Raw genomic sequence first — 57645 nt, 5'->3', positions numbered from 1 at the left:
TTTACGGAATTAGGTCGACCACTTACCCAAGTTACGCCTTAAATTTGGCTCAATTAGGGGCGCTTTGCATTTCAAATCTTTGTGCAACAAAGCCCTATGACTATGGTTTTGTCAGAAGAGCTTTACCTGGCGAAATATTTAGCTTAATAGGGGTGGATCCAACTTATAGACATGTTCGCCTAGTATCGATTGTTTTTTTATTTATAATATTCTATCTTTTTGCTAGAATTACATATATTTTCTTCAATAAATTAAAATTTAATAATAAATACATTATAATTTTTTCATTATGTTTTTTCAGCCTATCCTTTTTAACTTCTCAATGGGTAAGAGAATTATCTCGCTTCGATCATATTGGCCAAATAATCTTATTAATTTCAGTTCTACTTATATTAAAAAATATTAAAAAATCCATTGTTCTAATATTTATATTTCTAACATTGCCAATAATGGCTTTAACGCATGAAGCGATGCTGGTATTTTTTGTTCCAACTTTAGCCTTTATTTATTATCAGAAATATAGAAATATAAGCCACATTTTTTTGATTGGGGCAGAATCTTTTATATTGCTGGTCACTGTAGTTATCTATGGAAAGATGTCTGCTTTCCAGGTTAATTCAATTATTGAAACCTTTATGTATTATGAACATTTTCAACCTTATGCAGTAAGTACATCATTACTAACTTTAAAAGAAAACTTCACAACTAACTATCAAACTTTTTTTGAAACCAAAGCATATTTAAAAATATTTTTTACCTTTCTATTTTGCACACCTATTCTTTTATTTGTTAAAAAAAGCACAGATAAAAAAACTTTTCTTCTAATCTTATTCTTTTCAGCATCACCCTTAGCTCTAACATTAATAGCATTTGATTATATTAGATGGATTGCTTTATTCTTATTTAACCTATCTATAATATTTATGTCATTAGCAATAATGAACAAAATTGACAAAAATCTAATAGCATCAAACTTCATGGATCTTAAAAAATTCATATATTCCTATGCCGTGATTTCACTATTACTAGGCCCTCTAGGAATAGGTAATACATTTGTAAATCACTATGAAATAAATCGTCCTTGGGAAAAAAGAGAACAATGGAATCAGGATTTACTCATTAAGCTAAATGATCCAATTCCTTTAGCTAATATTAGGTTAAGTATTGATGATGTCAATTCAATCACACAACTTTATTTTTTAAACAAAGAAAAAATTAAACAAGAGAAGCTAAACAAAATGGTTATCAGTTACTACAAAGAAGCTTCAAATGAAGGGAAGAGTGATGCCCAAAACACTCTTGGTTTTTTCTATTTTCATGGAATACATACAGCTTTAAACTATTGCTCTGCATTAGAAATGTTTAAAATGGCTGCTCAAGATCAAAATAAGCATGCCTTATATAACTTATCTCTTTTATATAGAAACGGGATTTGTATCGAAAAAAATATTAAAAAAGCGAATAATTTATTAATACAAGCTTCTTACCATGATAATGATTTGGCTAAATTCATGTTAGCTATTAATTATTTTCATGGTAAGAATGGGTTTATTAAAAACCCAAAAGAGGCTTTAAAAATATTAACAGAACTAAAGAATAAAGGAAATTTACCAGCAGAAATGTCATTAGAAGTACTTAAGTTGGAGTAACATTAAATTTTTAAGTCCAATAGATGAAATCGTAGTAAGGTACTTTTACAGTTTTAGCTATCTTTAAGAATAGCTGAAACTGACATAATACAGCTTTTACGTTTTTTTAATCTTTATATCAATGCCTTAAAGGAAGCCATTCTAGAATCCAACGCACTGGAACGGCTTTTACTTCCTCACGATCTACGTTTATTTTTAAACCATTCGTTAAAATAAAAAGGAAGCCTCAGCTTCCTTTCCTACTACCTAGAACTTAGATGCCATATTTTTCGCGATATGCCTGCATATTAGCCAAAGCTTCTTTTTCGCCTTTCGCATCCAAATAATCCATCAAATCTTTCATGGTAATGAGCGCATGCACTGGAATTTCCAATTCTTTTTGCACTTCCTGAATCGCAGAAAGCTCACCTTGACCACATTCCTGACGATCTAACGCCACCAACACACCTGCAATGGTCGCACCTGCATTTTTTAAAATCGTCACAACTTCACGAATCGCAGTCCCCGCAGTGATCACATCATCAATGATCCAAACCTTTTGACCAGCAACCGATGCACCAACCAACATGCCACCTTCACCGTGATCTTTGGCTTCTTTACGGTTAAAACCCCACGGTATGCTCTTACCATGTACTTGAGATAACGCCACTGCTGTCGCTGCAACAAAAGGAATCCCTTTATACGCTGGACCAAAAATCACCCCAACATTGTCACACTGAACCAATTTATCCGCATAGCCTTGTGCTAAAAGCGAGAGTGCTTCACCATCATTGAGCAAACCTGCGTTAAAGAAATAAGGACTGACACGACCTGATTTTAAGGTAAACTCACCAAATTTAAGCACACCACGTGATAATGCGAGTTCGATAAAAGCTTGCGGATGAAATGACACAGGCGTTGTCATATAAGGTGCTCCAAATTCTTCAATTGAGGTTAAACAGACGTATGATACCAAAGGATAGCTATCCAAGTGATGTAAAAATTCTTCGAGTCGTTTCAATTAATGTGAATGGACTACGCGCATCCGTAACCAAAGGACTATTGGAGTGGTTAGAACAGTCCGATGCTGACGTGGTATGTATGCAAGAAAGCCGCATCACGCATGAGCAATGGACCGATAAATTCAAACCTGAAGGCTGGTATACCCACCTGTTCCCGGCTGAACGTGCAGGCTATGCAGGCACGGCGATTTATAGCCGTCTGCCCTTTGTTTCAGTGAAAAATGGTTTGGGTTTCGAACTGGCAGACTCGCAAGGTCGTTTTATCGCAGCTGAATTTGATTTAGGGCTGTCACATCCTGTTCATATTGCCTCGTTATACTTACCATCAGGATCAAGTGGTGACGAAGCACAAGCACGTAAAGATTTATTTCTACAAGAATATGCCCAAATACTAAAACAATGGCGAGATGAAAATAAATCGATCATCGTGTGTGGTGATTACAATATCGTGCATAAACGCATTGATATTAAGAACTGGTCAGGCAACCAGAAATCATCAGGCGTCTTGCCCCATGAACGTGCATGGCTTGACCATATCTATGATGAATTGGGTTATGTCGATACTTTCCGTGAAGTACGACCTGAAGCAGAATTATACTCATGGTGGTCAAATCGTGGACAAGCCCGTGCAAAAAATGTCGGTTGGCGTATCGACTACCACGCCTGCTCTCCAGACTGGAAAGCACGTACTGCAAACGCTTGGGTCTATAAAGAACAATGGTTTAGCGACCATGCACCTGTAATTATTGACTATAAAATACACGATTAAGTGAACAGTTGTTCACTTTGACCGCTTCTTTAACTTACATGCTATGTCGTTTTTTGTGTATTTTTATTTAGCTGCTGTATCGGCATTATAGCTGCACGGCACAGGGAAGCGGTCAGGATGACCACAAAAGGATAGGACGCCGTAGGAAGACAAAATAAACTTAGTTTAAGTTTATTTGCAAGGATGAGACATTGGACGTTGAAATGAGACCCGCATGATCAGGATGATTAAATGCGGGTTTTCTCTTTTTGTACTTTGCGTTAGGCTGTCATTGATATTTTTTTATTTCCCGATGGTTTTCAGCATGTTTAAAATTTACGGTATTAAAAATTGTAATTCGATGAAAAAAGCCTTTGATGCGCTACAAGCAAAAGGAATCGATTACCAGTTTCATGATTATAAAAAACAAGGCATTGATGCTGCGACTTTAGAAGTTTGGTTAAAAGACATCGGCGCAGAGAAAGTCCTGAATAAAAAGGGCACTACATGGCGCAAATTGACGGCGGACGAACAAGCTCTCGCCACCAGCACTGAACAAAATCTGATTGAGGCTTTAATCGCACAGCCAAGTTTAATTAAACGTCCAGTCCTACAAACGCCACAAGGCTTTGTCATCGGTTTTGATGAGGAGACTTATCAGAACTTATCTGATTAAAGCAGACATCACAAAAAACCGAGTCATTTGACTCGGTTTTTTTCATTCATAAAACGAGCTTAGTTAGAACGTACCCAAGTTTGGTTACGACCCAGTGCCGCAACACCGATATAACCGCGTAATTTCAGCTTTTGACCACCGTCAGTGAGTTCAGCTTTGAGTTTATAGGTTTTACCATTTTTTGGATCAACGATAGAACCACCATCATAATTTACACCACCTGAATTTTTCAGGTTGCGAACAATGACTACACCATTCAGAGATTTATTATGAAATGGACCTTCACATTTCGTACAAACGCTTTCTTGGCCAGGGACTAAATACTTCTGAATCGATGCAGATAATGAACCGTCCTTTTGTTCAGTAAACTTGACGATCGCTTTTGGTTGCTTAGTTTCATCATCAATGGTTTGCCACACGCTACCGTGTAATGCATCCGCCGCATTGGCAAAAGCGGTCAAACTAAACAATCCTAGTGCTAAAGCAATTTTCTTCATTTTTGTAATATCCTTAATGGGTCTTTTAAGACTAAGAGTATTGAGAACTTCCATTAATATTGCAATTCTTGATTGTGACTATTAGGTACAATCTGAACAGCTACAAAACACTGTTCTGATCACAACAAAATGTGGACTAAAATCAAGCATTCTCTTAGTTGTATACTGCTCTAACAATATGGAAAAATTATGAAATTTGGTACTGTTTGGAAATATTATTTTACTGAATCCCTACTCAAAGCGACCATCCGTACACCGAGTCAGTTCAATCTAGCACCGAATGCTTTGCGTCCTGTATTGGATCAATTGTGTCGCTTATTTCCACATAATCCTAATGCACGAATTCGTCCTTTGCGTTTGGCAGGTATTCGTGGTGAAGAAATTAAAACCCAAGCCGCGGCAACTCAGCTCATTTTTCATATTCATGGTGGTGCTTTTTTCTTGGGAAGCCTCAATACACACCGTGCTCTAATGACTGATATTGCGGCATGTACACAGATGCAAGTGATTCATATCGATTATCCTTTGGCGCCTGAACACCCGTTCCCAGATGCGATCGATGCAATCTTCGACGTGTATCAAACACTGCTTGTTCAAGGGATTAAACCCAAAGATATTATTGTTTCTGGTGATTCTTGTGGTGCAAATCTCGCATTGGCACTGTGCTTGCGTCTCAAACAACAACCTGAGTTGATGCCAAGTGGTTTGATTCTAATGTCACCTTATTTAGATTTGACTCTCACCAGCGAATCACTGCGTTTCAATCAAAAGCATGATGCCTTACTTTCAATTGAAGCGTTACAAGCAGGCATCAATCATTATTTAACCGAAGATATCCAAGCGGACGATCCTCGGGTATCACCGCTATTTGATGATTTAACAGGTCTACCTCCGACACTGGTTCAGGTTGGATCAAAAGAGATTCTATTGGATGATTCAAAACGCTTCCGTGAGAAAGCGGAACAAGCCGATGTCAAAGTGATCTTTAAACTCTATACTGGCATGTGGCACAACTTCCAAATGTTCAATGCATGGTTCCCAGAAGCCAAGCAAGCTTTAGCAGATATTGCTAAATTTGCACATCGACTCGATCGTGACTAAACACCTTCAAGTTGTGTGAAAAATGGTCAGCTATCGCTGGCCATTGTCATTCTTGATTCACTTTTGTCATCATAAAATATGATTGATTGGATATTTAGATAATAGTCTATTTCTCAAAGAATTTTTCCCGTCCTGATTTGCACTCAAAAGCTTAAAACCAGACTTTTTTCTCATTCTAAAGATGCTATTGTTATTTTAATTAGCGTTTCTTGATCTTTCTGATGACGAATTTACATTCATAAAGTCTCTTAGGAATCTCATTGCATATAAGGATGCATGCCAATGATAAAGATTCATTTTAAGCGTTTAGTCAATCGAGAAAAATGGAATTTCTCGCAATTTTGGGAACATGAACCACTGATTAACTGGAACATGTTAAAGAAATCTATTCTGCTGCTCATACTTGCTGCTTTTATGACCCTTTTCGGGATTGTTTGGGATGTGCTGGTCTTGCTCAATCCCATCACATGGCAGTGGGTAAATTTACCGTTGGTTTATTCCAAGTTATGGACCAACGTGATTATGCTGATGGTCTTTTTAAGCCTAATCGTGCCTTGCTATCGCTACAAAGACCAAGCTTGGGCACATGAAATCATTCCTATTTTAACTGTGCAGCTTTTTACTGTGCTGCTCTGCCATACCAGTTATTTGATCGGGAGTTTTAGCCCTGCCACCATGGTGGTGTACGTCAGCGTCGTCGCAGTTGGATTGGTTTTATTTAATCGCAAGATGATTTATTGTGCGCTAGTGCCTGCCACCATTGCATTATTATTTTGCAATTTTCTCAGTATGTTTGGCGTGCTTCAGTACGCACCGTTATTTAAACCAGAAGTTCTCAATCAATCTGAGATGCATCCCTTTTGGGTTATGAGCATGCTGTTTTTTCTATTACCAATTTTGATTGCCTGTTTATTTCTATTTGAAATTTTACTGACCCAATGGCGTTCACGAGAGTTGGCGATTCAGCATCTGAGCCGTCTCGATCCTCTCACCGATGTGTTAAATCGTCGTAGCATTAGTGCTTATCTAGAAAAATTACATCAACAACCCAACTCGTTATATTCAATTGTATTGCTTGATCTGGATCATTTTAAAAATATTAATGATCATTTTGGACACAGCATGGGAGATCAGGTTCTCATTCAAGTCGCGAACTGCTTAACCAAGCATTTACGTGATCAAGATATGATTGGTCGTTTTGGTGGGGAGGAGTTCATTTTATTGTTGCCACATACCACCACCACTCAAGCGCAAAATATCGCGGAACGTTGTCGTGTGGCGATTGCGAACCTACGTTTTGTGGCAGAGGATCAACAAGCGTTTTCGGTCAGTGCCAGCTTTGGGATCAGTAGTTCACTCAGTGCCGATGAACCGCATCTCATTATTAGTCAGGCGGATCAAGCACTCTATGCGGTGAAAGCGGCTGGACGGAATCAAGTCCAAATTTTTGAAGATTTGACGAGTAGCTAACAGTTAAAAATAAGACTAAGTTAAAGGTGTTGTAATCCTGAATAATTGCTCGACATCAATCACTTCATCTGCAAGATCTTTACATTCTTGAGCGTGTGTAATCACGATTAATGTTTCAATATGTTCATTGAGGAAATTTAAAATCCTGATACTTGTATGTGAATCCAGTGCTGAGGTTGGTTCATCTAAAATGAGCACTTTAGGTTTCTTTAGCACTGCACGTAATATATTTAAACGTTGCTTTTCACCACCTGAAAAACTTTTCAAATATTCATTGATGTGATCATCTAATGAAAGATTTTTATCTGAAAGAAGATGTTGTAGATCAAAAATTATAAGCAGTTGTGATATCTCATCATCGGTATAAGCATACTTCGCGTTATAAATTAGGTTTTCTCTTAAAGAGCCAGTAAAAATAGAATAGTTTTGTCCAACAAAGGCCACCTCATCAAAAATTTTAGTAGAGTACTGTTTAGTTATGTCTAGATCTTTATAAAATAACTGCCCTCCCTTTAACTTATAAGCACCTAGCATATAATTAATTAAAGTTGATTTCCCAGTTCCAGTCTTTCCAATAATCACGTACATCTTATTCTTATATAAATCCAAATTTACTTCAGCACTTAGCTTGCCGCCGACTTCTAACAATGCATTCTTAAATGAAAATAATAAATGATCATTCTGATACATTTTATTATTTAACTCGTCTTTTTCAAACTCAAAGTAGCTATAAAACTTTTCTACTGCTACAGCATTACCTGCAAGTAAGTTAATTTGTTGAGAGATCATAAGAGATGGCATGGTTAGCATCATGATATAAGAGCTAATCATCACCATATCGCCTGTGGTTATTTTTCCTATGGAAAACAACTTGGTTGAAAGAAGTAAAAAACCAAGCAAGAAGAGAAAGATAAAAGCAATTTGGAAGACCATTAAACAAGCAATTTTTAAATGGCTATTGAAACTTTGATCAATAAATTTTTTTACATTCCTCTTGAAATAATCAACTTCAAAATCAACAGCATTGTTCACTTTGATCTCATAAGCATTATTTATCTTTTCAAGGAACTTACTGTTTAAAATATTTTTTATTGAATATAATGGTTCATAATATTTTTTACTCTTCCTATTGATAAAAACCGAGATCAAGAACAGTCCAAATGCTGTCCCAAGAAAACCTAAAGCAAAAATCACACTAATATTTACACTAAGAATATAAGTAATAAAAATAAGCTGTAATACCACAGGGAAGAAAGCAAGCAAGAATGCAAAAGTGATCATAGAAAAAGCATTACTTGCTCGTACTGCCTCGGCATTGAATATACCAATATCGACTTTATCTTGCCTCGATTTTTCTATTCTAAGATAGTTTTCCAAACTCGCAATGAGTACCGAAGTCTCTTGTTTTGCACTAATCAAGCCACTTAGCGCATTTTTAACCCATTCAATAATCTGAGACAAAAACCAAGCAAGGCAATATGAAACCACTAAAACATAGATGTAGTTAATACCTTCATTTTGATGAGTACTGTCAATAATAAGCTTAATAAAGTAAGGAAGAATAGCAGTAATAAAACTCGTGGCAATAACCAAGCCAATCAGAACAATTAAATGTTGCTTCTCATTTTTATAAAATTTATTGGAAACACGCCACATTGCTTTATAAGTTTTTAAAAACACCGGGCAGTTTCTCCTATTATGGCTATATTTCAAGCCATAATATCACTCATGTTTTGATTATGAGTGGGAGTTCTTTGTTTGGATTTTGTCTAGTTGGTCAAATACTCTTCCCGATTTTGACGATAAGGCTCATCAACAAGCACAAACATTTGTTCTTGTTTGGCTTCGGCGATCCACTGCTGAACCGATGCCAAAGACAAGATTTTTTGCATGTAAGCTTGGCTTGAAGCAGATACAGGGAATTGGAAACACACAAAACGCATGACTACAGGTGCATAAAATGCGTCGGCAACACTAAACTCACCACATAAGAAGCTATCTTCACTTGGGCGTTCCGACCAAATTTGTTCAATACGAGCCACATCAGCACGAAGTTGATCATGTTCAGCCCAAAGTTTTTGACCGATATGGGCTAAATCAGCTTCAATATTCATTGGACAAAGATTACGTAAGCTTTGAAAACTACTGTGCATTTCTGCGCTAATGCAACGCGCTCGAGCACGTAATTTTTTATCTTGTGGCAATAGATTTTTTTCAGGAGATTGCTCTGCGACGTATTCACAAATCGCCAAACTATCCCAAACCGTAACATCACCATCTACCAGTACAGGTACTTTGCCCGTCGGATTCAGTTTTAATATTTCTGTCTTAAACGGACTATCTAGTTCAAAATCATCAAACTGAATGAGATGCTCTTGAAACGAAACCCCTGCCTGTTTTAATAATATCCAAGGACGCATCGACCAAGTAGAGTAATTTTTATTGCCAATAAATAAAGTATACATGCTTATGATTTTCCTTCAAATAAAGCCAGTTGCTGTAATAAATCTGCCTTTTTAAATGCCCCAGTTAATCGTAACGAACGAATTTCTTGTTGTTGCTGATCTAAAAATAAGTAGGTCGGCGGCCCTAAAATATCCCATTGCTTTAATAAAGCTTGATGAGAAGCATCATACTGACTTAGATCCAGTTTAATTAAATAATACGGCGACAGAGCCTGCTGTACTGCTGCATCTTTTAAAATACGGTGCTCAATTGGCTGACATGCCACACACCAATCTGCATATACATCAATAATAATGCCGCGATCTTTCGGCGCATTGGCTAACACCTGTTGAAATTGCTCAGCGGTCTTTGCCACATGCCATTCAGCCAACTTTTCCGCCTCAACAGAACCAAGGCTCTGAATATGTTGATATTGAGTATAAGCAAGAAATGGAATGGTGAGTATTAACAAGAGAATATACAGCCACTGCAACTTGCCCTTTTGAGCAAATAATCGGTACAGCGCGTAAATAATAAAAGCCAGACCTAAAACGAGGCTAAGCAATTGCATCGCCAGCTCTGGCAATAACGGGCGCAGAAAATAAATGCTCAATGCCAACATTAAAAAGGCAAAAATCACCTTAATCTGATGCATCCACTCGCCTGCTTTCGGTAAGGCTTTAGCACCTAAAACACTCGCAAGCAATAAAGGCAGTCCCATGCCAAAACCAAGCGTGAACAACAATAAAGCACCTTGCCATTGATTTTGATTTTGCGAAATAAACAACAAGATTCCCGCCAATGGTGCAGTCATACATGGCCCAACCAATAACGCCGAAATCATGCCCATGACACTGGCACCAACTAAAGTGCCCCCTTGTTGCATCGACTGCATACGATCCAATTGATTGACCCATTTTTGTGGCAGTTTTAGCTCAAACAAACCAAATAGGTTTAAGGCAAACACGATAAATAATAGGCTAAAAGCAATCAAAGTCGCGGGTTGTTGCAACCACCGTTGAAAATTAAGTCCAGCCGATGCAGCAATCATACCTAACACGGCATAAACCATGGCCATACTGACCACAAAAGTAAAGGCGATCGCCCATGCTTTTACCCCTTTATTGTCACGGACAATCAACGAGGTCAGAATCGGCAACATCGGTAATGAACACGGCGTAAAGGCCAATAATATCCCTAAACCGAGGAATAACAATACACTATAGGCCAGTGAGTGTTGTCCCAAGGTGGTAGACCACTTTTGGTCTTGTGCCATACCAGCTGAGTCAGTCGCAGGGGAGTCGACAGGAGATAAGGCTTCATCTGAAGCGGTATCAAAGGCGGTAGTTTGGGTATTTAAGGCGTTGGCAGAACGAGCCACATCTAAAAAACGTTTTTGTGAATTTGAACCTGTATTTTGCACACTGACCAGACCATCGGCATCGGTCTGAAATTCAATATTTTGGGGTGGGTAACAAATCCGATCTTTGGCACAGCCTTGCCACGTTACTCTATAATGTTGAGATGCTTGAGTTGGGATTTCAAATTCAGCTTGCTGATAATAAACTTGGCTATGTCCATAGTTCTCATCATATTGATCAACCGCTTTAGGCAAATTTAATTGTACGGGTTGATTGCCTTGTTGTACTTCAAATTTGTGTTGATACAAATAATAGTTTGGTTGAATATTCCAATGGAGTCGCGCCTGATTACGCTCAGTCGATTCGACCGAAAAGGCAAATGCATCTTCAGGGCTTAACAGTTGCTCGGATACACTCTCTTGGGCATAGGTCATCGACCCACACAACAACAATAAACTACCAAGGAAGTAACACATCAGTTCGGAACTATAGCCACCCTGAGTACATTTTTTCATGATGATTTCTCTTCGATCAGCCCAATGCTCCCGATGAGATATACAGGAATTCACGGGAGATCATGAGAAGACTTTTTGCTTAAAATAAAACCGATACGCCTAAACCACCATTGTAGCTTCTTGCATCACCATTTAAATCGACACCAACACTGGCATCGAGCTGCATCCGATTATTCACCGCATAGACTAAACCAGTGCCTAAGCCATATTCGTAATCTTGGCTTTCTGCTTTACGGTAAATAAACTCCGAGTATCCAGATAATTTTCCAGCAATTTTATAATCAATGGTAGGTATCGCAGTTACCGCCCAATTACTGTTTTGCGCTTCATAACGCATGGTAATCGAAGTACCGATCAGATCACTAAACTCATACGCTACAGCCGAGGTTAAACTGTAGATATCATCATGGGCAGTAAATTCATCGTTCCCAGTAGCAAGAATTGCTTCTGCTAATAACGCCATGGTTAAACGATCATCGTGTAGATTAATGGCTTTTTTCAAACCAATGCTGACATCACCTAGGCCATTGGTTTCTTTGGTCATGCCCGCACGTTTATGCTGCTGCCACACAGGACCTTGCCAACCAAGTTGTAATTCCAAGCCTTTAGCCAAACCTGTACGCAATAACATATCGCCATTGAGGGTTAAGGTTTTCTCTTTTTCACCATCTACGGTTTGTTTTTGATAGCTGACTGTCGGCAAACCTTGTTCCCATGCCAGCTGCCCAACAGGCGTAATTCCTGTGCCCATGCCAGCGCCAGGACGATCAAAAGAGAAATCAGCAGCAAAAGTCGTGCTCGCCATCATCGATACAGCAATAAAACTCAATGTTTGAAGTTTATTCATCATTATCCCCTTTCTTTTCTTTGACTACGCTTAGGCGGTCAATTCTTTTGACATTTTTGCACCATTGTTACGCAGTAACTCAAGCGTCTCACGCTCTTCAGCTAATGACTCTGACCAATCGATTTCATCAAAGTCACAATCAAAGAACAGTTGGCTGATTGATGATAAAATCGTTAAACCTTCTTCATCACGTGTATTTGGATCAACTTTTTCATCCAATAAGCGTTTTACCACGGGCGCACAAGCTGAACTGGCTGCATCCCAAAGTGGGCCATAAAACTCTTCTGCATCCCACAAATGCAAATTCGCTTTCGCCTGAATGAGTGCATCTAAAATATCTAAATAGACTTTAAGTTGTTGTTGTTTTTCAGTTTCAGCAATGGGTTGATTGGCTTCATAGGCCTCACAAATCTTTTCCCACCATGCAAATAAGCCATCACAAATGACTGAAACAGGTGGACCTTGCTCAGGATCAATAAAATTTGGGTCAAGTCCTTCAGCAAGTAGAGATTGCACTTGGGCTAAATCGAGTTGTTGTATGGCTTGCACCAAGGCCTGTTGCTGTTTGCTTAACATGACCAATTCTCACAATATAATATTTAATGTTTCTATTATGCCGAATATCCCGACAGCTTTTTATAAAACGAACTAAAAATCATGTATAAATTTGATACACGCATAAAAAAAGCCCGATATTGGGCTTTTTTTATGCAGATATGATTATGCTTCTTTTACATCTAAATCATCATCTACATCAATATATTCAGGCAAGCCACCACGATGGTGGTCTTTTTTCTCATACAAATGCTCCAGACTGCGTTTCAACTTATCAATCGCACCATGAATAGAAAAATCAATATTTGCAGCTTTATGCGTTACTGCGACAGGTTTCAAACCTGCTGGGCGAGCTTCGATCATACAGCGTTTATCATGATCTCCCGTTTTTTCCCCATTTTCATCACTGAGATGAACTGAAAAATGTGTAATACGCTCACTATAGCGTTGAAATTCTTGCATTAGTTCTGCACGGACATAACCAATTAAACGTTCACTACCTTGAATGTTTTTATCTGTACGGATTTCAATATTCATAAATATCTTCCTCTCTTTTCGATGAGACGTTTTGACTAAACTTGTTATTTAGACGCATTTTGAGCATGCCGTCATTCAGTGCAGCTGTATATTCTGATTGTGTAAATACCTGTAGTCTCCTTGCTTTGCATCTGTTGCTTTTCAGTATGTGAGAAGATCTTCTATATTTCCAATATCCGTCCATAATTAAAAATATGCAAGCTGATTTTTGACATTTTTTATTTGCGTTGGTGCATCCGTTAAGACGCTTAGCACAGGTTTCCCCTCTAGCAGCAAAAATTTTTGAATAATATCAAGCCAATTGGATGAAAATAAACACCCTCAAATCATGCACAACATCCTATGTTGAAATCGAGTCTGCGCGCGATAAAAACGACTGAGTTGGATCCGCATTTTCCAGTGTTCCAGCCTATACAATTCTTTTGAGCATTTGGTCAAATTTGGCTTTATTTTTGCTTAATTCCTTGTATGCTTTACACGCCTTTTTAGGGGGATCTTTTTAATGCAATTTAAGCAACTTGCGGCGACATGTTTATTGGTATCAACAGCAGCTTTCACTCAGGCAAAGCCTATTTGGCAGGACTTTAGCCTCACGGGTTTATATGGTGAAAACTATGAAGTTGTTGATGAAAAGCAAACAACTTTAACGGTTGAATATGCGGCAAAAGTAAAATATGCCGATGTATTCTTTTTTATGGATCGTATGCGCGGTAGTGACGACCATAAAAGCACCTATTTCGAGCTTTCTCCACGTTTAAGCTTGGGTGAAATTTCAGGTCAAAAACTCGCTTTTGGTCCAGTTAAAGATGTACTGATCTCAACAACTTGGGAAAGTAATAACGATGACTTTTCGAGTTTCGACAACTTTTTATACGGCGTTGGATTTGACCTAAATCTCCCATATTTCCAATATGCGAACATCAACTTCTACCGTGCCAACAATGAAAAAACGGCGGATGACTATCAAATGACGATTGCCTATGCATTGCCATTTAAACTGTCAAACGAAGAGTTTTTAGTGGACGGTTTCCTTGATTGGTCAACGGCTGAAAAAGATCATGCCAGCGAACTCAACTGGACCACACAATATAAATGGAATGTCGGTAAGCACATTTCACCAGACACTCGTTTGTATCTTGGTGTTGAGCACTCAGTTTGGAATAACAAATTCGGTATCAAAGGTAGCGATGAAAACAACGTCAGCGCTTTAGTCAAATATCATTTCTAAGCCTCAGATCCGTTTAAAAAACAGCAAGGCATTCCTTGCTGTTTTTGCTACGATCATTCATATTAGAATTGGTTGATTTTTCTCTTATTTTGAAAAATCACACTTTTCCCATATGATTTGATGACCGATCCCATGTCAGTAAATATCTCACTTGCACCCTATACTTTGGCTTCACAATATCAAATCCGTTTTGCAACGATCGAAGACTTAAAACAAATACTGACCATTTACAATGCTGAAATTTCAACTGGAACAGCCAATTGGAATGATCAAACTGTTTCCCTCACACAATATCAACAACGCTTTCAGGATTTACAGCAACAGCAATTTCCCATGATTGTGGTCGAAGATCTACAACATAAAAAAGTGGTCGGTTATGCTTACTATGCTGCATTTCGGAGCATTACTGGATATCGTCAAACCATTGAACATTCAGTCTTTATTGACCCAAGCTACGCACGTCAAGGTCTAGGCAAAGCCTTAATGCTGCAACTGATTCATCTCGCTACACAACAACAGATGCATATCATGGTTGCAGCAATTGATAGCGGAAATACAGGCTCGATCGTGCTACACCAACAACTCGGTTTTGTGCAAATAGGTTACATGCCGCAAGTCGGACAAAAGTTTGGGCAATGGCGAGATTTAGTCCTGATGCAACTACAGTTAAATACTCAATAAAAATTTAACAATACAGCACTGCTGTCCTGTGATCTTGCTGGTTAGAATGGAAATTATCTGAGTTTATAAAGATAAATAAGATGAAAGCATTACCCTTATATTTCGTTATCACTAGTGTTTTCGCCGCAACCACAAGTTTCGCTGAATCATCCTTTGAACAAGAGTTACAACAAGGCTGTGCCAAAGTAAAACAATATGCACAAGCGGGCAAAAAGTTCTACGATCAGAAGCAATATGCAAAAGCGGTGAAACAATTTAAAGATCAAGCTGCATGGGTACATTTCTGCCAACTAAATGCAGAAGAAAGCGGCATTCGAGTGACTGATCGAGACGTTGAAATCGCCAATAATAATGTTGGATTGAGCTATGCCAAGCTAGGCAAACCGCAATGGGCAAGAGTCTGGTTTTTACGGAATAAAGACACTAAAACCAGTCAATATAATTTAAAACAACTGCCTAAACCACAAATCTCTAAAGACTTACAAGGGAGCTATGTACGAGCCAATGGTTTTGGTCAATGGGATTACATCACCGTCAAAAAGCAACAGAACCGATATCTGATTGACTTTGAAGGCTACTATTTTGGACTACGCGGGCTAATTTATGGTCCAAATCTAGGTTCATTTGAAACCAGCATGCCGATCACCGCAAAACAGGCAAACTATCGTTATGAAGACTGTCAGATCAAACTTCAGTTTTCGAATGATCCGCAGAATGGACAAAAAATCGAGGTGGAGCAAAATAATGGTGCTTCAACCTGTGGCTTTGGACATAATGTTTATGCAGGTGGTACGTTTTATAAGGTTGAAGGTTAACAAACAATCAAAAGTCAGCCTCAAATATGATACTCGGAAATGTCATCTACAACCTGCGTGGTATTTGCAAGAGACTGTCTTTGCAATATCATTTGACGTATTGAAAGAAGCGAACAGGTTTTGTAGATGGCAATGCCTTTGCCTACTTTGGGCGAAACCAAAGTAGGGCGAACCGCAGGTTTATCCTAACATTAGATATAAAACAATAAGATTCCACAATGATCACTGTTTAATCAGGCCGTAGGTGGAAAATCTCTTTCGAGTGTTTTAAATCGCCACCAACTCCCGAATCCCCTTCTCAGGCATATCATCACCACGCCCTTGTGCAACCACCTGCCCCCGTGCCATCACCGTATAATTATCAGCAAGTTCTTCAGCAAAATCATAAAACTGCTCAACCAACACGATTGCCATTTCCCCTTGATCGGCTAATTTACGAATTACCCGACCAATATCTTTAATAATCGAGGGTTGAATCCCTTCAGTTGGTTCATCCAAAATCAAAACCCGAGGTTCAGAGGCCAATGCTCTGGCAATGGCGAGCTGCTGTTGCTGACCACCAGACAAATCCCCACCACGGCGATGTTTCATCTCATCCAACACAGGGAAAATCTCATAGAGATGACTCGGCACTTTACGCGTCTTTGCCCCTGAAAATTTTGCCATACCAATCAAGATATTTTCCTCAACAGTGAGCGTCGAAAAAATATCACGGCCCTGTGGCACATAGGCCAACCCTGCACGTACTCGCTGTTCAGGTGACATCTTGGCAATATCTTTTCCATCTAACAGCATCTGCCCTGATTTGATTGGCAAAATGCCCATTAAACATTTGAGTAAGGTGGTTTTGCCCACGCCATTACGCCCCAACACCACACTACACTCACCTACAGGTGCAGACAACGACACATCACGCAGAATATGACTACCACCATAGAACTGGTTAATTTCTTTCACTTCTAGCATGCGTGTCCCCCTATCGTCCCAAATATTTTTCAATCACGTCTTCATTGGCTTGTACTTCTGCCAATGTTCCCTCAGCCAAGATAGCCCCTTGCGCCAACACGGTGACTTTTTCACTAATGGTATCAATGAAACTCATGTCATGTTCCACCACCACTAAGGTGTGGTTCTTTTTCAACTCTAAACAGAGTTCGGCTGTACGCTCAGTTTCGGCATCGGTCATGCCTGCCACAGGTTCATCCAATAAAATCAGCTTGGGACGTTGCATCAACAACATGCCAATTTCTAACCATTGCTTTTGCCCATGTGACAATAAACCTGCTGGCTTATGGATAAATTCTTTGAGACGGATTTGCTCCAGTGTCTCATCTAAAGCCAATTGCGCCTCTGGATCTAAACGACTAAATAAGCTTTTCTTGACCCGTTTATCACGTGGTGCAGCCAACAGTAAATTTTCCAGCACCGTGAAGTTTTCAAATACCGTCGGTTTTTGGAACTTGCGACCAATGCCTGCTTCAGCAATCTGCTCGGTACTCATTTTGGCTAAATCATAGTTTTGCCCAAAAAATGCCGTTCCTGTAGTCGGTCGGGTTTTCCCCGTAATCACATCCATTAAGGTGGTTTTTCCTGCGCCATTTGGTCCAATGATGCAACGCAATTCACCCTCGGCGATATACAGTGATAAATCATTCAAGGCGCGGAAAGAATCAAACCAAACACTGACATTTTCTAAGTACAGTGCGATACCGTGACTAAAATCTGCATCCAGTGTTTTGATTCGCCCATAACCTTCGCCAAGCTGACCGCCATGTTGTGCTGAATTGGTGCTGACTTCATTCATTTAGTTGCGCTCCTTTTTAAAGCGGTCAAATAAACCGATGACACCTTTCGGAAGGAATATCGTCACCACGATAAATAATGCGCCTAAAATCAATAACCATGCTTCTGGTGCTGCGACGGTAAAATAAGTTTTGACCGCATTAATCAGACCTGCGCCCAAGATTGGACCAATCAACGTACCGCGCCCACCTGCTGCGACCCACACCGCCATTTCAATCGAATTGACAGGATTCATTTCACTTGGGTTAATGATGCCAACTTGCGGCACATAAAGTGCGCCTGCGATGCCTGCAATCACCGCGGACAATACCCACGCTGAAAGCTTGTACCACAACGTGCGATAACCTAAATATTGCAAACGGTTTTCACTGTCACGAATCGCACCTAGGACTCGGCCATAAGGGCGGTTCATCAATTGACGTAACCCGATAAAACACAACATTAAGACCAATGCAGTGGTAAAGCACAGTGTGGCGCGCATCGGTGCAGAGGTAATGTCAAAACCCAATAAGGTTTTAAAGCCTGTAAAACCGTTATTGCCACCGAAACCTGTTTCGTTACGGAAGAACAATAACGCTGCGGCAAACACCATCGCCTGAGTGATAATCGAGAAATACACCCCTTTGATTTTGGAACGAAAGGCAAAGAAACCAAAAATAAAGGCTACGATTCCTGGAACTAACACCACCAAAGCGATTGCCCACACAAAATAATCTGTTCCTGCCCAATACCACGGCAATTCAGTCCAACTGAGAAAGCGCATAAAATCAGGCAACCCATCCCCTGCGGATTGGCGCATCAGATACATACCAAAGGCATATCCGCCCAAGGCAAAGTACAAACCATGCCCCAAGCTGAGAATCCCTGCATAGCCCCACACCAAATCCAGTGCCAAAGCCACCAAAGCCAAGCACATGATCTTGCCAATCAAAGTAATCCAATATGCCGACAAGTAAAATGCCGAATCAGGCGGTAACAGATGCAACCAAGGGAGTATCAATAAAATCCCGAAACAAAAGCCAATGGCGACTGCGCTATAGGGTTTATCTGCAAATAAAGAAGTGATTTTCATTGGCTTACTCCACAAAACGGCCTTTGATGGCAAACAAACCTTGTGGACGTTTTTGGATAAACAAAATCACAAGTACCAGTAGAATAATTTTTGCCAATACAGCACCCATGCCGATTTCCAACATCGTGCCGCTAATGCCTAGACCGAGTGCTGCCAATACTGCGCCCCACACTTGTCCAACGCCACCGACAACCACCACAAGGAAGGCATCAATAATGTAGTTTTGTCCAAGATCAGGCCCAACATTGCCGACTTGTGCCAACGCACAGCCTGCCAGCCCCGCTAGACCAGAACCCAGTCCAAATGCCATCATGTCAATCCGCGCTGAGCGAATGCCGACTGCACGTGCCATCTGACGGTTTTGCGTGACCGCACGAACGAACAGACCAAAACGCGTTTTATTGAGTAGGAAAATCAACAGAAATAACACTGCAACGGTAAACACAATAATCGCGATACGGTTATACGGCAGCATCAAGCTTGGCGTCAGTGCAATACCGCCACTGAGCCATGACACATTAGAGACTTCGACATTTTGCGCACCAAAAAACATGCGAACCAATTGCATCAGAATCAAACTGACACCAAAAGTTGCCAGCAGCGTTTCAAGTTGGCGACCATATAAGGGACGAATCACCGTGCGTTCAATCAACATGCCGATCAAAGCACTCACTAAAAATGCCGCGGGAATCGCAGCCAGTAAATACCAATCGACTAAACCGACAAAATGGGTTTTGAAAAAGCTTTGCACCACATAGGTGGTATAAGCACCGATCATGATCAGTTCGCCATGTGCCATATTGATCACGCCAAGCAATCCATAGGTAATCGCAAGACCGAGCGCAGCCAACAATAAAATACTCGCGGTGCTCAATCCTGAAAAAACATGTCCAGACCATTCACTGGCTTGTATTCTGGTTTTAATCTTGCTCTTGGCATCAACCAGCGCGGTATGTAGTTCTTGATTGTGAATAGGTTGCGCTAGACTTTGTTCCATCAATGCCAATACATCAGGACGATTCGACTCAGCTAAGACATTGACCGCAGCAATTTTTCCAAATACGTCGGTATCATTGAATTCTAATCTTGCTTTGAGCTGCGCCAGTCGGGCTTTGACTTTATTATTTTGTTCAGTTAAATACAGTCGTTTAACCATCGCCAAATCGATTTCAGCTAAGTTATTTTCTAAAATATCCACCGCAGCCAAACGTTGTGATGCATCTTCAGAATCAAGCTTGACTTTGGCTTGCCCAAAATTGAGCGCCTTGCGTAAAGTATTGACCAAAGTAACTTGGGACAAATCGGCAGGCCAATCTTCCAATACCTGTTTGGCAGGGTAACTCAATAAGACCTCATCATTTTGTAAGATGTAAGTCTGTCCTGCACTATCGGTATACAACTCATTTTGGTCAATATACGCAACTAACTGATCAAGCTGTTCAATACTGGCTGGCCATTGATTCAGCATGGCACGGCGCGTGGCGAAATCTGCCTTCACAAAACTTTGAATCGCATCTTGAGTAGTTGTAGGCGTTACGATAGGAGATGTGGACGCCGAAGTACTTTGCTCTGCCCAAGCAAGACCACAAAAAAACTGTGCCATAACGCAGAGCAGTGCTAACACATAGTGTTTCGCCATATGACTCCCCTTTATTGAATCTATATTTGAATGGTTAAATCAAAAAAATGAAAAGAACCTGCTGCATCAACAACAGGTTCTAAAAAGCTTTATTTCGGGATGTATGGACTCCAAGGCTCTGCTGGAATGGTTTCAGGCGTTTTATAAACCACATCAAACTGACCATCGGCACGGATTTGTCCAATCATCACAGGCTTGTGTAAATGGTGATTGCTAGCATCCATTTTTAAGGTATAACCCGATGGCGCGGCGAAGGTTTGACCTGCCATTGCCTCACGTACCTTATCTACATCTGTCGTGCCTGCTTTCTCAACCGCTTGTTTCCACATATTGATGCCGACATAGGTCGCTTCCATTGGGTCATTGGTGACCACTTTATCGGCATTTGGCAATTTGTATTCCACCGCGAATTGTTTGAATTTATTCACGAATTCAGTATTTTTCGGATTTTTAATCGACATGAAATAGTTCCATGCCGCCAAATGCCCCACCAATGGTTTAGTATCGATCCCGCGCAATTCTTCCTCACCGACAGAGAATGCCATCACAGGAAGCTCTGAGGCTTTAATCCCTTGGTTGCCTAACTCACGATAGAAAGGCACGTTTGAGTCACCATTGATGGTGGAGATCACCGCGGTTTTCTTACCGGCTGAGAATTTTTTAATATTGGAAACAATGGTTTGATAATTACTATGACCAAATGGAGTGTACTCTTCCATAGTGTCGGCATCAGCAATGCCTTTCGACTTCAAGAACGCGCGTAAAATCTTATTGGTGGTACGTGGATAGACATAATCCGTACCGAGTAAGACAAAGCGTTCGGCCTTACCGCCCTCATCACTCATTAAATATTCCACCGCAGGAATCGCTTGCTGGTTCGGGGCTGCCCCAGTGTAGAAAATATTTTTAGATTGCTCCTGACCTTCATATTGCACAGGGTAGAACATTAAACCATTCAATTCTTCCACCACAGGGAGAACAGATTTACGTGATACCGAGGTCCAGCTTCCAAAAATCACCGCGACCTTGTCTTGAGTAATCAATTGACGAGCACGCTCAGCAAACAACGGCCAATCTGATGCAGGATCGACCACCACAGGCTCTAATTTTTTACCGAGTACGCCGCCATTGGCATTGATTTCATTAATGGTCATCAATGCCGTATCTTTCAGTGAAGTTTCAGAAATCGCCATCGTGCCCGAAAGGGAATGTAAAATTCCGACTTTAATGGTTTCACCATCGGCTGGTGCAGCTTTGGTTTCTGTTTTTGTTTGTTCAGATGTTTCAGCAGGCTTAGAACAACCCACTAGCCCCATACCCATCATGGCAGCCATAAGCATAGAAATCGGCATTAATTTTTGTTGCATCTTTTTTCTCCACATTTTGTGTGTTGTGATGTTGACTAAGTGGAGTTATTCAATTTTTATGCCAACAAGTTAATTTATTGTTTTATATAAATATTAATTAAAAGTGCAAGAGAAAAATCCAATCTTGTATACAACATTGCATACAAAAAATACATCGTGATCTAAAATGATGCATTTTTGTTCTCAATAAAAAAGCCAAGCATGATGCTTGGCTTCTACGAATCTCTGCTTACTCAGTTTTAGCTCAAATCAAACCACAATATCCGCTAGATTTCCCTTTTGCTCTAACCAATGCTTACGATCCGCTGAACGTTTTTTGGCAAGTAATTTATCCAACAAACTTGCAGTGAAATGGGCATCATCCAAATCTAACTGTACTAAACGACGCGTATTGGGATCCATCGTGGTTTCACGAAGCTGGCTTGCGTTCATCTCACCCAGTCCTTTAAATCGGGTAATTTGTGGGTTTTTATTGCCCTTCACTTTCTTTAAGATCGCTTCAAGTTCCTCATCATCAAGGGCGTAATGCACATCTTTGCCCACATCAATACGATATAGAGGTGGCATCGCAACAAACAAATGACCTGCTTCGACCATAGTTGGAAAGTGTTTGACAAATAGAGCGCACAATAAGGTCGCAATATGCAAACCATCCGAGTCGGCATCGGCAAGAATACAGACTTTGCCATAGCGGAGTTCCGATAGATCATCACTGCCCGGATCAACCCCTATTGCAATGGCAATATCATGCACTTCTTGCGAGGCTAATACCTCATCCGAAGACACTTCCCACGTATTTAAGATCTTTCCACGAATCGGCATAATCGCTTGAAAGTTTTTATCCCGAGCTTGCTTGGCACTTCCACCTGCGGAATCCCCTTCGACAATAAAGAGTTCACTGTCTTCACGGGTCAACCCGACACAATCGGCTAATTTTCCGGGTAATGCAGGACCCGCAACAATCTTCTTACGCTCAACCTTTTTCGCAGCTTTTAAACGACGGCCAGCTTTTGCAATCGCCATTTCCGCCAGTTGCGTGGCAATCTCAGCATGTTGATTGAGCCATAAAGCAAATGCATCTTTCACAATATTCAACACAATATTGGATGCTTCACGACTAGATAAACGTTCTTTGGTCTGTCCTGAAAACTGAGGCTCTTGGAATTTCAACGATAAAATGAAATTCACCCCATCCCACACATCTTCAGCAGAGAGTTTCACGTTGCGCGGCAGTAAATTACGTAACTCACAAAACTCACGTAACGCTTCGGTCACACCCGAACGCAAACCATTAACATGTGTTCCGCCTTGCGCAGTTGGAATCAGGTTGACATAGCTTTCCTGAATTTGCTCGCCACCCTCTACATTCCAGCAAATCGCAAGCTCGCATGCTGCGCGGTCTGCTTTTCCACTACTGACAAATGCTGGATCAGGTAAAATCTCACGATCTTGCAACTCATCCATCAAATAGTCGACTAAACCATTTTCAAACTGCCATTCGATCCGTTCGTTATTAATCTTATCGTCGTAAATGATTTTTAAGCCTGCGGCTAGAACTGCTTTGGCTTTTAAATTATGTTTTAAGGCTTTTAATGCAAACTTCGGACTATCAAAATATTTTGCCTCGGGCCAGAAACGCACGGTTGTTCCTGTGGCACGCTTTGCCACCTTGCCCTCTAATACTGATAACGGTGCAACAGGTTCACCCTGCTCAAACGCCATTTGATATAAATTTCCGTGGCGTTGTACTGCAACTTCAACCCGTGTAGACAACGCATTGACTACCGAAATCCCAACCCCATGTAAACCACCAGAAAACTGATAGTTATCGGTACTAAACTTACCGCCAGCATGCAACTTGGTTAAAATAATTTCGATACCACTTTGCCCATATTCAGGATGAATATCGACTGGCATACCTCGTCCATTATCCTCGACAGACAACGATCCATCTTCATAAACCGTGACATAGACTTGGTTGGCATGTCCTGCAAGCGCTTCATCGACAGCATTATCAATCACCTCTTGAGCCAAATGGTTCGGTCGTGTGGTGTCGGTATACATGCCTGGACGACGACGCACAGGATCTAAACCAGAAAGAACTTCAAGAGATTGTGCTGTATATTGTGTCACTTGGTCTGACTTCCTTATTGAATCGCTGCCGATAGAAATTCGAGTACTAACGCTAATCTTTCTTCAAAATCATCCATTGCATGACTGCCACCAGTGTCAGTGATAATCAAAGAGGACGGTTGTGCTGCACTATAATAACGTTGTGCCTGATGATAATCCAAGACTTCATCGCCTTGTTGCAATAGCACTAAAATTTTATCGGCATTTTTTAGCTCTACTTCAGCAATCGACTGTAATTGTTGCAAGTGTTCGGCATTGAGTGTCCATGACTCGGTGATTTTGAGTGGGATTTGATCAATCCCGAATAGCGTTTGAAATAGCTGCCATGGTTGCATAGCTGGATTGATCAATACAGCAGGACAGGCATACTTGGCGACAAAATACGTCGCGTAAAAGCCACCTAAACTACTACCAACCAAAACCACTTGTTCTCTCGGGTGAGTTTCGATGAGTTGTGAAACTTGCTCAAGCACGCGCTCGGGCGATTGGTTCAAATCTGGCAAATGCACTTGAATTGAATCATACTTTGCACAGTATTGTCTCAATTGTTGCCCCTTTTTTGACATCGGGCCACTACGAAAACCATGTAAATAGATAATTTGCATATGCACCAAAATAGACACCAGCTTGACATATAGTGAAATAAATCACATTATTAATCATAATTGATAATCAAATAACAATATAATTTACATATAACCCTGAAATTGTCCGACACAAAAACCGATACTATGCACCGTTCATCAGTATTCTAAAAAAATTACGGATGAAACAGCAAAATATATAAGCGTTTGTTGTAGTTTATCTAAACAGTGTTAGGTTCATAAATTCAACCCTTCGGTATATATCAAGGATGAGGAAATCAATATGCCAAGTTTAACACCTCTGCATGAAACCTACTGTAAGTGGGATAGTACCCCTCCCAGTCAGGCAGATGCTTTGGAAGGTTTGGCACAGCTCGTCAGTACCAGCTTAAGTGGCGTACACGAATTGATGCAATTGGTACAAACTGAAGTGCTACGGACAGCGCTCGGTTTAAGTGCACAAAAAGCCAAAAAATTACAAAAACACCCGCAATTGCAGAAATTCTATCAATTTTCTTATGTTGCCATCCAAAAATATGGTAGCAACTTCCTTGCACCAAATTTACGCAGAGTCATTGAGAAGTTTCCAGCACTACACAATAAACCGCTTAGCCCAACTTTACATTTTGCGGTGGGTGCGCTGAATGGAATCTTTGGTGATTTTTTCTTGAAGCAACATAACCCGATGGCTTTGCCGATGGTGCTTTATGATCACTATGGATCATTGCAACAAGGTGAGCTGACTGGTCGTGTGGTGATTTTAACGCATGGTTTATGTATGAACCATTTGACGTGGTCGAATAATCGTTATGGCGGTATTGGTGAGCGTTTACTGGCTCAACGCGATAACAACACGATGTTGTATCTCAACTACAATACTGGGCGACGCATTTCAGCAAATGGTCGTAGTTTTGCCAATGTGCTTGAAGACTTAGTGCAGCGTAACCCACGCATTACCAGTATTGATTTGATTGGACATAGCATGGGGGGATTGGTTTCTCGTAGTGCATTGTTCTATGGCAAACAAGACCTCTGCCAATGGGTACATATCGTTGAGAACTTGGTCTGTATCGGTTCGCCACATCACGGCGCGGCATTGGAACGTTTTGGTTTTATTTTACAAGACAAGATTGGTGCATTCCCCTTTATTAACCTCATTGGTCAATTGGTCAATATTCGCAGCAATGGTATTTTAGATCTTCGCCATGGTAGCGTCCGTGATGATGACTGGGAACATAATGATGCACGTATTGGTTTTGCAGATGACAATCGTAAACCAGCACCTTTACCCTCACATATTAATACCTTCTTAATCGCAGGGACTTTAGAGTTTGAGAAATTACGAACCAAAGCACTTACTGTGATCGGTGATTATTTGGTCAGTGTGAAGAGTGCGTTAGGTGAACACCCAAATCCTCGTTTTCAGCTTAAATTACCTGATACACATAAAGCTGTGTTCTATGGTTTGAATCATTTTGAGATTCAATACCATTCAAGTGTAGCTGAACAAATTACGCGTTGGCTCTATCCTGATGTGAGTGATAAAGTTGAACAAGGGGTTCAAACGCATCTGATTAATGTACCAAATAACTATACCTTTGATGATTTAGAAGGGATTGTTGAGACCTAAAGTAAAAAGCTTGGCTGTAGTAGCCAAGCTTTTTGAATAATTCGGGATATTTGACGCCAAATTTCTTCTGCTTTATTGTATTTTTCTTATAAAACAGTTTGTTTTTAAACAGTAACTCTATGGTGCATTAGAGTTGCGTATATCCAGCATTTCATTACAGTCTTTAGAATTAGAATAAACGAAAATCCGCTGGTCTTGATTTTCCACTAAAATAGCATCTTTATCAGCACCAAAGGCATTTTTAGAAACATCGCATTTATAAGATGGCAGCTTAAAATTCTTTATGGCTTCACATTTTGGTTCAGCAGAAGCTTCATTAAAACCATACCATTCCGTAATATTTTTATTGAAACAGGAGATTTGAGCTGTTTGATTAGTTTTCTCCATTGTAACTATTTTATCTGTATTCACTTTTGTCTCATCTGCTACTAAATCTACACTTACAACACTGGCTGGTTGTTCATATACTTCTGTATGTATTACTTTTGGTTCATTATTTGAACCATCTTGTATTTTATCCTGACTTTTATCACTACATGCAATTAAAGTGCTTATAAAAATTAAAATATAAATATTTTTCATGAAAAAATGCTCATAATGATGCGCTATCTAAAAATGGAGTAGGATCAATTAAATCCGAACGCCGTTTATAAACACTTGTACCGTTTAAAGTGCCTTTATTATTTGGATCTGAGTACATTTCCAAATGCAACATCATACTTGGAATGCCCTTAGTTGTTAAGCTACCTACATGAGCTATTACTTGGCCTTTTAAGACCTTATCTCCAACCTTTACTAAAGCTTTACCCTTTCTAATTTCGCCATAACGAATAATATGTTTTTGATGAACAATCTCAATAGCATCAGTATTGTCATAAAAGTAATAAATACTTCTCACCACGCCATCCGCCATTGCTCTAATTTCTGTTCCTGCTGGTGCATAAAGATCACATCCTGCATGTTTTCGTTTTCCACCACTACGATTAGAGCCAAATTGAGCAAATCCTTTTTTATATGAATTTGTGCGTATTTTTAGTGGGAATAAATATAATCCATCGTTTTTGGGTTTATCAAGCTTCAACTCAATCACAGGCATAGGGTATTTAAGAGTAAAGTTGTGTAACAGCTGGTTTTTACCACTTGAATCTAAAATTTTAATTGTTTGACCAATTTGTCCTTTATGTAATTTTTTTCCTAAACCATGTATTCCACTAACGTGAATACGTTTATTTCCTTTGTATTCTATAAAATAGCTTCCACCATTAAATAACTGATTAGTTTCTTTATCATAAGTTAGAACTACAAACTCAACATCACCGTGATCATTAACAATAGTTTTCGGATGTCCATCTGTACTGGTTGCAGTGATTTTATCTCTTTTGGATGTCTGATCTTGGATTTTAACTTCTTGTTTAGATTCAGGTATTGCTGTACTAGTAGATTGATTCTGTTGTTTTGATGCATCAACACTCTTTTTTAAACTTTCTGCTGCTTTCTCTATTGCGTTAGAATCCACATCGATAATTCTTAAATCTTTATTTTTATCAACATTCAGTGTCAATAAATTTCGACCATTTCTTAGTTTGTAATTTAATTCAAAACCAGGCATAGCTTTGACTAATATTCTACCCTCATCATTCGTCTTTTTTTCATAAGTTCTTCCACGATAAGTTTGAATTAAGTTTAAATTACTTATTGGTTTTCGAGAGTTCTGGTGACGAAACATTATTTCAAAGCAATGTAATTCAAATTTTACGGTCTGTTCTAAAACACCACTAGATGCTGTAAATAATTTGATGACTTGTCGTGTATCTTTACCACTAATCTCTACCGTAAGTATTTCTCCACTTTCTGCAATAATATTTCTTTCAATACCATCAGAACCAACAACATGTTTTTTATCATTACCCTTATATCTCAAAAAATATGCCATATTAGGAATAGGCCTGTTATCACTGTCTACTATTTTTATATTAAAGATAATATCTCTCTTTTCTGAACTGCTATTTGGATTATCCTTTTGACCTTCGTTAGGAGAGTTTTCTAAAGGCTTTTGTTGTGGCGCAGTAGGTTCTTGATTATGGACATCTGTTCTTGATTTAATTCCACCTTTTCCATTATTTACGACAATTACTGCAGAATGATTCTTACCATCTGCAATAAGCATAAGTTCTTTGCCTTTATCGTCCTTAACAGATATCTCATCAACTGTAAATCTTGCTCCCCAACCATCAGCTACTAAAACTGACCTAATTTCACCATCATTATTGGTTATTAGATTGCTTAGTGAAGGAACATTCTTTGTATTCCTATAACTTATATTTACCACAGCACCACTCAATGCTTTGGCTGATGTATCAATAAACTTAAAGTAGAATCTTGATGCACCTTTATATCTATACCATCTCATATCATCATTTTCTGTACCCTTTATTTTAACCTCTTCTGTAAGGGGACTCTTAGCAAAATCAGGTACTAATGATTTATACTTGTTAGGATTTCTTCTATGTAAAGCAGCCTGAGCTTGTGGACTAAAATATAAAACCACACCATTTGTAAAGTCGTCTTCTACTCTTTCATAGATTGGATAAACAGCATCAATAATATCTTGTGTATTCTTAGATAGAATACCTTTATTCATTTCTGAAACAGCTTTCAAAAATGGCGCATTTTGATCTGTTATTGCATCAAAATTCTTCTTTAAAATATCGCTTACATTTCTAGCATTTACCCATTCAGCAAAACCAACCCTATTTACTATACAATGAGCGACTACTTTCCATGTTGTTGGACTACAACCTCCTGCTTCACCTGCAACAGTCCCCACAAAATTTTTAAATTCTTCTGAATAAAGCATTTTATTTACTCTTACATGGATTTTTTAAAACTTTATTTACTAAAATCTTCCCATAATCATTAGCAATCAAATGTAAATTATTATTTTCATCAAAAAAAGACATTTCATTAAAATCACTATAATAGTTTAACTTTGATGGCAACACCTTATACTCTTGTTCTTTCAAGTTTATTAAAACTTTTTTCTCACCTCCAAATAAACTTCTAGCATAAACAACTTTTTTCTCACTATCACTCTCAATTAAGCAGTAATCTTTTTTATTTAATACGATATATTCATCAGTAAAATCTTCTCCATACTCATTTATAAAAAAATGAATTTGACATGGTGATCCACATGATGTTTTTACATGAAAAAAATTATCATTTACTTTACTTATTACAGGAGATTTTACTTTCTCTAAAACTTTTTTTACATTATTTCCAACTGATGAATATATATTGCAACTCATTTCATATTCATCATCACACTTTGATATCACATTCAAACTATCTTTAGCATAAATACCAGATGAAAATACTAGCACTAGAAAAAATATGCCAATAAATATAAATTTATGACTACTCGCTTGGATACTTTTAATCATATTCTTCTCCACAATCTTCTTCCTCTATATCATCTAAAGACTCAGCACCTTTATTATTTTGAGCTTCATCTAATGGCTTTAAATATACACCTGGCACTAATACTAATTCGACTTGATCCATTGAGTCACTATATATTCTTGTACTACTTTTTTTCTCAAACTCATATTCTGACTCAATTCTCTTGGTATGATTAATTATTTTATATTTCATATTTTTAAGAATATTTGAGTCAAAGATATTACTCAGATCGAATCTCATACTATAGATCCCACTCTTTGGCATGGTCGGTAACTCTGCATTGACTGTTGTGCCACTCTCAAAGACATGCTGCCCTGCCTTCACCTTAAAATTGCCGCCAGTATTTACAAATACTCCATCCTTATTAATCTTAAGCTGCGAGCCTCCTGCTTTTAGGTCAATTTCGATTGGACTGGTGATCTCGATCTTTTCTTCTGTCGAGATAATCTTGATCACCCGACGGGCGATTGCCTCGATCATGTCATCTTGTGCCTGCAACTCCACTTTTCCTTGAGCAGCATAGGCTCGTATTCCTTTTTGGGCTGCAAACAAGCTGATTTTGTCTTGCGCATGCCCAATAATATTTTTCTGGGCACTCAAATTGATGGAACCACTGGCACTTTCTGCAATGTCTTGCGAGGCTTGTAAAATAATATTCTCAGGTGTGGTCAGCGCAATTCCATTCGGTGAAGCCAACAGCATCAATGCTTGTCTAAAGATTTTTCCTTGGGCTTGTTGTTTGCTGTCCTTACTCTTTTCTAAGTCTTGGGTATAGTTTTCCATAAAGCCTTGCAAAGAACCCAATGCTTGTAACGGACTGACCTTTAAACTGCTGCCTTTACTAAACGTGCCACAGCTACTCATCAGATCAAAGTCTTTAATATCGACATTCGCAAGGACTTGTCCGACTTCTTTTAGCCCTTCAAAGGGATTGTTTTGAATTTTATCTTTGAGGGCTGCTAGTTGTCCTTTGACAATGTCTGCACCATGTTCTTCGACATTTTCAATAAAGGTTTTAAGATTCTCCACTGCATCTTTTGCATCTGCGAAAAATGCATTGAATTCATCAACAATGGCTTTACTATTTCCACCGAGCGCACCGATATCACCAATAAAACCACCACAATCTTTTAAGGCATTTAGCGGATTGCTTTGCATCTCATTTTTAAAAAGATTTACGGTATTGTTTAATGCCTGTCCTTTGGTTTTTAACTCCAAAGACTGTATAAATTTGGGTAAACGTTCAATGACATTGAGCGCATCGGCTTGTTGTTTGAGGGCAATGTCGCTTAGCATTTTCATGCTTTCAAAACCTTCAGTCAGCAATGATTGCGCTTGGGCTGCTTCCAAGTGATCTGCGATCGCTTGTTCTTGTGCATACGTACTGATCAGCATACCTTTACCTGCACGTACCGCGCCCCAGGCATCCGTTCTGAGTTCAAAACCCTCGCCACGTCCTGCACTGTGTGCTTGTTCTTTTGGATGACTTAAATGCCCTAAGTTCAGTTGAGTTGCAGCATGACTACTTTGTAATTGGGTACTAATCTGCCCCGTGGTATCGTCAAATCTGAGTTGGTTGAATCCTCGCCCATCGACCTCTTGACTCCGAATACCGCTGAGTTTTTTGGTGTCAGGGAGTTGCCCTTTTATATCAAATCGAGTCGGTGAACGCTGTGCCTCATGGATTCGCCCCGTCACAAAGGGACGATCAATGTTGCCATCAAAGAAATCAATCACAACGATCTCACCTATTCGCGGCAAGAATCGCGCACCATAGCCTTCACCCGCCCAAGGTGTCAGAACATCCACCCAAGCGGAGTCGGTATCGTTGTCATTGCTGCCAGCACCACCATCATGGCCATGATCATCGACACGGGTAAATAGAAAGCGTACTTTGATCCGTCCCCACTCATCCACATGAATGGTTTCACCTGCTGGGCCTACCACCTTTGCTCGTTGAGGATATGCAATGGGGCGGTGTTGCAAGGGCTGATATTCAGGTACGGTGGGAATATGACGGCGTTGCAGTGTGAGTTGGTTGCCTTGACGTTCTTCTAAGGTTGAGTGACTCAGTAGAGGTTGCCAATGACTTTGCTGTAGCAATTGCTTGACCTGTAGGTTCAACTCTTTAGGTAAGTTATTTTGGTTATAGAACTGCTTCGCGGTAATCAGGAAGTTTCTATCCGCACTAGCGTGCTGGTCTATTTCTGGGTGTTGTTTGAGTTCAAACCAATAACCCACATGCGCATCACGAACCGTGGTATTGGCAATAAATTGTTTCGCCTGCGCACTGTGGTAATTGCTGAGTTGTTCATTGATGCGTTCGATTTGATGATTGCCTGAGCTACTCGCACCATCCTCACCATTCAGATCCTGTATCCATGCAGGTGTGACGTGCCATGCATCTTCCAGTCCTAGACTGGCATTGTCATAGTGATCACTGTGTCCGTGGGTACTTTGGACACTGCCTGCTCCATCTTCTTGATCAAGCGCATCCGCTTGCCAACGTTGGATATGCACCGTGGTCGGTTGCAAGCTACGTTCTGCAACCAAACTGGTCATGCTGTCATATTGTTCTGTAGCACTACTACGGTGGTAACGAATACTATGGCGCTCAAGCGCTTGGTAGTGGTTATTGTCATCAATCAGTCGGAGTTTTTGCGCTTGAATTGGCGATGCACTGAACGGAACAAGATGCTGAGCTTCATCAATTAAGCTAGTGATCGATTCAGAAGCCAACAATCGTTGAATGAACATTGAATCGAGTTCATTGTGCTGCATGGTAAAGGGACGAACATCATAGTCTTTGCTAAGCCCACTGAGATCTAATGTCAAACTCGCTGCAAATAGAGGACTACGTTGTTGCCACTCTTTAAATAAAGTCTGAACAATTTCAACCACCGATTGGTTCATAAATACTCGGCTATTACGGCGTTTTGTCCATAATGATGTCGCATCTTGCATGGTCAGACGATAAAGCGTAAGTGCTCCATCACTTTGACCTTGAGCTGCCGCGGTAATAATCCCTGTGCTGCGTGCCAATTGTCCAGTATCAGTGACCTGATCGACTGCAACAGTACATCCAATAAATTTTTTAAGCGGAATGCTCGCATTGGTAGACAGGCAAATAAGTTCTGATGTTAGCCCTTGATTTAAAACATGTTTTCCAGATATTCGTTGTAAGAACACCTGCGCCGTTAACATCGGATCTGCAAATTGGACGTGTATCGCACGCTTCTGTGCATTTAACCCCAGTTTTTCTAATACATTAAATATATTCAAAAGCATTTTTTATGATCATAATTTTAAGAATCGGTTGAACTTTATAAGAAAAATACCTTTCTGTACATAAAAAATAGTTGTTTTTATCTAAAAATATATCCAATTGATTTAAAAGAAAAAACCCCTGAATATTGATATATATTCAGGGGTTTTTTAGTTGTTTTAAAAACGCTATGGTTATTGTTTAGCTGTACTATATTTTCTAAAAAGCTGCCATAAACAAATCAACAATATCAGGCTGAAATAAATCAATGACCATACTGGTAATGACTGACCCAAGAAACTCCAATCGACTAAAGCACATTCACCAGAACCAGAAAGCACTTGTTGCAATACTGTTTTCATGGGCAAGACATCAACCAAATAATCCAAACCTGGACCACAGCTTGGAACTTGATCAGCAGGTAAGTTTTGCAACCAAACATGACGTGCTGCAACACCCACTGACCAACCAATCGCTAATGTCGCCAGCAATGCATAAAAACGTTTAAATACATTTGAAATCGGGTTATGAATGAATGCAACCAGTGCAATCAATCCCATTCCAATTAGACCTACACGTTGAAACACACACAATGGGCAAGGTTCCAATCCTTGCACATGCTCTAAATACAACGCGAACGAGAGTCCGATAATACTGGTCAGTACCAATACTGCACTGACCAAACGGTAATTCCATCGCATAGGAAGTCCTCAAAAGATTTAACGGTATTGTGCAAGATATTGTTCAAAACTCGTGTCATTTTCTTGTTCAAGTTGCCACTGTTTTTGCAACGACGTTTGCGCTAAATGTTCAAAATATTGTTGTCTTTCTGCACTGAGCTGATGCTGGTCATAACAATCTACATGCTGTTGAGCCATGGCACTACCAAAGTTCCATGTGCCACCATGTTGTAAAGTATCTTTGATCACTTGTGCTGAAAGGGTATTTTCAACATCATTTAAACGCTGTTGCATGACATAAACAGCATCCTGATAAAGAGAAGTACCATCCATTAGATCTAGTGTCGCGGCACAAGTATGAATTTCGCTTAAATGTTGCTGTGCCCAATCCTGAAATGGCACTGTTAGATGCCCTTCTTTGATCTGGGCATCTGCTGCACGCCCCCGATTGACCACTTCAGTTTGATTTTGATCAATCTGATCTTGTTCGTCAGACCATAGATCAGGACTTTCCCGCAATAAACAATACAAGGCCAGACTTTCTAAGAACCCTGCTGTGGTTTCATCAATCCCAATCGCACTATAGGGGTTCACATCGACCGCACGCAGCTCTACATAACCCACACCACGATTCTTCAATGCTTGCGAAGGGGTTTCACCCGCTTGAGGCACTTGCTTTGGACGCACTAGACTGTAGTATTCATTTTCAATCTGTAAAACATGATCATTGATTTGAATCGGTTCACCTGCCTCATCATTCAAACCTAAATCAGTAAATGCAGGATATGGCGTATGGACGGCCTTTTGTAATCCATCTAAATAATCATGCAAATCGTTATAATAAATCCCCAACTGCTTTTGTGCTGAGTTTTGGTAACCCAAACGTCCCATACGCAAGGCAGTTGCTTCTGGTAAGTACAAGGTTCCTTTGACCAAAGGCTGTAAATGGTGGTTACGCCCTGTTAAAAAGCAACGACAGACCGATGGACTTGCGCCAAGCAAATACATCACCAAGGGAGTCATGCGAATAAAATTTCGGATCAAGGCAAAATAACGATGACTTCGATAATCTTGCAAACTGAGTTGTTTTAGTTCTTCATTTTTTTCATGCTGCTGCAAAGTTGCAAACAACTGATCGGGAAAAGATAAATTATAATGTACACCTGAAATGGTCTGCATCCGACGACCATAACGTACTCCCAAACCATGACGATAAAGGGTTTTAAAACGCCCGATATTAGACGTGCCATACTGAGCAAGTTTTATATTTTCTTCATTATCATCCAGCATACAAGGCATGGAAAGCGGCCACAATTTCTCACCATCTTCGAGTTGCTGATGCACCACCTGATGAATATCGCTTAACTCATTTAATGCAGCGGCAATGGTATTGTGTGGCGTGGTAATGAACTCCATTAACGCTTCTGAATAATCAGTCGTAATATGGGGATGTGTGAGTGCTGAACCCAAAGCTTTTGGATGGTTTTTTTGTGATAAAAATCCATTGCTTTGCATACGCAAACTTTCACGCTCGATACCGCGTAACATACCGTCTAATTGTGAGGCATTTACCCAAGTCGGTACGATAGCGGACGAAAGTGTGCAAGGTTGGTTCATAATTTATATGCTCGGTTATTCAAGATCGGCCAACCAGATCAAGGCTGGTGACTTCATCGCGTGTATTCGCATGCCAAACATGCCTACTATCACGACTCCGCCAATTATAACGACTATTACGATCTAGTCATCTGATTGTATTAGCTTAGATTGGCAATTTTTATCACAATCTTGCTCTATAAGACATGCTGAAATTGTGATTTTATTAAAAATAAATCTTCCAATGGATACTCAACGATGCAAGCGAAAGACATTCTTGATTTTTGGTTTTCTCCCGATCATCGCTCACTCTGGTTTGCCAAAAGCGATGATTTTGATACCAAAATTCGCGGGCTTTTTCAAACGATTCATGATCAAGCAACTCAAGCAGAACTTTGGTCATGGCGTCAGACACCTGAAGGTCGTTTAGCTGAAATTATTGTTTTAGATCAATTCTCACGTAATTTATATCGTGATCAAGCACAAGCTTTTGCGTATGACAGCATGGCATTGATGCTGGCTCAAGAAGCGATTAGCCTACAATTAGATGCCCAGTTAAGCCCCGAACAACGTTCCTTTTTATATATGCCATTTATGCATAGTGAATCAAAAATGATGCATGAGTACGCATTAAAACTGTTTCAACGTTTAGGCAATGAAATCAATTTAAATTTTGAGAAAAAGCATAAAGTGATTATTGATCGCTTCGGACGCTATCCTCATCGCAATGCGATCTTGGGACGAACATCCAGCGCCGAAGAACTTGAATTCTTAACACAGCCAAACAGCAGCTTTTAAGTCGATCTCCCCTCGACGTCAGAAAGAGGAATTGCATATGAAATCGTTACTCATCTGTGCCCCGCTATTGGTCACATTGGCATTTACAGGGTGTGCCAGCATACCGTCTCAACCCAAGACCTTTGATCAATTGGGGCAATTCACCGCTTATCCATTAAATAACAAAAGCTTCCGTATCGGCTTCCAAGCAGGAAATAATCTGAGTTATGGTACAGCTGAGGAAATTACCTTACTCAAGGCAGCACAAACCACGCTCCAAAATGGGTTCCGTTTTTTCACTGTAGTTGATGATCCAAGCAATGCGCGGTTCAAGGAGCAACGCCAAGCGGTAATTTATCCGAGTCGACCATATTATCCTTATGGTTATTATCGTCGTCACCCCGCCTTTTGGCCGGATCCATTCTATGATGTACCACAAGTGGTCAATCTTGATCCCATCCAAGTGTCGTATACTATTGAATGCTTTAAGACTCAACAGCAATCACCTGATGCATTTGATGCACAGCTGATTTTGCGATCCTTAGGACAAAAATACGGATTGAGTCCAACAGGAGAAGTGTTGCAACCCCCTGCACCACCTCAAAACAAAAATGAATGAATAGGATGACTCAATGAATTCAGCCGAAGAAATCCACAAAATACCAAGCCTGCAAAGAAGTAAATACTTCGCCACCGTAGCATTGGTGATTGCAGTGATGACGTGGATTTGTTTAATGGTCGTGGCGCATTTTCTGCCTGAGTATCGGTGGCTGATCCATATTTTCATGTTAAGCGCCGAAGCAGGTGTGGTCGGTGGTTTGGCCGATTGGTATGCGGTGACGGTGTTATTCCGCAATCCGTTTGGAAAAATACCATTGCCCAAACTATTACGTGACCATACTGAGATTATTCCACGCAATAAAGCACGTATTGCTGAATCAATGGGTCGTTTTGTTCAAGAAAACTTTTTATCACCCCAAATCGTACAGCGTAGTTTGCAAAATACCGACCTCAGTTTGGCGGTCGGTCAATGGTTAGCAAACCCAAAAAACAACGGACACGTGGTTCAGATCATCCAACAAACCGTTCCGAAAATTTTTGAGTTCGTCAGTCAGGATCAAATTGCCAACTTTGTACAAAACAACAGTGTGCAATGGGTGCGCAGTACCAAGATCAATACCCTTGCTAGTGAAATGTTACGTGCGGTTTTGGAAAATGACTTCCATCAAGATGTGTTACAACGTGGACTCGATCTGGCTCATCAATGGATGGTGTCACATCCCGAAGAAGCGCGTGAGCTGTCTCGCACATTATTTAAAGAACTGGGGGTCTGGAAACTGGCTAAAGGTGCGAGCTGGATCGGCATTGATGTGCAACAGCGTACTATTGACTCACTGATTGAAAGAGTGGAGTCGATGTTGGCCAATCCTGAACATCCTTGGCGACAAGACATTGAGGCAACCACTCATGCCCTCATGCTACAACTTGCTGATACCGATAGCGAAGCAAGCCAACGTTTGAACAGTGGTAAAGATGCCTTGCTGGATAGCCCACAAGTTTTAAACTTTATTAGCGGTGCAATCGCGATTTTATGCGATGCCATCAAAACAGATTTGATGCAACCCGATTCAGGCATTGCCACCAATTTACAAGCAGCTATTCAACAACTTGGCGTGAGTCTGATCCAAAATGAGAAGGTTCGTGAAGTCCTCAATAGCAAAATGGTGGGATTAGCCACCAATTTCAGTGAGCAATATAGCGACAAAATCATTCGTTATATCAGCGAACGCATCCATGAGTGGGATTCACGCGAAATGATTGCCAAAATCGAGAGTGAAGTTGGCGGTGATTTACACATGATCCGTGTCAATGGGGTGATTGTCGGGGCCTTTATCGGTTTGATCTTGGGTCTCATTCGTGCCTTTGTTGAAAATGTTTTGTAAATGGCTTGAAATACTCAACTTTTCACGTAAAGATGGGCATCACAAGATGCCTTCTTGGTTGCAACCAAGATCTCAACCGTAATGATTTATCCGAACAAAAATAAGCAATCATGTTGCAAATGGCGTAGAGGAAGACTCGAAGGAAATTGAATGACCCCACACCAAACATTGGTGATGCAACCTAATCTCTGGAAAACATTTTTTGTTTTTCTAGTGCCGCTGATCGCCACCAACATTTTGCAAAACTTGTCGGGGACGATTAACACCATATTTGTTGGGCAAATGATGGGGGTCGATGCAATTGCAGCGGTGTCGGTTTTCTTCCCTATTCTGTTTTTTTTGCTGGCATTTACTATTGGTATTTCCGCAGGCACCACAGTTTTAGTGGGTCAAGCTTGGGGCGCGCAAAATCTAGAAAAAGTTCGTAGTGTGGTTGGGTCAACCCTTTTTATCACCTTAATTGGTGGCACAATTATCGCAATCTTAGGCTTTGTTTTTGCTGAACATATTCTCAATCTTTTAGGTACAGATCCTAAAGTCATGCATATGTCGCTACCTTATGTGCAATGGATGCTGGCAGGTAGCCCGTTATTGTTTGTTTATATTATTTACACCTCTATTTTACGGGGTGTCAGTGATAGTGTTACCCCTTTGATTGCCCTAGGTTTAACCAGCCTCATCGGTTTAGCAGTCACGCCAGTCTTACTTAAAGGTTATTTTGGTTTTCCAGCCTTAGGCATCATCGCACCCGCGATTGCCACCATCTTAGGCTATAGTGCAGTGTTGATTTTTCTAGCTTTCTACCTCAACTATAAAAATCATCCACTTAAAATAGATCGCCAATTGCTCCAACATATCCGCCATGATGCAGAATTAAGCAAACTGATTTTTAAACTAGGCATTCCAACAGGCATTCAAATGGTCACCACTTCTTTGGCTGGATTGGTGATTATAAGCTTGATTAACCGTTACGGCGCAGAGGCAACAGCAGCCTACGGCGCAGTCAATCAAGTCCTCAACTATATTCAGTTTCCAGCATTGTCGATTGCCATCGCAGCATCAATCTTTGCCGCCCAAGCGATCGGTGCGGGCAAACCAGATCTGTTGGCCAAAGTCACCCGCACTGCATTGAGTATGAATTTTTTATTTACGGGTAGTCTGATCGTACTGGCGTATTTATTCTCAAAATATTTAATGGCACTGTTTATTACTGATCCTGCAGTCATTGAACTGGGACAACAATTATTGTTTATTGTGCTGTGGTCACTGCTGTTTTTTGGCGCAAGTGCAATTTTTGCCTCGATCATGCGTGCTAGCGGAACCGTCAACATGCCCATGCTGATCAACATATTTACCATTATTTTAATCGAAGTGCCTTGTGCCTATTGGTTCAATACGCTTTGGGGACTCAAAGGGATTTGGATGGCTTATGCTCTGGCTTTTGTCTGTTTATGCATATTCCAAGCCGCCTATTATCAATTTGTCTGGAAGAAACGCGAGATAAAGATTCTGATTTAAGCGTAAAAGTTCATCATGATTTTTAGCATCAAAAAAAGCCATTCAAACAAGAATGGCTTTTTATCTCAGTAGCGGAACTTACATCATTTTCGTTGCAAGGGCAGCAATACGTTGATATCCCGTTGGGAACAAACGTTGGAAAGAGTCGACGATACGCGCATCAGCACCAATCAATAAACGACGTTTATCTTTCAACACTGCATTCAAGATTTGACGTGCTGCTTCTTCAGGAGGCGTACGCAAGAACTTATCAAATTGTTTGATTGATTTGCCCGGATCCATGCCCAAGCTTTTCATACTGTCATTCATTTTCGCCGCTTTGGCGATATTGGTACGGATCCCACCTGGGTGTACACAAAGCGAACTAACACCACTCTTTTCAATATCAAGTTCTTGGCGTAAAGATTCTGTAAAACCACGCACTGCGAATTTAGTCGCGTTATATGCTGATTGCGTTGGTTGCGAGGTTAAACCGAAGATACTTGAAATATTGATGATATGGCCATCTTTGGTTTGTTTAATAAACGGTAAGAATTCTTTGGTCCCGTAAACCACACCCCAGAAATTAATCCCAACGATCCACTCTAAGTCTTCATAGCTTGCGCCTTCAACCGTTGAGCCGAGTGCCACACCTGCATTGTTGAAGATCATATTGACTGAACCATGATCTTGGACGGTATCTTGCGCCCACTGTTTCATCGCATCACGGTTTGAGACATCCAACACTTTTGTGGTCACTGTAATTTCAGGATATGCTTTCAAAAGCTCAACAGTTTGTGCCAAACCCTTTTCATTGATATCACTCAATGACAAATGACAACCTTGTTGGGCCAATAAAACAGCTATTTGTTGCCCAATCCCAGAACCTGCACCTGTGATCGCTGCGACTTTATTTTTAAAATTTTTCATTGCCTATCCTTTGTATTGCGAATGATATGCACATATTCGCCTAGATTACGTGCAGTTTAAGATATAACCAATATAATTTTGACAATACACGTTGTCAATATAGTACACTATGCTTTTAAGACAAATGGCAATAACACACACATTACTTGTCATATTGGGTCTATTTACATTTAATGAGATAAGATTTTTAGGCGATACAAGGCATAGTTGCATCATGTAAACTGAGCTAGACATACGCTATAAAGACTTTTAGGAAACGGTTTTTTCAATGACAACTCAAAAGCAAGCCAAAGCGAAGAAAAACAACAGCGAAACCAAAGAGCGTCAATTCAAGGGTCTTTCTTTAACTGAACGTAAAGAAGCTCGCCGTGAAAAACTGATTGAAGCTGGGATCGCTACTTACGGCACTCAGGGTTTTTTCTCAGTCACCGTCAAAGATGTCTGCAACGAAGCCAAACTTACCGAACGCTATTTCTATGAATCGTTTAAAAAAAGTGAGGAGCTATTTCAAACCGTTTTTTTAAGAATGGTTGGTGAAATGCAAAGTTGTTTAACGCAGGCGGTATTACTGGCGGCACCCGAACCAAAAAACATGGTCACTGCGGGGCTGTCTGCTTTACTCAACACCATTCGAAACGATCCACGTATGGCTCGGATTATTTATATTGATGCCATGTTGGTGCAAGACTTACACAATCAAGCCACGATCCAAGAGACCTTGACTCAGTTTGATCGGATCATTCAAGGCTTTGTGATGATCACTATGCCCAATGTTCAACAAAGCACTGAGGAAGTGTCTTTGATGGCGACAGGCTTAAACGGTTATGTCACGCATATTATTATTCGTTGGGTCTCAGAAGGCTTTAAACAACCATTAGAGGACGTGTTAGCAGCATGCTGTGCGGTATTTATCTCCTTTATCGCAACAACATCACAAAAAAATTAAAATCATTTTACAGTTTTGTGACAAATAAAACTGTTAGACTGATATGGTATTAACCAAATGAATTCATTTGCTTTATTGATAAATCACGTGTCATCATTTGGTCACTACGCTGCCGCACAATTGTCACAATTTATTGCTAAATTCGACTTTATCCACTCTTTTGCAATGATATTGTCATAATTAATCTTTGTAATAAGCCTGTCATAACAACAAAACGGTTCAACATTACCGTTATAAATTTGAGGGTATTGCGCTGTGAAAGATGACTATATTTTAATTGTCGACGATGAGCTACCGATTCGTGAAATGATCCATACCTCTTTGGATATGGCAGGTTTCCAATGTTTACAAGCAGAGGATGCCAAACAAGCACATCAAATTATCGTTGATCAGCGTCCTGCTCTCATCTTGCTCGATTGGATGCTACCAGGCGGTGTTAGTGGTGTAGATTTGTGCCGTCGCCTCAAACGTGATGAAAACTTGGCTGAAATCCCTGTCATTATGCTGACGGCTCGTGGCGAAGAAGATCATAAGGTACAAGGTCTAGATGCGGGTGCAGATGACTACATGACCAAACCTTTTTCTACCCGTGAACTGGTTTCTCGAATCAAAGCAGTACTACGTCGTGCCAATGCACTCAGTGGCGAAAAAGTCATTGATGCCAATGGTTTGATGCTTGATCCTGTGAGCCAACGTGTGAGCTTCGGTGACAGCATTTTAGAGATGGGACCAACCGAATATCGTTTACTCGCCTTCTTTATGACCCATCCTGAACGCGCTTATACGCGCGCACAATTGCTTGACCAAGTGTGGGGTGGTAATGTCTATATCGAAGACCGTACCATTGATGTGCATATTCGTCGTTTACGCAAAGTGTTAGAACCTTATGGTGTCGATCGTTTTGTACAGACGGTACGTGGCACAGGTTATCGTTTTTCTACACGAGCTGATTTGGCAGCAGGTTAAAACCCTTTATGTACGAACCTTATCCAGTCCCTGAACTGGCACGTGAACACCAACGTTTTCGTTACAGTAGTTTATGGGCCTTTGCAAAGCAAGATTTAAGACTGTTGCTTTTTTTCTTATTGATTGCGAGCTTAATCGGATTTGGCGTTGGGTATTTTTGGAGCTGTATTTTCATCGCTTTTGTGGTGTTTTTCACTTTACAGCTCCGCTCGCTCTACTTGGTGAATGAATGGATTTCAAATCGTCCTTATGATGTGCCGCCGAACTTAAATGGGATTTGGGGTGCGTTGTTGTTCAATGTCTATCGTGCCCAACGCCAAGAGCGTATTGTTCAAGCAGAAATGGTGGGCTTGATTGACCGTGCACAATCTTCGCTGTTCGCCTTAGCCGAAGCAGTGGTATTGATTGATGATCAGCATCAAATCGAATGGTGGAACCCAGCAGCCGAGAAGCTATTGGGCATTGAACCTTTAGATCGTGGACGCAACTTATTGACGATTTTACGTCAGCCGAGTTTTATTGAATATTTTAAACATAGCGATCAATCACCCGATGGGATTCGTCTACAAGTACAGATGGATGAAGAGCGTTATGTACAAGTCAAACTGACTCGCTTTGGTGGAGAAAGTCGACTGTTGGTGGCCTATGACACCACACGCGTACACAACCTCGAACAAATGCGTAAAGATTTTGTCGATAATATCTCGCATGAACTACGTACACCGCTCACCGTATTGAGTGGTTATATCGAAACCTTTACTGATCAGGATGATATTACACCACGTTGGAAACGTGCCTTCACACAAATGCAGTCACAAACCAAACGTATGAATGCGTTGGTCAATGATTTACTGTTACTGTCCAATTTAGAAAATAATAAAAAAGTCGCCAAAAAACAGATCATTGATATGGCAAATTTAATGAATCAAATCTTTGATGATGCGCGTGCTTATAATTTAGATTATGGACATACGCTCAACTTAGATATCGACAGTCATTGTGATTTGATTGGTTCAGATATGGAAATTGCCAGTGCTTTCAGCAACTTGATCACCAATGCGATTAAATACACACCGAAAGGCGGCATTATTACCATTGGTTGGCATGAAGAAAACGATCAAGCTCTTTTTAGCGTACAAGATAATGGGATCGGTATTGACCCAAAACATTTGCCGCGTTTAACTGAACGTTTCTATCGCGTTGATAGCGCGCGCAGCCGTCAAACAGGTGGCACAGGCTTGGGACTTGCGATTGTTAAACATGTCTTGATGCAACACGGCGCACATTTAGAAATCACCTCTAAAGAGAATGAAGGTTCGACCTTTACTGCTGTTTTCCCAAAAGAACGTTTATATCGAATGATCTGAGTCCGCTACGCAGCAGTCGTCCTCTTAAAATACAAACAAGCCGATCCCAACAGATCGGCTTGTTTAGCTTTAGCTGATTGAAAATTAGCTGCTTACTTTTGCATCCAGTTCCGTTGCTTCAAGCAAATGACTCGGCAAACCAAAAATATGATCAAAAAGATAATTATAAACAAAGGTATAGCATGGGATGATCACCATCAAACTAAAATCTAGCAAGAAGGCTTTGAGCAAACTAATTTGCATCCACCATGCAATCAATGGGATCAAAATCATCACCAAAATGATTTGAAAGCCAATTGCATGTGCCACCCTTCTTTTCACGGTTCGTGTTTTGGAAATTTGGGTTTTTTCCCACATCTCAAAAGCATAGTTATAAAAGAAATTGACCGTGACGGCGATCACCGCAATCAGAATCGATAAAGGTCCTGTATGACTAATACTCGTGCCAGAAAGTGCAGCCAATATCAGTGCGCAGATCAAAAAGCTAAACACTTCATAGAAAAATACATAAGTTACTCTTCTTTTTGTTCCTTGCATGACGACACCTTTAAATCAATAATCAGTGGATTTTACGCCTTAAGTCTGATAAAAAAAGTCAATCGTGATCAGATTCACTGACAAGGCAATAGGCATGAAACTCAATAGTGAACAGCTCGAGTTAATCCTTGAAATTATGGATCGAGGTAATTTTTCAGCTGCCGCGCGTGCATTGAATCGCGTACCTTCCGCAGTCAGTATGGCAATCGCCAATTTAGAAGCTGAATTGAATTTAAAATTATTTGAACGCAGTAAAAATCATCTTGCGCCGACCGACGTTGCGCTGTCGATTGAGCCACATGCACGATTGATCGTGACCAAAATGCGCCAGTTAGAATTGCATCTGACCGAGCTTTCAACGGGTCTGGAAACCAGTCTCTCGATTGGTGTCGCGGCGGATATCAATCAGAAGTTTTTATTGGCAGGTATTGAACATCTGATTCAACGTTATCCATTGCTAAATATTGAAATGCTCAGTGCGCCACAACAAGAGCTGAAAACACGTCTGCAAAATAATGAAATAGATCTGTATATCGCCTATAGCTCATCGTCGATCGACATCAATGAGCGCTTCCGATTATTGGGCGTTGAAAAATTTGTGGCGGCTGTTTCACCTAAAGATGCACTGCAATTAAAAGAGAATCATAAAAATGAACTCACCATGCTCTCCGAGTTCAGACAAATCATCGTTGCCAGTAAAAATTATCCGCTTCCCGATCCACGGGTGTTGGTTTCTGATTCTTGTTGGTATACCGATAATTTATCAATGGCAATCAGTATGGTGGAACAAGGCATGGGTTGGGGAAATTTTCCACTTTCGGTGGTGAGTGAGCATTTCTCTAAACGGAGCTTGGTACGATTAGAATTTAACGATACCACCAATGGACTGGATATGCCGATTCATGCAATTTGGCCGAGCCATAAACCGTTGAGTAAGGCGTTACAATTGCTAATTGAACTTTGGGTTAAACAAATTGAAGTCGAATAAAAAAAAGCCCGACATCCTGTCGAGCTTTTTTCCGTATTCCTGTCACTAGATACCATTCCTGTTGTATCTCACATCCCGATGCGAAAACTTATGATTCTTGTTTTATGTTTTGGAACTTCCTGTTCCTGATGAGTTCATATTAGGTGATTCGATTGGGTCTGAATATGGGACATTGCCCCTAATCCTTGTAAGAAAAAGCGTACAGGGTTTTGGATTTGAAAAACCTCTGATCAAAAGCCAAAGAATCTCAAATTCGTTTTTGATATAGCTTTTATCACTACAGAAAATATTTCGACTTTTTCCGTATAGCGTCCATTGTTCTTTGTAGAAAACCAACTCACAATCAAAGACGTTTTAAGAGATCGGTTAGCATTAATATTTGATCTTCTCCTAGACTATCCTCGATTTCTTGTTGAACTTTCTGCCAATGAGGAAGCGCTGCTTTTAGAAGCTGACGCCCCTGTTGCGTTAATTTTAAAGTGACTTCCCTTTGATCTTTATCGCCTTGTGACAGTTCAACAAGCTCCATTTTCGCTAAGACTTTTACATTCCGACCCACTGTCGAACGCTCTAACTCCATCATTTTTGCTAAAGATGTGAGGCTAATCGGCTCTGTTCTCTTAATCATTGATAAAAGTGAGAATTGGGTAATATTGATGCCAAACTCAGCCAATGCGGCATTATAACGATGCCCTAAACGTCGGGAAGCACTGCGTAACTTTGCACTGTAACAAGGTAAAATCATAAGTCCAATTAATCCCTTCAGGTTAAGCTTAGTTTGACACAAATGATAAATCTTGTAGAACGGATATCTTTCCACTAATATGAGGGTATATACCCGTATTTTTCACTACTGTGGTTGATCTATGAAAATTGTTGAATATAACGATAAGTTTAAAGATGACGTTATTGATTTAATTTTAAGTATTCAAAATATTGAGTTTGATGTCGGTATCCCGTTAGCTGAGCAACCAGATATTCAAGATATACATAAATACTTTATTACATCAGGTGGAAATTTTTGGTTAGCATTAGATCAAAACGACAAACTGATCGGAACAATTGGGCTTCAAGCACTTACGCCACAAATAGCTATTTTAAAAAAGTTTTTTGTTATTTCCGAATATCGAGGCCATCAAGTTGGAATGGCTTTATATAATGAGCTTTTAAAATTTGCTGAAATAAATCATTTTTTAGAGATTTTTTTAGATACGCCAGCTAAAGCAACTCAATCACATAAATTCTATCGTAAAGCTGGATTTAAAGAAGTTGCCAAGGAGCTATTGCCTGTTGTATACCAATATCCAGACAGAGATTCACTCATTTTTCATTTAAAACTTTAAGCTAGGGAAATAGGGATTTAGTCGAGTTATCAGGCATTCCCCCCACTCAACAACATCAGAGATTAGGTAAAAATTTGAAAGAAAAAAGCTCGACATCCTGTCGAGCTTTTTTCCGTATTCCTGTCACTAGATACCATTCCTGTTGTATCTCACATCCCGATGCGAAAACTTATTGTTATTGTTTTATGTTTTGGAACTTCCTGTTCCTGATGAGTTGATATTAGATAATTTGATGGGGTCTGAATATGGGACATTGCCCCTAATCGTTGTAAGAAAAAGCGTACAGCGTTGCGTTTAAATATCTGGCTATAAGTACCTAAGCTGCTCATAAAAAATCTGTTTTTTTCAAATCTATCGATTTTATGGTTATCGATGTGAATAAAAATTTAATTTTGATTATGGAGTCAACTTTCTTTCATATAGTAACCATTATATTAAAGGCGTATTGCAAAAACTAAATTTATCTATAGTTTAAGAATGAACCTAATTTTTTGGAACAGAATATGAATATCTTCCCTTTTCCATTTCAAGTTACTGATTGGGAAAAAATAGAAACCACAGAATACAGTGGAGAAACAGGAAAAGCGTATTGGAAGACCCAGTATTTTGGTGAAGAAACCAATAAAATTCGAGTAAGAATTGTCGAGTATTCAGCCAATTACTTAGCCGATCATTGGTGTGAAAAAGGTCATATTTTATTTTGCTTAGAAGGTGAGCTTGAGAGTAGATTAAAAGATGGCCGAATCTTTATTTTAACCCAAGGTATGAGCTATCAAGTTGGTGATCATGCCGAGCCGCACCAATCCTTTAGTTTGAATGGTGCTAAATTATTAATCATTGATTGAATTAATGTAATGCAGTTGATGCAAACTTAAATTAAAGACATTCAATGCATCCACTCAGTGATAGATCAGACTTTAAGTAAAAATTTGAAAGAAAAAAGCCCGACATCCTGTCGAGCTTTTTTCCGTATTCCTTTCACTAGATACCATTCCTGTTGTATCTCACATCCCGATGCGAAAACTTATTATTATGGATAGGTTTGTGCAATAAAGCCGTTTTGAGCTGAAATTTGAACACTATCTAGTACAGTCCCAAATTAAAAACCCTCTGCAAAGCAGAGAGTTTTTTATCTCTACTTCCCCTTTCCATATTCTTTGTACATATTTGGAAGAATATTGCCCAGGCAGGTGAATTCGGTCATGTCATGAACAGCCATTTCATGCGCGAATTCTTCTAAACTCTTGGCATCGAGGCCAAACTTTTTCACAACTTCTGCTGAACGCTTAGCACCATTTGGAAATGAGGGGAATCGATCAAAGGATGCATGAGTACCTATCCAGTAGCGATTAATGAGCTCCAAGCCCTGTGGAGTGTCTCGACCAAGGTGAACCATCAGTACGAAAGGAGCATCTTCGTCACCCGCAGGGGCAATGATGCCACTGGCACTGAAGGTGAAACCTGCCTTTTTCAATGCTGCTCCGTCTATACCTAAGCTCTCAGGAGTATCAAAATGGATATAGCTATCTAAGTAGTTTGCACCGATATATTCGATGATATGGTTCGGATTTTTGTAGAGGCGCTCAGCGTAACTCAGGTTCTTATTAGATAGGCGTTGGGGATCTGCAACAGAGTTGTGAATGTGAGCCTGTGGAAACCAAAGCATGTACCGCTCGCTCTCAATAGGATGCCAAGTAAACCACCACTCTAGCATGGAGGAAGTCAGACCTGGAAAGACATGACGACTTTGGGCGTATGCCAAAGGCCCATTTTCGATCAGGGCATAACCAGCAACAGGAGCCTTATCAAAGGTTTCAATGACCTTATTCAGACCTTCCACTGTCGGCTCAATCACCCACTTTTTAGGAAGTGGTCCATTCTCAAGGGCTTTGACCATGGACTTAGGGGCTACCAAAGTCTGTGAAAAGTATTTAGCGTATTCCTTGTCAGAGATAGCTTTCTGGTTCTTTATCCATTGCTTCTGCATAGGAACCTGAAAATAAGTAATTTCTGTGTTGGCTTGGTTTGCAAGAGAACCGCAGTTAGCACGCCCGGTGTTGACTGAACTTTGAGTGGCAGCTGATGCTGCACTCATAAACAGACAAGATGAAAGCAGTAGAGTCAGTGAAGACTTGCCTGAGATGTTGTCTAAGAATTTTAAGCTCATAAGGTTATACCTAGTTTAGTTGTCTCCCTTGTTTTCCGGGGGAGCATACCGGTGATTTTTAATGATCAGACAAGCGATTTAAACGAGTCGATTCTAACTAGCTCTTCTAGGTACGAGCCGACACGAATAGACGGTTGCTTTGATGAATATCTTTATACTCGACAACCCAGTCTTTTTGTACCACTATGTGGATCACATGTACCATTATGCGGTACAGCTGTAGTGTGTCAAATTTATAGATAGAAGTCAAATAGTACTGTGAGAACAGATCAACAAGCTAAGGGTAAAATCTATTTCAATATTTAATGTGCAGGATCAAATAATGTATCAACTTCAGTAATATTCATTTAACTGTCCAAGAAGAATTAGAATTACAGTTTGATTTCTTTAAGGGGGCGCAATATGGAAAAAACTAGCCCTGCAACGACTGCAATCAATGTTGCTGTTATGAAAATAATGGAAATTTCACCTGGAATGAATTCCATAAAAGAAGATAGAAATTGACCAGAAAAAATAGCCATAGATAGATATGCTAGATTTCTACTCCTACATCGTTCAGAGCTATATTCCACAGTAAGATGATTAACGAGAGGGATAGATAAACCAAAGCCTATTCCCAACATAACACCACCAAAAACTATTAATGTTGTTGAAGCTGCAAAGGAAAAACAAAAGTGTGCGACTGCATAACTAAACATTGATAAGCCAAGAACTATGTGTTCACTTAATTTACGAGCGATCATAGGCAATGCTGCTGCACCTATGACAGCAATAAGGGATATGAAAGATAAATAATATCCAGTCTCTGCCTCATTAAAACTCAATCCAGATAACTTTCCAGGAAGAACAATAATTCCCGTAAAGAAGAGAATCATAGATATCGTTGCAGCTATATAGGCTATGACAACACCAGCTGGGAGTTTTTTATAATCTGTGATACGGGATTCATGAATAATTTTTGATTTAGTATTTGGAATTGAGATTTTTACAAAGAGAAGAAGAACCCATGCCATGAGATATAAGGCAAATGGATAACTCCAATTCATACTCGCAAGTAACCCTCCAATAAATAGAAAGATTACTCCACCTAATTCAATTGACATGCCTTGTTTTGCGAGCATAGACATTCGGGCTTCACCTTGATAAAACTCTGATATCAAGCCTGTGCCTGCTGCCATAATAATAGCAGTAGCTCCACCTAATAGAATACGATCAATAAATACAAGTAAATTTCCTGATAGGAAGACACCAATTACACCAAATAAACCATATAGGAATAAGCCAAGCATTAATGCTGACCGTAATCCAACTTTATCCATTAGCCGTGCAGCTAAAGGACTAAAAAGAATAACTCCCAATGATGGTAGCGTCACGAGCCAACCAGAACTTACAGTAATTTGAAGCTGAGCAGCGACATTTGGTAGTCCAGGTACAATCACACACCCCACCATAATGGTCAGTGCTGCGACTGTTAAAAGGGAAAATCCACCTAAAGGAGAGAGTTGATTTGGTTTCGTTTTACTATTCATATTGTTAATATCCATTGAGTGGTAAAAAATACCACCCCACATTACACTTTCCACCCAATGGAACACTGTTCCATTGGGTGGAGTTTAGGCCGCCATTTTTATGATGTCAAGTCAGGACAACGAATAAGCGATTGGATATGAGTAAACAATTTGATACTAATGAAAAAACTGAAAGTGCTACTGGCCGTCAGGTGATTTCTAGAGCTGCTGCAATTCTACGGGCGCTGGCAGATGATAGTTCAGGACAAAGTCTAGGACAGATTGCAAAAAAAGTTGATTTACCACGTACAACGGTACATCGGATTGTTGCAGCTTTAGAGGCTCAACAGCTTGCTGTTACAACGCCTTCTGGAGTCCGACTAGGACAAGCTCTAGTGAAAATGGCATCTTCTGCCCATACGGATGTGATATCAGCTGCACGTCCTTTTATCGAATTACTTAGTCGTAGGCTTCGAGAAACAGTCGACTTATGTGTTGATAGATCTCAACATGCGGTATCGGTTGATCAGTTTGCCTCGGATCAAGAACTACGTGTAGTCTCCGCTATTGGTACTGCCTACCCAATTCACTGTACGGCTCATGGAAAAGCCTTATTGAGTTTGCGAACCGATATAGAAATCGAGACTTTGCTTGATAAAAAATTGGAACGACGTACACAACAAACCATCACAGACAGAGCAGAGCTAATAAAACAAATCTCAGAGATTAGACTAAGAGGTTGGGCTTTCGACAGAGAGGAACATGCTGTAGGAATATGCGGAATAGGGGTTCCATTAATTACTTCAGGCCCAGATCGTTACGCAATATCTGTCGCTATTCCAGCAGCTAGATTTGATGGAAATATAGATACATATCTTGCGGTAATTTTCCAATGCAAAGCAGAAATTGAATCATTGCTAGCTAGTTAAATTACTATAAAGTAAATATTCTTAGATCATTTACTAAAGCTCTCTTGGAGCCAACACTAAGAATTTATTATAAAATCAACGCAATACGCCTTATGCGAAATATCTAAAACAAAGCCCCTTAAACTAATTAAGGGGCTTTTTATCACTTATAAATTAAACCGAATGACCCAACCGCTCACCCATCACAACAGCCGAATTGGCTTTAAATTGTTCTTCCCATACCATCTTGTCTTTTTCAAACAATACCACTGCGGTTGAACCGAGATAGAAACGGCCAAGTTCTGCGCCTTTCTCAAGTTTCATTTGATGATGTTGTAACTCAACACGACCTGTAGGTTTTACTTTACCTGTTGCAACAGTCTCAATCCCTGCCACAATCATTGCACCCACTAAAACCACAGCCATACGACCAAGCTCAGTATCAAATAAACACACCATGCGTTCATTACGCGCAAATAAACCAGGAATGTTTTCCGCAGTCACTTGGTTCACTGAAAATAATTCACCCGGAATATATAAGGTTTCCGTCAATGTGCCTGCCAATGGCATATGCACACGGTGATAATCTTTAGGTGATAAGTAAACAGTCGCAAATTGACCTTCATGGAATGGCTTCGCCAATTGCGGATCACCAATCAATTTCTCAACAGAAAAACTCTGACCTTTGGCTTGAAAAATATCACCCGCTTCAATTTTACCAAGCTGTGAAATCGCACCATCCGCAGGGCAAACAACACTATCTGCTCGCTCATCTACACCACGTACACCATTTTTTAAGGCACGGGTAAAAAATTCATTGAAAGACTTGTATTGCAAGGCATTGCTTTGCTCAGCAATACTCATATCAATACCATATTTTGCTTTGAATGCTTGAATAACAGCAGTTTTCACCAAAACATTTTCACTTGCGGCAACCTTGCCAATAACACGACTGAGCTGATGTTGCGGTACTAAATTTTGTGCTTTGATAAAGAATTGTTTTTTTAAATCTGCTGCAAAACTCAAGACGGTGACTCCCCTGAAATAATAGGACTATCGAGGCGATTGCCCCATTCACTCCACGCACCATCGTAGGCTCTGACTTGCCAATTGAGCAATCTCGCCAAAATATACGCCAAGCCTGAACGGTGATGCGACTGACAATACACCACGACAGGTTGTTGTAAATCAAAGCCTAATTGCTCTAAACGTTGTTGAGTGCGTTCAAGCGAGTGTAATTTTAGATGATTTTCACGATTAAGGGCAGTACTCCACTCAAAATGCATTGCATTTGGGATGTGACCGCCGCGTCGCGCAGCTAAACGCAGACCTATATATTCGTCATGACTACGACAATCCCACAACTGGATATTGTATTCTTGAACCTGCGCTAATAATTCATTGTATTCAATACGGTGTTGTTGCACAGCATCCAAATCCACCTGTACACGTTCGCGAACAGGAGTAACAGGTTCAACATCTGTGGTCGTTGGTAAACTTGCACCTAACCAAGCGTGAATGCCGCCATTGATTAGACTGGTGCGAGTAAACCCAAGGCAATGTAAATTCCAGATCAAGCGTCCTGCCCAAGCCCCACCTTCATCATCATAGACCACCACATGATGCTGAGGTGAAATATTTAATTTTTCAATCAAGGCTTTTAAACCCTCTACATCGGGCAATACACCATTGGCTTGTTCATTTTGCGCAACTAAATATTTAGGCTGTAAATGAATCGCATGCGGAATATGCAACTGTTCATAAACCGATGCCCGACTTAAATCAATCACACGAATCAATTCATGCCCCAAATGCGGAACAAGTTGTTCAGGTTCAATCAGTAAACCGAGTTTAGAATCAATGTCAGTCATTGTTATGGAATCTTGTGATCACAGCATTGTGATTGATTTTAGCATAGCTCAGTTTGTATCTTTGTCTGATTTTTTGCATTCATTTGGCAGAAAATCAGATATAGCAATAAGTCCAACGATTATGAATTAAAAGTATAAAACTTAATAGCATAGAGAAAGTTAATCCTTGTAAATCTCTAGAGAAAGTTTACTGGTGCTAAGGCGGCATGGATGCCGCCTGTTGAACTTCGGCATCAAGGATGTGCCGTCAGTTCAACAAAAGATTTTTGTTACTTTTGATCTTTCAAAAGTAAAGAATAACTCTACAAATCACTTGTAAGATTTAAGCCATTCCATGACAGTACTCGCTTTTTAGTGATCAAAAAATAATTAAACGTCCTCAATCTCAAATACCTGTCGTAAATAAGCAAGGAAGGTCTCATTATCACTCATGGTTTTACCTGAACTATCCGAGATTTTCGCTACAGATTGGCGATTACACTCCACCAATTTCAACACAATATTCAACGGTGTCTGCCCCATATCATTGGTCAGATTGGTCCCTATTCCAAAACTAACTTGGAAACGATCTTTAAAATACTGATGTAATAACCATGCCTTTTCTAAATCAAGACCATCACTAAAGGTCAGCATCTTGGTCTTGGTATCAATTTTTAATTTACGGTAGTGAGCATAAGCTTTGTCGCCCCACTCATACGGATCACCACTGTCATGGCGCAAGCCATCAAACAACTTGGCAAAATACAAATCAAAATCACGTAAGAACGCATCCATACCGACCACATCGGTCAAAGCAATACCAAGATCTCCCCGATACTCTTGTACCCACGCTTCTAGTGCCGCTTTCTGGAAGTTGCGTAATCGCACATCCAATGCCTGAAAGGCTTGTAAAAACTCATGTGCCATCGTTCCGATGGGGCTAATGCCAAGTTCTTTAGCTAATAGCACATTGCTGGTTCCACGAAATACGGTTGGTGCAGCAGTATGAAACGCTTGTACCACATGCTTCTGCCATTCAAAACTATAACGGCGACGTGTCCCAAAATCTGAAACCAAAAAAGGTGGATCATTTTCTTGTTGTAATTCAGCGTACTGTTGCAACTGAATCAACTTCTGCTGTAAGCGACGCTCACCTTCCACCCAAACATCATCATGACGAATACGACGGAAATACAGTTCATTGACGATGGCCAAGACAAAAATCTCAAACATCATCGCTTGAACCATGGGTCCTTCGATTCGAATATCCAAACGCCCAGCGTCATCAACACTGGCCTGAATAAAACGACGTTTCAGTTGGAATAATTCTAGATAATCAACGAAATCACTTTTGATAAAGCGCAATGAACGTAAATATTGCAGCTCATCTTCTGCAAATTTTAAATCGCAGAGCAAATCCAGTTGATGATTTAAATCAGCTAAAATTTCTGCCAGAGGATAAGCCGTATCTTTTAAATTCCGACAACGAAATAAATAAACACTATGCGTTTGCGGAAACTGATGTAACACCACTTGTAACATGGTGAATTTATATAAGTCGGTGTCGAGTAAAGATCGAATAATGGCAGACATAGGTGCTGGTTTTAACCCATTCTTTTGCAAATATATCTCGTTATACAACCAAAGCGCTGCTGTTGGATAGTAGACTTTTGCTGCAAAGTCACTTTTTAATCAAGCTTCTCTGCTAAAATCTCCTGTCTTTTTTCAATTCTCTTTCAATGTTATGCGCGCAGTTATTCAACGAGTCCTCGAAGCCAAGGTTGTGGTTGACGGTCAAACAACTGGTGAGATTCAACAGGGTTTATTGGTGTTTTTAGGCCTCGGCAAAGAAGATACCTTAGAGAAAGGGCAAAAGTTGATTGATAAGATTCTAAAATATCGAATCTTTGATGATGAACAAGGCAAAATGGGCTGGAATGTCAGCCAAGCCAAGGGTGGGATTTTATTGGTATCTCAATTCACCCTCATGGCACAAACCCAAAAAGGGTTACGACCAGACTTTGGACCTGCCATGCCACCGACTGAAGCCAAAGCGCTGTATGAACAATTGGTTGAGTATAGCCGTCAACAATTTGAACAGGTTGAAACAGGGATTTTTGCAGCGGATATGAAAGTGCACTTAATCAATGATGGTCCAGTGACTTTTAACTTAGAAATCGAATAATTCCAAACAATAAAAAACGCCCAAATTGGGCGTTTTTTTATAACTTTTTTATCTGCCCGTTTTTTCTTTAATAAATGCACGAACTTGACGAAGCTTCTGTTTTACAGGTTTTGGCACTTTAGGTGGAATTAATTTCGCAGCTTGGTTGAACCACACCAACAAACTAAAATCACCTTCCATTTTAATACTGCCATCTTGCATCCCAGTCATGAATGCAGTTGGATCACCTTTCACTAACGTTTTTACGCCTTGCTCACTATCAGCAAATTGTAAAATAAAGTCAGCTTTTTCTGGGCTACCTGCAACTGTCTCAATCTTGCCATGGTTCACAAGGATTTGACGCGCCAATCCTAGATCAGTTCCGATTTGAATACGGAATTCGCGATCATGTACCAACTCAATAAACTTCGGGCTAGTACGTGCTAATTGCTTCATACGTAACGCCAAACCTGCCACTAACAAATCAAGTGGATCAGTACTTACATCAACAATAGGTAGCTTAACCACAGGTAAAGAAGAAAGCTTCATGACATTTATGCCTACAGTATATGGTGGAAATTAAGACAATCCGTATCCTAGCACAATTGTAGAAAGGTCGGTAAAAGCTTTGTCACAGAATACAACAAAGGCATGCTGAGCATGCCTTTGTTGTTGTTCAAATTATTATAAATTATCGGCTAGAACATTGTTGCTGATCGTCCTTATATACTGGTGTATGTTCAATATACTGACGATTTGCTAACTGTTTTTGTGCTTGTTTGTCTTCACGTAAAAGGATAAATGTAACCGTCACCATCGCGAGGCTCAGGGCCGTCAGATAACTATAAGCGACTGATATTTCGAAGATGGTTTGCACACCAAAGCGTACCACTTCTAACAGTCCCCAACAGAGCATACCTGCCAACATAAAACCTAACCAACGACGATAAGGAGAAAAGAAAACAGCAATAACTGCGACAGCGATTAAGCCAAATCCAACCCACATGGTGAAATTCGCTGCTTCCATAGGAACCTCCGTCTTAAAAAAGATGGTCTGTATTCTTGTTCAGACCTCATCATAATTGTTCTGTATCTCTAACAGTACTTCGTATTGCATTTGCGTCTTTAAGCATTATGGAGTGTTTTTTTTAGAAAAAAAGAGCCTTAAATTAGCCACACGACACAAGCTGTCGCAATATGCTTTTGTCATTACATTTTTTTAAATTACAAAAGTCCTGAATTTCCATATAGCATCAATTGCAGCGTGTCATTACAAAAAAATAGACCTCAATTCGGATGTATAAAAACTTTTTTCTGAATTTTTTTATCGTTGTTTTTCTATACATTTAGACATAAATATGAAGAAAAAAAGACAGGATAAAAATGCACAGTGCCGCTCAAAAAGCGGCACCATTTTAATGCAATTATCACTGTGTTTAAGCACGATTCAGATCTTTATCGTGCATTCCTAACAGATACAGCACTCCATCCAAACCCACGCTAGAAATGGCTTGATTAGCATTTTGACGCACCAACGGTTTAGCACGGAAGGCAACCCCTAGCCCAGCGATCGAAAGCATCGGTAAATCATTGGCGCCATCGCCTACCGCCATCGCTTGTTCAAGTGAGATCCCCATCCGTTCAGCCAATTGGCGTAACAATTCAGCTTTACGTGCGCCATCAACGATTGCGCCTTGGACTTCACCCGTGACGATGCCATCTTGTACATCTAAGATATTGGCGTGAACTTCATCAATTCCAAGTTTTTCTTGCAAATATTCAGCGAAATACTGAAAACCGCCAGATAAGATCGCAGTCTTATAACCCAATGATTTTAATGTCGTAATCAGACGCTCAGCACCTTCAGTAATGGTCAAACGTTCGGCGATTTTTGGTAGTACAGACGCGTCTAAACCTTTTAATAGCGCAACACGCGCACGAAAGCTTTGTTGAAAATCCAACTCCCCTTGCATGGCTCGCTCTGTAATTTCAGCCACTTGTGCGCCCACACCCGCTTCTAAAGCAATTTCATCAATCACTTCTTGCTCGATTAAGGTTGAATCCATATCAAAACAGACTAAACGGCGATTACGACGATAGGCATTGTCTTCTTGTACCGCAACATCAATATTTAACTCACCCGATAAACTTAAACAGGCAGCCCGCATGGCTTGCGCATCTAACATTTGACCACTTAAACCAAACTGCACACAGGCACGACGAGGAAAATAACTTTCTTCTTCTAAAGCCAAACGACCTGACAGTCGGGTAACTGTTTCGATATTAAAGCCCTGAGCTGACACAATATTTGTGACCGCTTGCAAGTGTTCTGCGGTTAATTCTGGCGCAAGCGCTGTGACAATATAACGTGTTCTGCCACCTTCACTGACCCATTGC

Annotated in this window: 53 protein-coding genes (1 of these 53 cut by a window edge); 21 read left to right on the top strand and 32 right to left on the bottom strand. The window is 40.1% G+C overall.

Annotation, left to right across the window (positions count from 1 at the left end):
• Positions 1-1649, top strand: a 1649-nt coding sequence (locus MMO38_RS10665) for a sel1 repeat family protein (protein WP_241323524.1), incomplete at its 5' end; no start/stop codon positions are given.
• A 253-nt stretch (positions 1650-1902) separates the two neighbouring features.
• Here MMO38_RS10665 and pyrE read toward each other — a convergent pair.
• Complete coding sequence (gene pyrE, locus MMO38_RS10660; RefSeq protein WP_004673479.1) at positions 1903-2553, bottom strand: orotate phosphoribosyltransferase; 651 nt, start codon at positions 2551-2553, stop codon at positions 1903-1905.
• Between the two features lie 41 nt (positions 2554-2594).
• Between pyrE and MMO38_RS10655 the strand changes: the two genes are divergently transcribed.
• Positions 2595-3419: an exodeoxyribonuclease III gene (locus MMO38_RS10655; protein ID WP_241323523.1), complete on the top strand. Its 825-nt coding sequence runs from the start codon at positions 2595-2597 to the stop codon at positions 3417-3419.
• Between the two features lie 304 nt (positions 3420-3723).
• Positions 3724-4074: an arsenate reductase gene (locus MMO38_RS10650; RefSeq protein WP_241323522.1), complete on the top strand. Its 351-nt coding sequence runs from the start codon at positions 3724-3726 to the stop codon at positions 4072-4074.
• A gap of 59 nt (positions 4075-4133) precedes the next feature.
• Here MMO38_RS10650 and MMO38_RS10645 read toward each other — a convergent pair whose 3' ends face one another.
• On the bottom strand, positions 4134-4571 hold the full coding sequence (locus MMO38_RS10645; RefSeq protein WP_241323521.1) for a DUF2147 domain-containing protein: 438 nt from the start codon (positions 4569-4571) through the stop codon (positions 4134-4136).
• 189 nt (positions 4572-4760) lie between these two features.
• Between MMO38_RS10645 and MMO38_RS10640 the strand changes: the two genes are divergently transcribed.
• Positions 4761-5672, top strand: coding sequence for an alpha/beta hydrolase (locus MMO38_RS10640; protein WP_004673485.1), 912 nt, complete (start codon positions 4761-4763; stop codon positions 5670-5672).
• A gap of 282 nt (positions 5673-5954) precedes the next feature.
• Positions 5955-7142: a GGDEF domain-containing protein gene (locus MMO38_RS10635; RefSeq protein ID WP_241323520.1), complete on the top strand. Its 1188-nt coding sequence runs from the start codon at positions 5955-5957 to the stop codon at positions 7140-7142.
• Between the two features lie 15 nt (positions 7143-7157).
• On the opposite strand, the gene MMO38_RS10630 is transcribed toward MMO38_RS10635, so the two are convergent.
• From MMO38_RS10630 to MMO38_RS10605, 6 genes are all read right to left on the bottom strand, one after another.
• Entirely contained in the window at positions 7158-8822 is a 1665-nt protein-coding gene (locus tag MMO38_RS10630; RefSeq protein ID WP_241323519.1) for an ABC transporter ATP-binding protein, read from the bottom strand.
• A gap of 89 nt (positions 8823-8911) precedes the next feature.
• Complete coding sequence (locus tag MMO38_RS10625) at positions 8912-9607, bottom strand: glutathione S-transferase family protein (RefSeq protein ID WP_241323518.1); 696 nt, start codon at positions 9605-9607, stop codon at positions 8912-8914.
• A gap of 2 nt (positions 9608-9609) precedes the next feature.
• Entirely contained in the window at positions 9610-11463 is a 1854-nt protein-coding gene (gene dsbD / locus MMO38_RS10620) for a protein-disulfide reductase DsbD (RefSeq protein ID WP_241323517.1), read from the bottom strand.
• Between the two features lie 79 nt (positions 11464-11542).
• Entirely contained in the window at positions 11543-12310 is a 768-nt protein-coding gene (locus MMO38_RS10615) for a transporter (protein WP_241323516.1), read from the bottom strand.
• Between the two features lie 30 nt (positions 12311-12340).
• Positions 12341-12886 (bottom strand): ankyrin repeat domain-containing protein, encoded by a 546-nt coding sequence (locus MMO38_RS10610; RefSeq protein WP_004673494.1) that lies wholly within the window; start codon positions 12884-12886, stop codon positions 12341-12343.
• Between the two features lie 144 nt (positions 12887-13030).
• Positions 13031-13402 carry an HPF/RaiA family ribosome-associated protein gene (locus MMO38_RS10605; protein ID WP_004673497.1) on the bottom strand — a complete coding sequence of 124 codons (372 nt, stop codon included), beginning with the start codon at positions 13400-13402 and terminating at the stop codon, positions 13031-13033.
• Positions 13403-13904: 502 nt separating this feature from the next.
• On the opposite strand from MMO38_RS10605, the gene MMO38_RS10600 reads away from it, so the two are divergent.
• From MMO38_RS10600 to MMO38_RS10590, 3 genes are all read left to right on the top strand, one after another.
• Positions 13905-14630: an outer membrane protein OmpK gene (locus tag MMO38_RS10600; RefSeq protein WP_241323515.1), complete on the top strand. Its 726-nt coding sequence runs from the start codon at positions 13905-13907 to the stop codon at positions 14628-14630.
• A 132-nt stretch (positions 14631-14762) separates the two neighbouring features.
• The gene (locus MMO38_RS10595; protein WP_241323514.1) at positions 14763-15311 is read left to right on the top strand and encodes a GNAT family N-acetyltransferase; all 549 of its coding nucleotides are present in this window, start codon (positions 14763-14765) and stop codon (positions 15309-15311) included.
• Positions 15312-15391: 80 nt separating this feature from the next.
• The gene (locus MMO38_RS10590) at positions 15392-16126 is read left to right on the top strand and encodes a hypothetical protein (protein WP_241323513.1); all 735 of its coding nucleotides are present in this window, start codon (positions 15392-15394) and stop codon (positions 16124-16126) included.
• Positions 16127-16393: 267 nt separating this feature from the next.
• Here MMO38_RS10590 and urtE read toward each other — a convergent pair whose 3' ends face one another.
• The 7 genes from urtE to MMO38_RS10555 form a co-directional block, all read right to left on the bottom strand.
• Entirely contained in the window at positions 16394-17092 is a 699-nt protein-coding gene (gene urtE, locus MMO38_RS10585; protein ID WP_241323512.1) for an urea ABC transporter ATP-binding subunit UrtE, read from the bottom strand.
• A 10-nt stretch (positions 17093-17102) separates the two neighbouring features.
• Positions 17103-17930 (bottom strand): urea ABC transporter ATP-binding protein UrtD, encoded by an 828-nt coding sequence (gene urtD, locus MMO38_RS10580; protein WP_241323511.1) that lies wholly within the window; start codon positions 17928-17930, stop codon positions 17103-17105.
• Positions 17931-19001 carry an urea ABC transporter permease subunit UrtC gene (gene urtC / locus MMO38_RS10575; protein WP_241323510.1) on the bottom strand — a complete coding sequence of 357 codons (1071 nt, stop codon included), beginning with the start codon at positions 18999-19001 and terminating at the stop codon, positions 17931-17933.
• A gap of 4 nt (positions 19002-19005) precedes the next feature.
• Entirely contained in the window at positions 19006-20640 is a 1635-nt protein-coding gene (urtB, locus tag MMO38_RS10570; RefSeq protein ID WP_241323509.1) for an urea ABC transporter permease subunit UrtB, read from the bottom strand.
• An 89-nt stretch (positions 20641-20729) separates the two neighbouring features.
• Positions 20730-22007: an urea ABC transporter substrate-binding protein gene (gene urtA, locus MMO38_RS10565; RefSeq protein ID WP_241323508.1), complete on the bottom strand. Its 1278-nt coding sequence runs from the start codon at positions 22005-22007 to the stop codon at positions 20730-20732.
• Between the two features lie 249 nt (positions 22008-22256).
• On the bottom strand, positions 22257-24140 hold the full coding sequence (gene parE / locus MMO38_RS10560) for a DNA topoisomerase IV subunit B (RefSeq protein ID WP_241323507.1): 1884 nt from the start codon (positions 24138-24140) through the stop codon (positions 22257-22259).
• A 14-nt stretch (positions 24141-24154) separates the two neighbouring features.
• Positions 24155-24745: a YqiA/YcfP family alpha/beta fold hydrolase gene (locus MMO38_RS10555; RefSeq protein ID WP_241323506.1), complete on the bottom strand. Its 591-nt coding sequence runs from the start codon at positions 24743-24745 to the stop codon at positions 24155-24157.
• A gap of 262 nt (positions 24746-25007) precedes the next feature.
• On the opposite strand from MMO38_RS10555, the gene MMO38_RS10550 reads away from it, so the two are divergent.
• The gene (locus MMO38_RS10550) at positions 25008-26354 is read left to right on the top strand and encodes a hypothetical protein (protein ID WP_004673516.1); all 1347 of its coding nucleotides are present in this window, start codon (positions 25008-25010) and stop codon (positions 26352-26354) included.
• Between the two features lie 117 nt (positions 26355-26471).
• Here the strand turns inward: MMO38_RS10550 and MMO38_RS10545 are convergent, their stop codons facing one another.
• The 6 genes from MMO38_RS10545 to gshA all read right to left on the bottom strand — a co-directional run bounded on the left by MMO38_RS10545 (position 26472) and on the right by gshA (position 35378).
• Positions 26472-26936: a hypothetical protein gene (locus MMO38_RS10545; protein WP_241323505.1), complete on the bottom strand. Its 465-nt coding sequence runs from the start codon at positions 26934-26936 to the stop codon at positions 26472-26474.
• Between the two features lie 10 nt (positions 26937-26946).
• Positions 26947-29211, bottom strand: a complete 2265-nt coding sequence (locus tag MMO38_RS10540; protein ID WP_241323504.1) for a M23 family metallopeptidase — start codon at positions 29209-29211, stop codon at positions 26947-26949.
• A 1-nt stretch (position 29212) separates the two neighbouring features.
• The gene (locus MMO38_RS10535) at positions 29213-29797 is read right to left on the bottom strand and encodes a hypothetical protein (protein ID WP_241323503.1); all 585 of its coding nucleotides are present in this window, start codon (positions 29795-29797) and stop codon (positions 29213-29215) included.
• Positions 29790-33104, bottom strand: coding sequence for a type VI secretion system Vgr family protein (locus MMO38_RS10530; protein WP_241323502.1), 3315 nt, complete (start codon positions 33102-33104; stop codon positions 29790-29792). The genes MMO38_RS10535 and MMO38_RS10530 overlap by 8 nt, the downstream gene beginning before the upstream one ends.
• Before the next feature lie 171 nt (positions 33105-33275).
• Complete coding sequence (locus tag MMO38_RS10525; RefSeq protein WP_130160720.1) at positions 33276-33782, bottom strand: disulfide bond formation protein B; 507 nt, start codon at positions 33780-33782, stop codon at positions 33276-33278.
• 18 nt (positions 33783-33800) lie between these two features.
• Positions 33801-35378, bottom strand: coding sequence for a glutamate--cysteine ligase (gshA, locus tag MMO38_RS10520; protein ID WP_241323501.1), 1578 nt, complete (start codon positions 35376-35378; stop codon positions 33801-33803).
• A 237-nt stretch (positions 35379-35615) separates the two neighbouring features.
• Here gshA and MMO38_RS10515 point away from each other — a divergent pair, with 237 nt between their 5' ends.
• The 4 genes from MMO38_RS10515 (at position 35616) to MMO38_RS10500 (ending at position 39595) form a co-directional block, all read left to right on the top strand.
• Positions 35616-36155, top strand: coding sequence for a DUF924 family protein (locus MMO38_RS10515; RefSeq protein WP_241323500.1), 540 nt, complete (start codon positions 35616-35618; stop codon positions 36153-36155).
• A 37-nt stretch (positions 36156-36192) separates the two neighbouring features.
• Entirely contained in the window at positions 36193-36753 is a 561-nt protein-coding gene (locus tag MMO38_RS10510; protein WP_005194100.1) for a hypothetical protein, read from the top strand.
• 13 nt (positions 36754-36766) lie between these two features.
• The gene (locus MMO38_RS10505; protein ID WP_241323499.1) at positions 36767-38077 is read left to right on the top strand and encodes a DUF445 domain-containing protein; all 1311 of its coding nucleotides are present in this window, start codon (positions 36767-36769) and stop codon (positions 38075-38077) included.
• Positions 38078-38227: 150 nt separating this feature from the next.
• Entirely contained in the window at positions 38228-39595 is a 1368-nt protein-coding gene (locus MMO38_RS10500) for an MATE family efflux transporter (RefSeq protein WP_241323498.1), read from the top strand.
• 78 nt (positions 39596-39673) lie between these two features.
• Here the strand turns inward: MMO38_RS10500 and MMO38_RS10495 are convergent, their stop codons facing one another.
• On the bottom strand, positions 39674-40504 hold the full coding sequence (locus MMO38_RS10495) for an SDR family NAD(P)-dependent oxidoreductase (RefSeq protein WP_241323497.1): 831 nt from the start codon (positions 40502-40504) through the stop codon (positions 39674-39676).
• A gap of 268 nt (positions 40505-40772) precedes the next feature.
• On the opposite strand from MMO38_RS10495, the gene MMO38_RS10490 reads away from it, so the two are divergent.
• The 3 genes from MMO38_RS10490 (at position 40773) to phoR (ending at position 43783) form a co-directional block, all read left to right on the top strand.
• Complete coding sequence (locus MMO38_RS10490) at positions 40773-41450, top strand: TetR/AcrR family transcriptional regulator (RefSeq protein ID WP_004673539.1); 678 nt, start codon at positions 40773-40775, stop codon at positions 41448-41450.
• Positions 41451-41705: 255 nt separating this feature from the next.
• Positions 41706-42416 carry a phosphate regulon transcriptional regulator PhoB gene (gene phoB, locus MMO38_RS10485; RefSeq protein ID WP_004673541.1) on the top strand — a complete coding sequence of 237 codons (711 nt, stop codon included), beginning with the start codon at positions 41706-41708 and terminating at the stop codon, positions 42414-42416.
• Between the two features lie 8 nt (positions 42417-42424).
• On the top strand, positions 42425-43783 hold the full coding sequence (gene phoR / locus MMO38_RS10480) for a phosphate regulon sensor histidine kinase PhoR (protein WP_241323496.1): 1359 nt from the start codon (positions 42425-42427) through the stop codon (positions 43781-43783).
• 84 nt (positions 43784-43867) lie between these two features.
• On the opposite strand, the gene MMO38_RS10475 is transcribed toward phoR, so the two are convergent.
• Positions 43868-44320, bottom strand: coding sequence for a PACE efflux transporter (locus MMO38_RS10475; RefSeq protein WP_241323495.1), 453 nt, complete (start codon positions 44318-44320; stop codon positions 43868-43870).
• A 94-nt stretch (positions 44321-44414) separates the two neighbouring features.
• On the opposite strand from MMO38_RS10475, the gene MMO38_RS10470 reads away from it, so the two are divergent.
• Positions 44415-45308: a LysR family transcriptional regulator gene (locus tag MMO38_RS10470; protein ID WP_241323494.1), complete on the top strand. Its 894-nt coding sequence runs from the start codon at positions 44415-44417 to the stop codon at positions 45306-45308.
• 343 nt (positions 45309-45651) lie between these two features.
• On the opposite strand, the gene MMO38_RS10465 is transcribed toward MMO38_RS10470, so the two are convergent.
• Complete coding sequence (locus tag MMO38_RS10465; RefSeq protein ID WP_241323493.1) at positions 45652-46053, bottom strand: MarR family transcriptional regulator; 402 nt, start codon at positions 46051-46053, stop codon at positions 45652-45654.
• Between the two features lie 121 nt (positions 46054-46174).
• Here MMO38_RS10465 and MMO38_RS10460 point away from each other — a divergent pair, with 121 nt between their 5' ends.
• Positions 46175-46651 (top strand): GNAT family N-acetyltransferase, encoded by a 477-nt coding sequence (locus tag MMO38_RS10460; RefSeq protein ID WP_241323492.1) that lies wholly within the window; start codon positions 46175-46177, stop codon positions 46649-46651.
• 503 nt (positions 46652-47154) lie between these two features.
• Positions 47155-47496, top strand: coding sequence for a DHCW motif cupin fold protein (locus MMO38_RS10455; RefSeq protein WP_241323491.1), 342 nt, complete (start codon positions 47155-47157; stop codon positions 47494-47496).
• A gap of 290 nt (positions 47497-47786) precedes the next feature.
• On the opposite strand, the gene MMO38_RS10450 is transcribed toward MMO38_RS10455, so the two are convergent.
• Positions 47787-48818, bottom strand: a complete 1032-nt coding sequence (locus MMO38_RS10450) for a hypothetical protein (protein WP_241323490.1) — start codon at positions 48816-48818, stop codon at positions 47787-47789.
• Positions 48819-49189: 371 nt separating this feature from the next.
• Positions 49190-50389 carry an MFS transporter gene (locus MMO38_RS10445; protein WP_241323489.1) on the bottom strand — a complete coding sequence of 400 codons (1200 nt, stop codon included), beginning with the start codon at positions 50387-50389 and terminating at the stop codon, positions 49190-49192.
• Between the two features lie 149 nt (positions 50390-50538).
• Between MMO38_RS10445 and MMO38_RS10440 the strand changes: the two genes are divergently transcribed.
• Complete coding sequence (locus tag MMO38_RS10440; protein ID WP_241323488.1) at positions 50539-51255, top strand: IclR family transcriptional regulator; 717 nt, start codon at positions 50539-50541, stop codon at positions 51253-51255.
• Positions 51256-51408: 153 nt separating this feature from the next.
• Here the strand turns inward: MMO38_RS10440 and asd are convergent, their stop codons facing one another.
• The 3 genes from asd to pncB form a co-directional block, all read right to left on the bottom strand.
• A complete protein-coding gene (gene asd, locus MMO38_RS10435; RefSeq protein ID WP_121929078.1) occupies positions 51409-52260 on the bottom strand; it encodes an archaetidylserine decarboxylase in 852 nt (283 codons plus the stop codon).
• Positions 52257-53105, bottom strand: a complete 849-nt coding sequence (locus MMO38_RS10430) for a rhodanese-like domain-containing protein (protein WP_241323487.1) — start codon at positions 53103-53105, stop codon at positions 52257-52259. The genes asd and MMO38_RS10430 overlap by 4 nt, the downstream gene beginning before the upstream one ends.
• 369 nt (positions 53106-53474) lie before the next feature.
• Complete coding sequence (pncB, locus tag MMO38_RS10425) at positions 53475-54677, bottom strand: nicotinate phosphoribosyltransferase (RefSeq protein ID WP_004673560.1); 1203 nt, start codon at positions 54675-54677, stop codon at positions 53475-53477.
• Positions 54678-54828: 151 nt separating this feature from the next.
• Here pncB and dtd point away from each other — a divergent pair, with 151 nt between their 5' ends.
• Positions 54829-55269: a D-aminoacyl-tRNA deacylase gene (dtd, locus tag MMO38_RS10420; protein WP_241323486.1), complete on the top strand. Its 441-nt coding sequence runs from the start codon at positions 54829-54831 to the stop codon at positions 55267-55269.
• A 48-nt stretch (positions 55270-55317) separates the two neighbouring features.
• Here the strand turns inward: dtd and MMO38_RS10415 are convergent, their stop codons facing one another.
• The 3 genes from MMO38_RS10415 to serB form a co-directional block, all read right to left on the bottom strand.
• A complete protein-coding gene (locus tag MMO38_RS10415) occupies positions 55318-55797 on the bottom strand; it encodes a hypothetical protein (RefSeq protein WP_004673563.1) in 480 nt (159 codons plus the stop codon).
• A 142-nt stretch (positions 55798-55939) separates the two neighbouring features.
• Positions 55940-56275: a ciprofloxacin tolerance protein AciT gene (aciT, locus tag MMO38_RS10410; protein ID WP_004673565.1), complete on the bottom strand. Its 336-nt coding sequence runs from the start codon at positions 56273-56275 to the stop codon at positions 55940-55942.
• 409 nt (positions 56276-56684) lie between these two features.
• On the bottom strand, positions 56685-57645 hold the 3' portion of the coding sequence (gene serB, locus MMO38_RS10405) for a phosphoserine phosphatase SerB (protein WP_241323485.1). It continues 260 nt past the right edge of the window; 961 of the gene's 1221 nt are visible here — the last part of the coding sequence; the start codon falls outside the window, past its right edge; the stop codon is at positions 56685-56687.

Origin of the sequence: Acinetobacter sp. NIPH 1852, from assembly GCF_022549455.1 — a bacterium.
In the GTDB taxonomy this organism is placed as follows: domain Bacteria; phylum Pseudomonadota; class Gammaproteobacteria; order Pseudomonadales; family Moraxellaceae; genus Acinetobacter.
The sequence above is the reverse complement of the archived record's forward strand: the minus strand, read 5'-3'. Positions and strand labels throughout refer to the sequence as shown.

Bases quoted from the DNA above. Each gene is read 5' to 3' on its own strand.
- phoR (WP_241323496.1), top strand. From the start codon at position 42,425: ATGTACGAACCTTATCCAGTCCCTGAACTGGCACGTGAACACCAACGT.
- MMO38_RS10475 (WP_241323495.1), bottom strand. From the start codon at position 44,320: ATGCAAGGAACAAAAAGAAGAGTAACTTATGTATTTTTCTATGAAGTG.
- MMO38_RS10545 (WP_241323505.1), bottom strand. From the start codon at position 26,936: ATGAAAAATATTTATATTTTAATTTTTATAAGCACTTTAATTGCATGT.
- MMO38_RS10540 (WP_241323504.1), bottom strand. From the start codon at position 29,211: ATGCTTTATTCAGAAGAATTTAAAAATTTTGTGGGGACTGTTGCAGGT.
- MMO38_RS10530 (WP_241323502.1), bottom strand. From the start codon at position 33,104: ATGCTTTTGAATATATTTAATGTATTAGAAAAACTGGGGTTAAATGCA.
- dsbD (WP_241323517.1), bottom strand. From the start codon at position 11,463: ATGAAAAAATGTACTCAGGGTGGCTATAGTTCCGAACTGATGTGTTAC.
- MMO38_RS10625 (WP_241323518.1), bottom strand. From the start codon at position 9,607: ATGTATACTTTATTTATTGGCAATAAAAATTACTCTACTTGGTCGATG.
- MMO38_RS10615 (WP_241323516.1), bottom strand. From the start codon at position 12,310: ATGAATAAACTTCAAACATTGAGTTTTATTGCTGTATCGATGATGGCG.
- MMO38_RS10460 (WP_241323492.1), top strand. From the start codon at position 46,175: ATGAAAATTGTTGAATATAACGATAAGTTTAAAGATGACGTTATTGAT.
- MMO38_RS10470 (WP_241323494.1), top strand. From the start codon at position 44,415: ATGAAACTCAATAGTGAACAGCTCGAGTTAATCCTTGAAATTATGGAT.
- MMO38_RS10655 (WP_241323523.1), top strand. From the start codon at position 2,595: ATGATACCAAAGGATAGCTATCCAAGTGATGTAAAAATTCTTCGAGTC.
- MMO38_RS10610 (WP_004673494.1), bottom strand. From the start codon at position 12,886: ATGTTAAGCAAACAGCAACAGGCCTTGGTGCAAGCCATACAACAACTC.
- MMO38_RS10590 (WP_241323513.1), top strand. From the start codon at position 15,392: ATGAAAGCATTACCCTTATATTTCGTTATCACTAGTGTTTTCGCCGCA.
- urtB (WP_241323509.1), bottom strand. From the start codon at position 20,640: ATGGCGAAACACTATGTGTTAGCACTGCTCTGCGTTATGGCACAGTTT.
- MMO38_RS10605 (WP_004673497.1), bottom strand. From the start codon at position 13,402: ATGAATATTGAAATCCGTACAGATAAAAACATTCAAGGTAGTGAACGT.
- MMO38_RS10510 (WP_005194100.1), top strand. From the start codon at position 36,193: ATGAAATCGTTACTCATCTGTGCCCCGCTATTGGTCACATTGGCATTT.
- MMO38_RS10555 (WP_241323506.1), bottom strand. From the start codon at position 24,745: ATGCAAATTATCTATTTACATGGTTTTCGTAGTGGCCCGATGTCAAAA.
- MMO38_RS10490 (WP_004673539.1), top strand. From the start codon at position 40,773: ATGACAACTCAAAAGCAAGCCAAAGCGAAGAAAAACAACAGCGAAACC.
- MMO38_RS10505 (WP_241323499.1), top strand. From the start codon at position 36,767: ATGAATTCAGCCGAAGAAATCCACAAAATACCAAGCCTGCAAAGAAGT.
- MMO38_RS10500 (WP_241323498.1), top strand. From the start codon at position 38,228: ATGACCCCACACCAAACATTGGTGATGCAACCTAATCTCTGGAAAACA.
- MMO38_RS10515 (WP_241323500.1), top strand. From the start codon at position 35,616: ATGCAAGCGAAAGACATTCTTGATTTTTGGTTTTCTCCCGATCATCGC.
- aciT (WP_004673565.1), bottom strand. From the start codon at position 56,275: ATGGAAGCAGCGAATTTCACCATGTGGGTTGGATTTGGCTTAATCGCT.
- MMO38_RS10640 (WP_004673485.1), top strand. From the start codon at position 4,761: ATGAAATTTGGTACTGTTTGGAAATATTATTTTACTGAATCCCTACTC.
- MMO38_RS10635 (WP_241323520.1), top strand. From the start codon at position 5,955: ATGATAAAGATTCATTTTAAGCGTTTAGTCAATCGAGAAAAATGGAAT.
- urtE (WP_241323512.1), bottom strand. From the start codon at position 17,092: ATGCTAGAAGTGAAAGAAATTAACCAGTTCTATGGTGGTAGTCATATT.
- MMO38_RS10495 (WP_241323497.1), bottom strand. From the start codon at position 40,504: ATGAAAAATTTTAAAAATAAAGTCGCAGCGATCACAGGTGCAGGTTCT.
- MMO38_RS10455 (WP_241323491.1), top strand. From the start codon at position 47,155: ATGAATATCTTCCCTTTTCCATTTCAAGTTACTGATTGGGAAAAAATA.
- MMO38_RS10525 (WP_130160720.1), bottom strand. From the start codon at position 33,782: ATGCGATGGAATTACCGTTTGGTCAGTGCAGTATTGGTACTGACCAGT.
- urtA (WP_241323508.1), bottom strand. From the start codon at position 22,007: ATGCAACAAAAATTAATGCCGATTTCTATGCTTATGGCTGCCATGATG.
- MMO38_RS10645 (WP_241323521.1), bottom strand. From the start codon at position 4,571: ATGAAGAAAATTGCTTTAGCACTAGGATTGTTTAGTTTGACCGCTTTT.
- MMO38_RS10535 (WP_241323503.1), bottom strand. From the start codon at position 29,797: ATGATTAAAAGTATCCAAGCGAGTAGTCATAAATTTATATTTATTGGC.
- pncB (WP_004673560.1), bottom strand. From the start codon at position 54,677: ATGTCTGCCATTATTCGATCTTTACTCGACACCGACTTATATAAATTC.
- MMO38_RS10600 (WP_241323515.1), top strand. From the start codon at position 13,905: ATGCAATTTAAGCAACTTGCGGCGACATGTTTATTGGTATCAACAGCA.
- MMO38_RS10445 (WP_241323489.1), bottom strand. From the start codon at position 50,389: ATGTGGGGTGGTATTTTTTACCACTCAATGGATATTAACAATATGAAT.
- gshA (WP_241323501.1), bottom strand. From the start codon at position 35,378: ATGAACCAACCTTGCACACTTTCGTCCGCTATCGTACCGACTTGGGTA.
- MMO38_RS10595 (WP_241323514.1), top strand. From the start codon at position 14,763: ATGTCAGTAAATATCTCACTTGCACCCTATACTTTGGCTTCACAATAT.
- dtd (WP_241323486.1), top strand. From the start codon at position 54,829: ATGCGCGCAGTTATTCAACGAGTCCTCGAAGCCAAGGTTGTGGTTGAC.
- pyrE (WP_004673479.1), bottom strand. From the start codon at position 2,553: ATGACAACGCCTGTGTCATTTCATCCGCAAGCTTTTATCGAACTCGCA.
- MMO38_RS10465 (WP_241323493.1), bottom strand. From the start codon at position 46,053: ATGATTTTACCTTGTTACAGTGCAAAGTTACGCAGTGCTTCCCGACGT.
- urtD (WP_241323511.1), bottom strand. From the start codon at position 17,930: ATGAATGAAGTCAGCACCAATTCAGCACAACATGGCGGTCAGCTTGGC.
- MMO38_RS10415 (WP_004673563.1), bottom strand. From the start codon at position 55,797: ATGAAGCTTTCTTCTTTACCTGTGGTTAAGCTACCTATTGTTGATGTA.
- urtC (WP_241323510.1), bottom strand. From the start codon at position 19,001: ATGAAAATCACTTCTTTATTTGCAGATAAACCCTATAGCGCAGTCGCC.
- MMO38_RS10650 (WP_241323522.1), top strand. From the start codon at position 3,724: ATGTTTAAAATTTACGGTATTAAAAATTGTAATTCGATGAAAAAAGCC.
- MMO38_RS10430 (WP_241323487.1), bottom strand. From the start codon at position 53,105: ATGACTGACATTGATTCTAAACTCGGTTTACTGATTGAACCTGAACAA.
- MMO38_RS10450 (WP_241323490.1), bottom strand. From the start codon at position 48,818: ATGAGCTTAAAATTCTTAGACAACATCTCAGGCAAGTCTTCACTGACT.
- MMO38_RS10550 (WP_004673516.1), top strand. From the start codon at position 25,008: ATGCCAAGTTTAACACCTCTGCATGAAACCTACTGTAAGTGGGATAGT.